Origin of the sequence: Akkermansia sp. KLE1798 (genome assembly GCF_001580195.1) — a bacterium.
Lineage (GTDB): Bacteria > Verrucomicrobiota > Verrucomicrobiia > Verrucomicrobiales > Akkermansiaceae > Akkermansia > Akkermansia biwaensis.
In genome coordinates this window covers 1,171-58,841 of the sequence record NZ_KQ971075.1, presented here as the reverse complement: position 1 = coordinate 58,841, position 57,671 = coordinate 1,171, and the positions used below count along the sequence as shown (strand labels likewise).

Genomic DNA, 57,671 nt, shown 5'->3' with positions numbered 1-57,671 from the left:
GCCCCCCTGACGGAAGACGGAGAGAAAGCCCTCTCCGCTTCCAATGCCCAGGACGCTGAAGTGGACGAACAACTCAACGGATTCCGGCAGAAATACAATGTTTCCATTCACGCCACCCCCGCGGAGGTCACGACCGCGCCCTCCGATTCCGCGACCGAGAAAACCGACAAGGGGACTCCCACGGAAATAACGTACGACGACGGCCTGTATTTCGACATGGAGCAGGGGCTGCTGGTGTACATGAAAAACGTGCATGTCCGCAATCCGGAATTTTCCCTGGACTGCACCGGCCCTTTGAAAATCTACCTGCAGTATGTGGAAAAGAAGGGCAAGAAGAAGCCTTCCGACCGCAGGAAGGAAGAAGGAAAGGAAATTGACAAATCCGGCCCCGTGCTGCCCAACGACGGCAATTTCGACTTCAATTCCATCAAAAAAGTCACGGCCTCCGGCAACGTCGTGCTGCGTTATACGGACAAAGACGGGAACCTCTGCACGGCAAAGGCGGAAAAGGCCACTTACGATGCCAATACCGGGGAAATCATTCTGGCGGGCAACTATCCTTCCCTTTCCCGCGGCGGCTCCATCTTCAAGAGCAAAACCAGGAACGGCTTCATCCGCGTGTACGGGAACGGGAACGTTTACATCCCCCAGGGGGGCGAATCCTCCATCCGGGATCTGGACAAGCAGCTCTCCGAACGGAAACAACAAAAACCCGCCCGCAAGCCGTGACCGACTCTTCCTCCCACTATCTGCTGAACGCCGAAGGAATCTGCAAAACCTACAAGACCCGGACCGTCGTGGACCAGGTCAGCCTGAACGTGGGCCACGGGGAAATCGTGGGGCTGCTGGGACCGAACGGAGCGGGCAAGACCACCTCCTTTTACATGGTGGCGGGGCTGGTGCGGCCGGACGAAGGCCGCGTGATATTTGCCGGAGAGGACATCACGGAACTACCGATGAACCTGCGCGCCCGGCGCGGCATGGGCTATCTGCCGCAGGAGGAATCCATCTTCCGCCGGCTTTCCGTGGAAGACAATCTCATGGCCATTCTCCAGACGCGCAAGGACATGACGGCCAAACAGCAGAAAGACCGCGCCCAGGAACTGATGGACCGCTTCGGCATCGCCAAGCTGCGCCGCTCCATGGCCATCCAGCTTTCCGGCGGCGAAAAGCGCCGCCTGACCATAGCGCGCGCCCTGGCGACGAATCCGAAACTGCTGATGCTGGACGAACCGTTCAGCGGCGTGGACCCCATTGCCGTTTCCGACATCCAGAAAATTGTCATGGAGCTGAGCGACAGGGACGGGCTTTCCATCCTGATTACGGACCACAACGTGCGGGAAACCCTGCATATCGTGGACCGCGCCTACATCCTGTTTGAAGGAAAAGTAATCAAGCACGGCTCTTCCGAGGAAATCGCCAACGACCCCATCGCCCGCAAGCAGTACCTGGGCGACCAGTTCCGCATGTAAACCGCACGTTCCGCTTCATCTTCCATGTCCGCCCCCCAGAACACGATCGCCCTTGTTTTCGACTACGACCAGACCCTGAGCCCGTCCTACATGCAGGACCAGGCCATTTTCCCGGAGTTCGGCATCTCCCCGGAGGAATTCTGGACCAGGTGCAACGCCACCGGAGAACGGGAAGGATGGGACGGGGAGCTGATCTACATGAAGAGCCTGCTGGACGCCCTTTCCCTGGACCGCGTCAGCAATGCGCGGCTGACCCAGCTCGGCGAGCGCCTCACCTTTTATCCCGGACTGCCGGATTTTTTTGAATCGTTCCCGTCCATGACCCTGTCCCCCCTCCATGCGGACCTGGGCATCAACATTGAATATTACATCATCTCTTCCGGATTGAAGGCCCTGATTGACGGGTCCGCCCTGCGTCCCTACTTCAAGGCCGTCTTCGGCTGCGAATTCAGCGAGGTGAACGGCCACATCGATTTTCCCAAGCGGGTCATCTCCCACACCACGAAGACGCAGTACCTGTTCCGCATCAACAAGGGAATGCTGGACTACGACCAGGACGTAAACGACCACATGCCGGAAGACATGCGCCCGATTCCCTTCGCCAACATGATTTACATCGGGGACGGCCCCACGGACGTCCCCTGCTTCACCGTCATGCGCAGAAACGGCGGCCACGCCGTAGCCGTTTACAATCCGGAAGACCAGACCGGGCGCAGTTTCCGCAAATGCTACAACCTGGCTTCCAATTCCGACCGCGTGAACTTCATCGCCCCGGCGGACTACAGGCCCGGCAGCCATCTGACCCGTGTGCTGGCCGGCATGGTCACGGACATCGCCAACGGCATCGTTCGCCGCCGGGACCGGGCCCTGGCGGATTCCTGCGTCTCCGCACCCTCCTTTTCCAAATAACATGCATCCAGCGCATTTATTCCTTACCTGACATGAACAAGCATTTCCACTTTCTGGGCATCTGCGGCACCGCGATGGGGGCCGTAGCCGCCGCCATGGCGCGCCGGGGCTACACCGTCACCGGGTCCGACGCCAACGTGTACCCCCCCATGTCCACCTTCCTGGAACAGGAAGGCATCACGCTGTTTGAAGGCTACAGGGCCTCCAACATTCCGGCGGAAGCGGACGTCATCGTCATCGGCAATGCCATGAGCCGCGGCAACGAGGAAGTGGAAGCCGTGCTTCAGCGCCGCCTGCGCTACCTTTCCCTGCCGGAAACGATGAAGGAATACTTCCTGCGCGGCAAGCGCAACTACGTGGTGACCGGAACGCACGGCAAGACCACCACGACCTCCATGCTCGCGTGGCTGATGGAGGATTCCGGAATGAACCCCAGCTTCATGATCGGCGGCATCGCCCGCAACCTGGGCCGCGGCGGCCGCTTCACGGATTCCGACTTTTCCGTGCTGGAAGGGGACGAATACGACACGGCCTTCTTCGACAAGCGTTCCAAATTCCTGCACTACCTCCCGGAACTCGTAGTCATCAACAACATCGAGTTCGACCATGCGGACATTTACAACTCCCTGGAGGAAATCAAGCTCAGCTTCAGACGCCTGACCCAGATCATCCCCCGCAACGGGCTGGCGCTGGTCAACGCAGACGATCCCAACTGCCTGGATGTGGCGAAGGGCGCGCCCTGCCCCGTCAAGACGCTGGGCTTTTCAGACAGTTCCAACATCCGCATCCTGGACGTGGAAACCTCCACGGACGGCAGCCTCTTCACGCTGGAAGGCACCCGCTATTACGTGCCCATGATCGGGGAATTCAACATCCGCAACGCGGCCATGGCCATCGCGGCCGCCCAGTTCGCGGGGCTGAGCGTCAAACAGCTTGCGGGTTCCCTGGCCCGGTTTGAGGGCGTCGCGCGCCGGCAGGAAGTCAAGGGAGTTGTGAACGGCATTTCCGTCGTGGACGACTTCGCGCACCACCCCACGGCCATCAAACAGGCCATCCTGGGTCTGCGCCAGCGTTACCCGGAAGCCCGCATCTGGGCCGTTTTCGAACCACGCTCCAATACCACGCGCCGCAACATCTTCCAGAACGAGCTGGCCCTGGCGCTCGCCACGGCGGACTTCCCCGTGGTCGCCGCCGTGGACCATCCGGACAAGGTGGCACTGGCGGACCGCCTGGACCTGTACAAACTTTCCGGCGACCTGGCCGCGCTGGGCAAGGATGCCCTGATCGGCGGGCATGCGCAGGAAATCGTAGCCGCCGTCTGCAAGAAAGCCCAGCCGGGAGACGTTATTCTGGTTATGAGCAACGGCGGCTTTGAAGGCATCCATTCCAAACTCCTGGAGGCTTTGCAAGACTGACCCCTTCACCATTCTCCGCCAATGAAAAACGCATCCACCATCACCGCTTTCATCATCAGCTTCCTGGTCGTGGGCAGCCTGGCCCTGGTCTTCCTGTTCATGAACCGCCAGGAGGAGGAATCCGAACAGCCCCCCCCTGCGGCAACTACGGAAGAGCCGGCGCGCCAGACCGTGACGCCCCAGCCTACCGTGGACCCGCTCACCAGGGACGACATTGAAAAGCAGACCGCCACTCCGGCAACACTGGTCAACCTCAGCTCCCCCCAGACGCTGGCGCAGGCCATTGCCAAAGTAATCCAGGACAGGGACCTGAACACGCTGAAGGCCCTGGAAGTGCAGCAGGCCGTCACGGAAGCGCAGAGCCGCACCATCCGGGAACTCATGGAGGCGCGCCACGTGCGCCTGTCCTCCCCCGGCATCACCAGCATCGGCGCCAACAACCAGGGAACCAATCCCACCGCCAGATATACTCTCAACTTCAGCAGCGGCGCCCGCGGCTACCTGGACATGAAGCGCAACGACAAGCAGCAGTGGACGCTGAACACCCTCACCCTCCCCAGCAAGCAGGATCTGGCCAAGGACAAGGCGGCCCCCATGGTCATGAACGACCCGATGGGCATCGTCAGCTCCTTCATGGATGCCGTGGCCAAGGCGGATTTCCGCGGGGCCCGGAAATTCGTGGACGGCTCCAAAGTGCAGGACGCCACCGTGGCGGGCCTGTGCATCCTGTTTGAAGAAGGCACCTTCCGCCTGCGGGACGACGCCCCCATCAAAACCGCGTATGAGGCGGACACCAACGCGGGGTTCTTCGTGCATCTGCAGGACGCCCAGGGCCGGAAAGCCGGCAACGTGGGCCTGACCGTAGCGAAAACGGACGGCCAATGGCTTATTGCGGAAGCTTCCCTGGACAGCATGCTGGAAGCCTACACCAAGCGGCAGGGCGCCGGAGACGATTTCTTCATCCCCATCGTGAAAAACCCGCAGGGCGGAGATTCCCTGGCCCTGTTCTTCGGGTTCAATGAAGATGCGCTCTCCAAGCGTTCCGCACGCCAGCTCCAGATTGTGGCGGAAGCCATCAAGATGGACGGCGGCAAAAAGCTGGAAATCAGCGGCCACACGGATGACGTGGGCAGCGAACGCTACAACCAGGGGCTCTCCGAACGCCGGGCCGCCGCCGTGAAGGCGCAGCTCATTGAATTCGGGGTGCCGGCGGACCGGATCGTCACCAGGGGATTCGGCAAATCCCAGCCGCGCCGCACTTATTCCACCAACGCGAACGACGAGGAACGCGACGAGGCCCGCAAGGAAAACCGCCGCGCAGAAATGTATCTGGACTTTTAAAGAGGCGGCCGGAGAATGGAGGGCACAGCCTTTCAAAAATTCCCCGCCGCCACCATCCGACCGCCAGCCGCAGAAACTACATGGCCCGCCGCTACGTCATCAAGCAGGACTCCGCTCCTTCCGCCCCCATTTCCGGGATCGACTACCACGCGACCCTGAATGAAGAGCAGTATGCCGCCGTTTCCTCGGAACCGGGGGCGGCGCTCGTCATTGCAGGCGCGGGCTCCGGAAAGACGCGTACGCTGACGTACCGCGTGGCGTGGCTTCTGGACAACGGCACGGACCCGTGGAACATCCTGCTGCTCACCTTCACCAACAAGGCCGCCAGGGAAATGACGGAACGCGTGCGCGCCCTGATTCCCATCGACCTCTCCCGCCTGTGGAGCGGCACCTTCCATTCCATCGCCAACCGCATTCTGCGCCAGCATGCGGACTACCTGGGCTACACGCCGGCCTTCACGATCATGGACTCGGACGACCGCAAATCCATGATCAAAAGCATCGTGAAGGCCCTCAAGCTGGACGAGAAATCTTCCCGCTTCCCGAAGCCGGAAGTGCTCTCATCCCTTTTCAGCCTGGCGGACAATGAAGGCGCCGGCATTCAGGAAACGCTGGAAAACGCCTATCCCTACCTCTCCAACCATCTGGACGCCATTCTGGACGTGCATGAACAGTACGTCCTCCGCAAGCAGGAAACCAACAGCATGGACTTTGACGACCTGCTGCTCAACGTCGTGCGCCTCTTCCAGGAGCAGGAACACCTGCGCGCCCTGTACGGCGCGCGCTTCCACCACATCCTGGTGGACGAATACCAGGATACCAACTACCTCCAGAGCCGCTTCATCGACATGCTGGCCCGGGAGCACGGCCAGCTCATGGTCGTGGGAGACGATGCCCAGAGCATTTATTCCTGGCGCGGCGCGGACATGGAGAACATCCTCAGCTTCACGACACGCTACCCGTCGGCGAAAACCTTCAAGATAGAAACCAACTACCGCAGCGTGCCGGAAATCCTGGAACTTTCCAATGCGGCCATTGCCGCCAACGAGATGCAGATTGAAAAACGCCTGCGTTCCGTGCGTCCCACCGGGGAAATGCCGCCCGCCCTCGTGCCGCTCAATGATGACCGGATGCAGGCCAAATTCATTTCCCAGCGCATCCGGGACCTTATTGAAGAAGGCACGGACCCCAACGAAATAGCCGTGCTCTACCGGGCGCACTTCCACAGCATGGAATTGCAGATGGAACTGACGCGCAGTGAAATACCCTTCCGCATCACCAGCGGCATCAGGTTCTTCGAGCAGGCGCACATCAAGGACGTGGTGGCCTTCATGCGCTTCGTCGTCAATCCGCGGGACGAGCTGTCCTTCCGCCGCATGGTCATGCTCCTGCCCGGCATCGGCCCCGGCATGGCGCAAAAACTCTGGGCGCGCTGGGCCGCATGCCCGGAAAGCAGGGCGGAAACGCCTCCGGAATCCTTCTCCGCCCTGATGATGGAATTCCCGGTTCCCGCCAAGTCCAAGCCGGGATGGATGCAGCTCTGCTACACGCTGGACGAGCTGGCTCCCGGCGGGAAAACAGCCAATCCGGCCTCCATGCTCGTCTCCATCAATGAAGCCGTTTACGACGAGTACATGCAGTCCGCCTTTGAAAACTACGACCAGCGCAGGCAAGACCTTCTGCACCTGGCCGGGTTTTCCGAAAGGTTCGACTCCGCGGAAGATTTCCTGTCCCAGCTTTCCCTGCTGGGCAATACGGATGACGAAAGCGCGGCGGCCGACCTTTCCGGCGGGGCGGTCACCCTATCCACCATCCACCAGGCCAAGGGGCTGGAATGGTCCGTCGTCTTCCTGATCGGCCTGTGCGACGGCATGTTCCCGCACCAGCGCGTCATTGACGACGGCGACCTGGCCGGGCTGGAGGAAGAACGCCGCCTGTTCTACGTAGGCATCACTCGCGCCAAGGACCAGCTTTACCTGACCTATCCGCGCTGGAACTGCCGCGCCCAGGGAGGCACCTTCATGCAGATGCCTTCCCGCTTTCTGGACGAAGTCCCCGCCGCGCTGGTGGAGGAATGGGAGGTGGAATAATCCGGACGGCCCTCATTCCTTCTCTGCCAAACGCTCTTCCACCTCTTGCATGAATTGGCCGCTCATCCCGGCATTGCGGACAAGCTGGCGGATTTCCTCCGCATCCTCCGGCCCTTTGCCATATCCGTAACGGATATGTGAAAAAAAGTCCGTACGCACTCTGTCCCGGATCAGATCCAGCTCCAGTTCCATGCGCCGCAAGGGAGGCAGCTCGTCATTCCATCGGCCCCCCCATTGGGAAGTGGGCTTTCTCTGCATATCCACCAGTTCCTGCGGAAGAAAGCGGGAGGCCACCCTGAGCAGGCTCAAATAAGTTTCCGTCTTTCTCCGCCGGTCAACAGGAAGTTCCTTCCCGAGTTCCCAATCACGCGTGATATCATCCAGGCTGACACAGGCGGTGTGTAAATCGTCCATCTGCCCCTCTTTTTCAAATGCTACAAGTTTTTCATGAAAAAGCTCTTCCTTCTTATCCAGCCTTTGTTGAAACAGAGCGGCTATGGCTGTTTCCAAAGGGCTCCCTTCAGAACGTTCCAGGATATATCTCCACGCTAAAAATCCTTCCTGATTATCCGCGATGGAGGTGCTTACAGTTTCCATCACAGCCGCCTGGAAAGACGAGCCAAAACCCTCCTTCCCGAAATTCCCGCTCTTGTGCATGGCTTTCAACAAAGAAAATTGGAGACCCAGCTTTTCCACAAGACACCCTAAGGAGAGCTGCAGTATATTTTCTGATGTTCCGCCCATTCGTCAATGGCGGCTGCTATCCGTTCCGGACTGCCCCTTCCCTTTTCTCTTAATTGATCAAGATCTTTACGCAAATTGCGGCCGTCAAACCGATGTTTGAAATACATCAGGAATTCGGGTTCCGCGCCCATTCCTTCCGCAAGCTTCAAAAATTTCTGCTGTGTTTCCCTGGATTTTTCATACTCCGATTCCACCTTGTAGCTCAGATCTGAAAATATTTCCGCGTGCAGACCGTACAGCAATTCCTGGGCTCCTTCGTCATACTCTTCCTTCCGACCCTCCTCCGGTATTTTAAATACCAAATTCACTTCCTCCCGCCTCTCATGGGAAGGACCCAGGCGTTTTTCCAAAATGAAAAGCAGGCGCAGCCAGGAGGCTGTTTTGAAATCCAGTATTCCCGGGATATTCTTATGCCGCTGATAATCATGATGCAGTAAAGACTCAATCAACCGGTCTGCCTTTTCCAAACCTCCTCTGGAAAAATTCTCGTCCAGAAGCAGAAGGCTGTCCTCAATCCTTTTCTTTTCCATCTCCAGAATACGCTGGCATTCGTCATGAATATATGACGCGCGGGCCTTCAATCCATAGGCCGCCAGCCACCATCTGGCCTCCTGCAAATAGAAACGGGAATCGCCGCACGTGCACCTGATGTTCTTCATCATTTTTTCTTCCAGATCACGCCTTATCCGTTCGCCGTCCGGCCACGACGTTTCCATGGCGACGATGCGGTTAAGCCGCAGCCAGCGTTTCAACTGGAAAAAGGTGGATGACTCATTTCCCCACAATACTTTCCGGCATTGTTGAAACGCTCCGATCAAAGCGTCCGCGGCCTGCATGTCCTTCCTGTCTTTTGTTTGTGAAAAACGGTCAATCGCTTCATCAATATCCTTGCGTGCGCAGACATCCCGCAGATTGTCCCTGAAATCGTCATTCATCCCCAACATTTCCGCCGTGTGCAATAATTTCTGCCTGGACGCCTGGTCCATGAACTCGACAGATTCAATCCGCGTAAAAACGTTCCAATAGGCATCCGTCAGTTTATCCTGCACCTTTTTCTTCAGGTCCGCTCCACGGCTTTTCCTGATATTTTCCCGGCTGGCAATCAGATATTGCCTGCGGGATTCCGGCTCCTGGAGACTGTCCGGAGCCTGACCGGAAAACGCCATGCCGTCCTTCCCCACAGGAGGTGGCGGATCAATGTTGCTGAACGCGACATCCTCCTCCAGAAAAAGGGGATCCCGGGCATATTCCAGAAAATGCATGTACTGCAAGCAGCTTATCATTTCCCGCAGCCTTTCTTCCGGCGCAGGCTTGTCCAGGCAATTGAAGTCTTTGTCCGGCATCCAGTTCACATCCGTCTGCATCCAATTCTGGAGAAAGGTGAAAAATTCCTTCTCCACTCTTTCCGCAAGGGCCAAAAGCTCCTCTCGTTCTTCCGGGGATGGCTTGCCGGAATACGCGGAGCGGATATAGCCCATGACGGCCACCCTGGTCTGAAAACGAAGCACCCGGAGTCCGGACTGGATATAATCGTAAAGATAGGCGCTTCCCACCTTGGCGGGAACAGGGCGCGGGGCTTTTTCCGGCACGTTTTTTTCCCTTGATTCCGCCAGAATACGGTACCTTCCCGGAAGGTAGCCGGCATCCACGGACTCTGTGATCATCCAGAACAGGCGGAAGTAGGTCTGAAGTTTGTACCTCCGGATTTCCGGCGCCGCATTCCCCTGCCCGTCACGGTCGTCCAGACCTTCCAGCTTCTCCAGCACCTTGTCCAGATGACCGGGCACCATCGACCGGTCAAACAGGCTCATATTTTCCTCGATGGCCTGTGTGGCCCGTACATGCGCCGCACATTCCCTCCCCATGCAGGCATTTTAATTGAACACACCAAAAGAGAGCCCGTAAAAAATGCCATCAATGCGCATATAATTTTCATAATCAATAGTATAGTTGTTTTGTAAAGAAATCTTCATCTGTTACGGGTTAAAACGAATTTCTTTCCGGAGCCATCATGAAAACATCGTCATGAATGACACATGGTAAATATAAATGCAATCATTTCATTGTTAAATATTTTAAATACCCGTTCCAACAAAACCCTCCTTGTCATCCTGCTGAACATGTGCCCGCAGGGATCATCTAAAATGCTGGACGCCGTGATTGTCACGAATGCGTAACCACCTAATCATTAAACAAATAAAAAAAGCATGAAATTAAGACTCCCACAGATGTTGCTGGCAGCGGTCATCGCCTGCCTCGGCAGTTTCTCAGTTGCCACAGCGGCTGACTACACTGCAAACAGCGCCGATTCGCTGGTGACAGCCTGGAACCAGGCTGCCGCTTCCAATGAAGCGTCAACCATCACCATCACCGTTCCTGCCGATTCAGACAACATTACGCTGACACAGGAACAGAAGGCCCAGCTGGCGGCCATCTCCGGTACGGGAAGCATCACCGTCCAGATGACTGATGCAAGCGGCAAACTGGTCAATTTCAATTACGACCTGGTCAACGAACAGGTCAAATTCAACGACATTACGCTGAGCGAACCTGCGGACAGCGCCAATGACATCGTTGTCACCAACGCCTCGAACACCACCATTGACGGCCGGAACATTTCCATCGTGGGATCTGAAGACCCCAGGGCCCCCAAGGTTTTCGGCACGGCCATCAAATCCACGAACGGCCAGGTGAACGTCGGCGACAACGTTGCCATTGATCAGACCATCACGGTAGACGGCGTAGCCACCACTACGCAGGATCCGGTGACTCCTCCCACAGGCCAGGCCTATACGAAAACGACTTCTTCCTCTTATCAGGACTCCAATGAAGTAGCCGTACAACTGGGCAACAATGTGTCCCTGGAGGATGCCGTCACGGCCACCGGACAGATCACCAGCGATCCGGATTCCAAGGTTACGCTGAAAGGAGACGTGACTTCCAACGCGGGAATCGGTTCCGTAACGGCGGAAGGATTCGACGCTTCCGGTACCCAGACGAGCAAAACCGTCACGGAATCCATGGACAGCAGCGTTTCCGGCGGCATCGTGCTCGGTGAAACGACTGCGGGAGCCATCACGATCAAAGCCAACGGCGGCCACATCTCCCTGGGAGACAACACCGTTCTGGACGGCACCACCGTTCAGGCTGACTCCGTCGATCTGACCAAGACCGTTTACAACAATACGGACGGCTCCTGGGGCACCGTGGACGGCACTCCCGAAGTGCTGGATACCATCGAAGGCAGCATCGCCCTCGGCCAGAATACCACGGTTAAGGGAAATGCCACCCTGACGGCTGACGACAACATTGCCATCGGGGAAAACAGCCTGATCACCGGCAATTCCGCCGCTGACGGCATCGTAACGGCAGGTGGAGAAATCACCCTCGGCAACGGTACGCAGGTGCTGAACAACACCGCCACCAACGCCGACAAGGCCGCTATCAACCTGGCGGACGGCCAGACGCTGAACATCGGTTCCAACACCGTTCTTTCCGGCAATACGGCCAACGGCGTGAGCGGTTCCGTTCATGCGGGCGTAAACACCCAGATCAACGTATTCACGGACGCCGGCGCCTACACCTACATCAGTGACGGCATCGCTACCGCTACTCCCACCGCATCCACCGCGGACGCAGTCTCACGGGCCGCCGACCAGGCCGCCGTGATGACCAAGACCGGAGCCGGCACCCTTGTGTACGGCGGCACGGGCGCTACGGACACCTTTGGAGGCACCTACCAGCAGCTTGAAGGCAACCTGATCATCGGGAACGCCACCTTCGGCACGCCGGACGCCACCACCGGAAGAGTTGCAGGTCCTGAATCCATCAACTCCGCCGTCATGGGCACGGACACCACCGTATATGACATCCGGACCGGCAGCGTGACTCTGGCCCAGGATTCCACGATGAAGGGGGCTTCCGCCACTTTCAGCGGTGATTCCACCCTGCTTCTGAGCGACGGCTCCGTTCTCGACTTCGGCACCCCGGCCACCTTCACGGACGATTCACGCGTAGGCATCCAGGTTTCCGACTCCGAAGGCAATTCCGTTCCGATCTCCCAACTCAAAAAGGGTACGGAAAGCGTAACAGTGACGCTGAACGGCACGGATATTTCCGGACGTCTGCAGAATGGCCTGTTCCTGACCACCACCATGGCTCCCGGAACGGTTGACGGCACCACCACCATCACCCAGAACATGAGGGGCATTGACGGTGTCATGTCCGGTTACAACGGCAACGTTTACACCACGGCCGTCGGTCTGGAAAACAACCGCCTGAACGCGGTCGCCGGTTCTCCCGCCGCCGAGTTCTACGAAGAACTGTTCCGGGCGACAAATGCCGACCAGGCTGCCCACATGATTCAGTCCGTGAGCGGTGAAAACATCGTGAACTTCACCTGGGCTGCAAGCCGCACCCTGAGAAGCTTCGCCGACCTGGGCCGCATCCAGTCCGCCGCCTCCATGGCGCGCCAGACGGAAGACACCATTGAAGTGGTGGACGCCAAGGGCTCTCCGATCGCCCGCAAGACGATTGCCAAGGGCAACGGCAATATCTGGGTAGGCGGCATGGGCATCTGGGACGACCAGGACGCCCGCGGAGGAGTTTCCGGCTACAAGTACAATGCCGGCGGCTATGCCGTGGGTATTGACTACAAGGCCGCACAGGGTTCCCTGATCGGCATCGCGGCCGGCCAGAGCTTCGGCGACATCAAGGACAAGTCGAACTTCGGTTCCGACTATGACGTCGACTCCTTCCTGGCCATGATCTACGGACGCATGCATCCCTTCAGGGAAAGCAAGTTCACCCTGGACGGCTACGGCGCCTACGGACGCTCCAAGTTCAAGGGCAATTCCTACATCATGGGTTCCGACCTCAACGGCAACGTCGATTCCGACACCTTCAGCGGCGGCCTGTACGCCACGTGGACGGAACGCTTCGCCCTCGGCAAGGCTTACGTGACGCCCTACACCGGGATTGAATTCATGACTTCCGAGCTCAAGGGGTTCTCTGAAAGTGGTCCTTATGGACGCACCTTCGACCACGCCCGGGCCCAGAACTGGACCATTCCGGCCGGCATCACCATCGCCCGCGCCTATCAGACGGACGGCGGCACCACCATTACCCCGGCCCTGACGGTAGCCGTGGCCCAGGATGTGAGCCGCATGAATCCCAAATCCAATGTCACCGGGCCTCTGGGCGCATGGAACGTACGCGGCGTCAACATGGGCCGCACGGCATTCCGCCTGAACGCCGGCATTGACGTGCTCTTCTCCAGCAACTGGGGAGCCCGCGTCTGCTACCAGTTCGAGACCCGCAACAAGCTGACCGCCCACGGCATCAACGGCGCCATCAGCTACACTTTCTAAGTACGACGGCGTTTCAACGCATGCTTTTACTTGGTTATGGTAGGCCCTTTCCCGCCTTGTGCGGGAAAGGGTTTTTCCATGCCCGCGCAGCCACTTTTTCATGTTCCTGCTCTTGTATGTTTTAAAAAAGATAAAATATTGTTTCCTGCGGATTCTCAATCCGGCTTTATAGTTAAGTTAATTGTTAAACATTTATTTGGAGAATGTTATAAATTAAAAGAAGCTTATTGAAAACTTCCTTCCTTTCTTTTTAAAAGCAGGAATGATTTCTTTTAAGGGGTTCTTTAAAAAATATTTGAATTGACGCCGGATTGAGAATCCGTTACATCCGCCTCGTTGAACTATTTATTGGAAATGAAATTATCTGCATTTTGTGTTTTTTGCTGCATGCTGGGCGGTATCTCCCAGGCAGCCACCTATGTCTGGAGCGGAGCGGCCAGCAACGGGATTTACGGAGATTCCGGCAACTGGACGGTAAACAGTTCCCCGAATGGCTATTATCCCCAGCACAGCGTCAATGACGATGCCATCATTGGACAGAATGCGGGCACCATTACCTGGTCAACCGACCAGGATTTTTTCGGCGCCACCAACACCATCCAGATCGGTTCCGGAAGCACATTGGTCTGCAGCACGTCCGTAGGAGATCTCAATGTCAACTCCATCACCCTGGAAGGCAATGCCCACTTGGTTTTTGAATCAACGAACGCCTTGGGGCTGGGCCGCGACTTTACTCTCAACTTCGGAACGTTTACCGCCTCGGAACACGGTTCGTGGACCGCTACTGACATCACCGGTTTCTGGACCAATCACCACTCCGTCCATTTCACCGGAACGCTGGACATGAACAGCCTGACCGGAAGCGGCACCATTGAACTCGCCAGCATCACATCCGACCAGAGGGGGGGGCCCCTGACGCTGGATCTGAGCGGCCTGAACATTGCCAGCACCTCTCAGGTACAGGCAAACGTCACCCAGGTCACGGAAAACGGCGTTACCAAAGTAATTATCAATTATGAAACCGTCCCTGAACCCGCCACTTTTTCCCTGGAAATTCTCGGGTTGGGAAGCTTGCTGCTGAGACGCAGAAGAAAATAACCACCGTTTACCCGGTAATCCATTTTGCCCGGCTTTTCCCCAGGGAAAGCCGGGCTTTTGATTTTCTCCGCTCCGCGGAAAGACGACTTACCTTCAGGATTGCAGGTTCCATGTGCCTCACGGCTGGAAACGGCGGCACGGACTGTCACGTGAACGTTAAAACTCGCAATTCCGCGGCGTGCGGGCAAACGGCAGCACGTCCCGGATGTTCGTTACGCCCGTGATGAACATCAGCAGGCGTTCAAATCCGGCTCCGAATCCGGCGTGGGGAACGGAACCGTAACGGCGCAGGTCGGCATACCAGCGGTAGGCTTCCTCGTTCATGCCCTGCCGCTTCATGTTTTCCAGCAGAATGTCCAGCCGTTCCTCGCGCTGGCTTCCCCCCACGATTTCGCCGATTCCGGGAACCAGCACATCCATGGCGGTGACGGTCCTGCCGTCGTCATTGAGGCGCATGTAGAAAGGTTTGATCTCCTTGGGATAATCGTACACGATGACCGGGCTCTTGAAATGTTCCTCCGTCAGGAAGCGTTCATGCTCGCTCTGCAGGTTGATTCCCCAGGAGACCGGAAAATCAAATGCTCTCCCGCTCTTGAGAAGAATGTCCACGGCTTCCGTATAGGAACAACGCACGAACGGCGTATCCTTCACGTGCTCCAGGCGCTCCCGCAGCCCCTTGTCCACAAACCGGTTCAGGAATTCGATCTCTTCCGCGCTGTTCTCCAGGGCGTCACGGACCAGCTCCCGGACAAATGCCTCCGCCATGTCCATGTCCCCGCGCAGATCGCAAAAGGCCATTTCCGGCTCCACCATCCAGAATTCCGCCGCATGGCGCGTGGTGTTGGAATTTTCCGCCCGGAACGTAGGGCCGAACGTGTAAATATTGCTCAGGGCGCAGGCAAAAGCCTCCCCTTCCAACTGGCCGCTCACGGTCAGATAGGCCGCCTTTCCGAAGAAATCCCGCGCGGCGTCGCGTGAGGCGGCGTCGCCCACGTCCAGCGTCGTCACGCGGAACATTTCACCCGCCCCTTCGCAATCGCTGGCGGTGATGATGGGCGTACTGACCCAGACAAAGTCCCGGGACTGGAAAAACCGGTGGATGGACGCAGCCAGACGGCTGCGCATGCGGAACACCGCGCCGAACAGGTTCGTGCGGGGGCGCAAATGGGCGATGGAACGCAGGAACTCCGGAGTGTGTCCCTTCTTCTGGAGGGGGTAGGATTCCGGAGCGGCGCCGACCAGCTCCAGGGAAGAGGCGCGCAATTCCCAGCGCTGCTTCCCCTGCCCGGCCACCAGGGCGCCGCGGATGCTCACCGCGGCCCCGGTCGTCATCTCTGCAATCCGTTCATAACCGGGGATGCCCGCATCCGCCACCACCTGGAGAGAGGCCACGCTGGAGCCGTCATTGATCTCCAAAAAGGAAAACGCCTTGGAATCCCGGCGCGTACGCACCCAGCCCTGAACCAGCATGTCCGGAATCTCCGCTTCACTGGACAGGGCGTGTTTCACCAATGTTCTGCTGATCATGGCGCAAGTATAATACGCTCCTGCCCGCAGACCAGCCAGAAGTGCCCCGGAAAGGGGAATATCTGCGGTTCTTTCCGCCCGGCCGCAAAAAAAGTCTCCCGTACTTATTTGGACGGCTGCATGACCTGGCGTCCCGTCGTGATGGCGATGGCGTCAGCCATGGGCATTTCCTTTTCCGTATGCTCCGCGCCCCATGAGTCGGAAAAAATGACCGTTTTCTTTTCCTCATCGAAGCCGATGATCAGGCGCAAGTGCCCGCCGCGGGTCTGGGACAGCCTCTTGGGTTCCGGCACAATGCCCAACTGCACGGACCAGAGCACGGGAATGCCCGCAGTGATATAGGGGCGGATGGAATTGATCCACTTGTCCACCTGGTTCTGGGAACCTGCGCGCGCCAGTTTTAGCACTTCCCCGTCCGCGTTGTCCCAGAAGGCCGGCCAGCTCGTCTGGCTGTCCACTTTCTCCTTCTTCAGCTTGGAAGCGGCCCGGTTGTAGGATTTCAATATATTATTGAAATCACGGTAATCCGTCAGGGAATCCAGAACACGGATCCTGATCTGGAACCGCGCTCCTATTTTCTTCAGGTTTTCCGCCATTTCAGCAGTGCTTGTTCCTCCGGAAGCGGACGTATTGCCCAGTGAGGCCAGTTCGTGCTGATCCACATAATCCATTCCATAATAAGCGAACACACGGGCGGCAGTAGCCACCACGCAGTAGCCCTTCTGTCCCTGGTCCACCATGGGGATGTCTTGAATCACGATGCGCTTCCCTTCCTTCTTCACATGCTGCTTGATGTCCGCCTTTTTCGCGCGAGAAGACGTGTCCGCCCGGGCGATGGAAGCTTCCGTAGGCCCTACTTTCAGACGGATGAATTCCGCCTCGAACTCCCGGCCCTCGCGCGACGAGTTGGCCTCCACCACGGCGGCGCCCTTGTCCCATACCCAGGACCAGCCGTTCACCTTCACCACGGCTTCACGGCGGGAGGCGCGGTATTCCTTGGACTTCACGCCGGTGAGGGTGTCCAGGGCCGCCTTGACGCGCTCCAGGCGCGTTTCAAATTCATCCCGGTCAATCGCCCCGTTGTCCCCCTTGTTGTAAATCATGACGGTCATGGATTGGGGTTTATTATCCTTCCAGTTCACCAAAGTCTCTCCCAGGGAAATTTCCCCTATCTTGATACGGGGCCTGGCCATGCGGAGCTGGGTTTTCTCCTTGTCCACCCAGCCGCCCGCTTCTCCATTAAAATACTTGCCGAACAAGTCCTCCCTGGACGAACTCCAGAAGGAGCCGGATTTCAAATCCGGAGCCATGTCACCGCCTGCCAAGGCAGTGGACACCAGGCAGCAGCTCGCGAATACGGACAAAAAGAAAGAAATGAATTTCATGGCGTCAGGGATGTTGAAAGGCAACTCCACCCAGTGGAATTTATTCTTCAATGTATGCCGCAATGCTCCTCATGCCAAGCAAAAAGGAATGAAGCAAATGGGTGCGGAACCGCCGGACAGGAACAGGTTTCGCAACGGCCTGCATCCCCGCAGACGGCCCGATATACATTGTCTGCCGGATTCATCCATTTAAACCCGCCTGTCCGTTAAAATCCCGATCCTCCCCATCCTCTCCGGGAATGCCTCTTGCCCGAAAAGGACTGGAAAACCTGAAACAAGCACAGAAAAGGCTGGATCAACAACTCCCGGAATACAGTCATCAAGAAACCCCGCGGTTCCTGAGAAAGAGCTTTACAAGACTTTATGTCTAATAATCTCCAACTCCGACTCCCCAACCTTACCCCGGGAAAGACACCGCTCACATGAACTAGTCCGAACGCGCGAAACACGGGATAAACCCCTCCATGATTTTCTTAACAATTTCCTCATGGTCCTCAAAAGTGGTGCCATTGCGAAATAAAAACCTGAGAGTTTGATAACTCACATCCCAGCCTTCCTTTCGATACAGATAAAGTGCAAACACTTCCTTGTCCGTTTCACTGTAAAAAAGATCATAATGCTTTGTCCTGATAATTTTAGTCAGCATCGCATTTCTGAAAAAGTTAGTCAGTATGACCTCCCTCGGGGTCTCAAAACCGCGCGGGACGTAAAAATCCTCGGTTATAAATCCGTAGGTGCTGGCCCTGACTTCCAATGATTTTTTCTCGTCATGCAAAACAAGGGTGTCCAGGTTTTCCTCCGGAATGCGAACGTTTCTTCCTATATCGGGACTAAATGATATTCCACTGGCGGGATCAATGGTGAAACTGCTTGGATAACTGATGATGAAGCATGGGGCAAAACGCTCCCGTTCTTCTCCTTTGCCGAACGTCGTCCATTTGCCGGGGAGTTCGGCATCGCCAGCAGAGATGCAATTCCCCAGTCCAAAAAACAGTGCTGCGGAAACAAGGAGGTATTTGATCAGTTTCATAGCAATGAAAACAGGCAGGGGTGAAAATTCATTTGTCTCTCCTTCATTTGCAATACTTCACTCTATAGTAGAGATTCGCACATGTCTATGGAATTTCAATTTCCATTATGGGAAACTGCTTTAAAAATAATGAAATGAATTCCCTTGCTGATAAAAAACAATAACACAAATAACAATAATCCTAAAAGCAAACCGTACACTACTCCATGTACAAGACAAATTGTAAACGTAGCTAAAACGACAGGCACACTTCCGATGATGATAGCTATTATTTTAAAAATGAACGATATTTCCGAATCTTTCGCGATGGCGGAAAGAAACAAGGGGATCAAGTACAATATAAAAAATAAAAATATTAAAGGCATAAATTCATTCTATCAACAAAAATGAAAAACAAGCCGTAGATACCGTATCCGTCAGCTCCTCTGCTTGGCGGCTCCTTTTTTCCCCTCTCTCTCCTTTCTCGCAGGTTTCTTCAGGAATGCTCTGCCGCCAGCTACATGCCGCCATGCAGAAAGGAGGCGTTTCCGGAAAAGAGCCGGAATACTATCTCTGGTCACCTGGACGGGAAGAACGTCTGTTTTAAAAGAGTCGCCGGGCATGGCCAGAACATATGATCACGTTGAAAATTAATAACCGGACACGAAAAATAAAGGATGGCCGCGTCTTCCCCGCCCTTCAGGCACGCGGGCTCCAGGGGCCATGTCCTGCTCCAGGCCTGTCCGGCCCTCTCCGCAGGTTTGCTTCCCAAAAGACAAGTCCTGTTTTTCTGCCATTGAACGGGGAACTCAGGCACCATTCAGAGGAGGAAGAGAAAATGCCTCCGTATAAAAATCCGGCCTCCGGCAAGGTTTTCCCCACCGGAGGCCGGTATTAAATCAATAATCGCGAACGGTTACATGACCGGGCGCAGGCGCTGAAGAATGGCGTCCTTGGAAGTGGCGCCCACCATGGTGTCCATGATTTCTCCGTCCTTGATGATCAGGAGAGTAGGAATGGTGCGCACGCCATAGGTAGCGGCCAGGCCGTTGTTGGCGTCCACATCCACTTTGCCCACCTTGACCTTGCCGGCAAGTTCCGTAGCCAACTGGTCAATGATCGGAGCGATCATGCGGCAGGGGCCGCACCATGTAGCCCAAAAGTCGACAAGCACAGGAATGTCGGACTTCAGGACTTCATCCTCAAAATTTGCTTCAGAAAATACGTTTGCCATAGTACCGCTTAGAGTATTTGGAGAACCGTTATGTTCACTTATTCTTCGTCGTCGGCGACATCGGAGGACGCATCGTCGGCAGGGGCATCCGCAGCGGCTTCGTCAGACGTTTCAGACGCTTCCTCGGCGGCGTCATCGGCAGACTCGTCGCTGGAGGCGGCGGGAGCCGCGGCGGCAGGCTTTTCTTCACTGCCCAGCCAGCCCGTCATGCTGCGGGATTCCAGCGTATCCGTAGCGTACTGGTAACCGACGAATGCCAGGGCAAAAGCCAGGGCCACGAAGGAAAGAACATTCAGAAGGGTATTGGAGCCTTCCTCGGTGTCCTGTTCAAATTTCTTTGCCGTAAAGGAAGCGGAAGAGACGGGAGCCGCGGCGGGAGCCGTATTCAGGCCGATGGTGGCCTGCGGAAGCTGCGCGGTAGCCATCCCTGCTCCGGGAGGCGTCAGGGGAACGGTAGGGGCCGCTGCGGCGGGAGCCACAGGAGTGGTGGCGGAGCCAAGGGCAACCGTCTTCAGGCCGCCGCCAAGCTTGATCCCTCCTCCCAGGCCGGCAGGACGCAGGGGAATGGTAGGAGCGGCAGCGGCGGGCGGAGCAGCCGGCGCGGGCGCTCCGGACACGGGAGGCGCGGCAGGAGGTACGGGCGGCTGGGGTACGGAAGGCGCTGCCGGAGCCGGCGGAGGAGTGGGCGGCGGCGGAGTACCGCCCGGAATGGAGGGGGGTGGTGGATTACTCATATCGGAAAAAATAGCTGTGCTGAAAGATAGCTCTCGCTTATTTCCGTCCGTAAATCAAGAAAAAGAATGCGCAAAGTTCGTTTTCCATGCAATTTTTTTCAATTCGGCCCGTATTCCTCTCCAAACACGCTGTCCGGACTTGCCCTGAAAAGCGTTCTTCCCTACGCTGTCCGACCGGCATTATTTCATATGAAACCCATTACCAAACTAGCTTCCACACAATTGCCCGACGGCTCCATTCTTGAACTCTGGGAACGGGACGGCTTCCATTTTCTGCTCAGGGACGGCATGCAGACGGCTTCCAGTTTTTCCCACGGAAGCAATGAAACGGCGGCGGCCATCGCCACGGCGCCCGTCAAGAGGGCCAACCAGCCCTCCTTCCTTTTGGACGGCCTGGGTCTGGGCTTCACCCTGTTTTCCCTGATGGACCAGGTCCAGAGGGAAAAAGCCAGCTTCGTCGTGGCGGAGCCGTGCAGGGAGCTGGTGGACTGGCACCAGGAATTTCTGGATGGGGAACGTCCCGGATTCCTGCATGATCCCCGCGTCAGCGTGGAATTTTCCACCGCTCTCCAGGTAGCCCGCAAGCAGCAGAAGGGCTTCCACGCCATTTTGTGCCGTTCCACGCACGACCGCATGAACCTGAGCGTAGCGGAAGCTTCCGATTATTTTGCCGCCCTCAAGCAGGGGGGCCTGCTGGTTATCACCGTGGCCCGCCCGGACACCCGGCTGGTACGCACCCTGCAGAAAGCGGGCTTCGAAGTCAGCACGGAAGCGGTGCCCGCTTCACATAAAGGAAAGAAAACCACGTTTCATACCGTTATACTTGGAAAGAAGGGGCGCTTCGTCCCGTTCTCCGCGCGCCAATCCTGATTCATCTCCGATTGTACACCATTGCATATGAAGCATACATCCCTCACCGCCACCGGCCTTCTGGCCGTTCTCCTCATGGGGGGAGCCGCCCTGGCCGACTCCATCGCTCCGGGCATCCTGCTGCCCAAGAAGAACACCAAGTCCATCTCTTTTGCCCCCAAGGGGAGTTCCGACATTTTCCTGATCGGCATCATGCCCCAGGGCAGCTCCGTCAAAAAAGGCGATTCCGTGGCCCAGGCGGATTTCCGTACGCTGGACAAGAGCATTGAAGATTACGAACGGGCCATCAAGAGCAAGAACCTGGAAGTGCTGAAACTCCGTTACGCGCTGGACCAGCAGAAGGAGCGTTCCGCCATGAGTCTCCAGAAATTCCAGACGGCCCTGACGCGCACGGAGGAGGACCAGAAGGACTTCCTGGAAAAGCGCAAGGCCCGCATGCTGGCGGAAGAGGAGGAACGCGTCAACAAGGCCCTGCGCTACATGTCCTACAAGCAGGAGGAGCTGAACCAGCTCACCAAGATGTACAAGGACGACCAGGTGGCGGAGGAAACGGAGGAAATCATCCTGAAACGGCTGAAGAACGAACTCGGAGAAAGCGAGTTCGCCGTCCAGGGAGCCAAACTGGTCGCGGAACTGGCCAAGCTGCGCAATATCCACCGCCTGGGCGAAGACTTCGCCACGGCCGTGAAGGAGAAGCAGACGGACCTGGCGGAAGCCCGCAAGCAGGCGGAATTCGACCTGGAACAGAAAAAAATAGCCCTTACGGAAGCGGAGGTGTCCCTGCGCCGCCTCCAGGACAAATACAACGAGCTGAAAGCCGACCGCGAAATGGCCTCCTTCAAGGCTCCGGAAAACGGCATCCTGCTTTACGGAGGTTACGTGGCGGACAAATGGGTGGCCATCCCCGTGGCGGAAAAGCTCAAGCCCGGCGGCAAGCTGGAAGCCTTTGACAAGATAGCCACCATCGTCCCCCCGGACTCGGAACTGATCGTGCAGGCCACCCTTCCGGATTCCACCGCCACGCCCAAAGTGGGGGAAACCGTCGTCATCAAGGTGACGAACATGCAGATTCCCGGCGTCATCACGGAAGCCAGCCCCATTCCCGGAGCGGACGGCAAGCGCCGCATCATCGTGACGCCCAAGGTTCCCGCCAGCCAGATATTCGCTCCCGGACTGCCCGTCCAGGTGACCATCAAGGATCAGCAGGCCTGATCTCTTCTCCGCGCATGAACAAGGCCGTCCTTTTCCTCTCCGTTCTGAGTGCCTGCACGGCGCTTGGCGCACCCGTGCCGGCGGAAGGCGGGGAAAAAAGAGACACCATTCCCATTGAAAAGGTTCCGGACGTGGCCCCCCCCTCCCGGGAAACGCTGGACCAGTCCATACGCAGGGCGGCGGATTTCCTTCTGGCCAGCCAGAACAAGGACGGCTCCTGGGGGGACCACACGCGCACCAAGGGGCTGAATGTGATCTGCCCTTACCCGGAAGGCCCCAGGTCATTCAGGACCGCCTGCACGTCCCTGTGCGTCATCGGCCTGCTCGCCAGTCCGTTGAAGAATGAACCCGCCGTCAAGGGAGCCGTTGACCGGGCTGTCCAGTACCTGCTTGCCACCCTTCCCCTGCTCAAGCGCGGAGACACGCGCACCGTCCTCGGCGTATGGGGCCATGCCTACGGCCTCTCCGCCCTGTGCCGCGCCGCTGAAAACCTGCCGGAGAACTCCCCGCAATACACGGAGCTCAGGAAGGTGGCCGCCCTGCAGGTGGAGGCGCTGAACTGGATGGCGGACGTCAAAGGCGGCTGGGGCTACTACACCTTTAAAACTTTTTCCAGACGGCCGATGGGGGAACCCACCTCCTTCCTGACGGCTACGGTGCTGATTGCCTTCAAGGACGCCGAACGCGCATTCGGCCTCCAGGCCGACCCCCAGATTGTCAAGCGCGCCGTTGCCAGCCTGGAAAAACAGCGGACGCCGGCCGGGAGCTATGTGTATTCCATATCCCACATGTTTTATCCCGGCAGGCCCATCAACCGCCACACCGGCAGCCTGGCCCGCACCCCCGCCGGAGACCTGGCCTTGATCCAGTACGATCCGGCTTTTGTTTCCAGACGCCAGCTGGAAGACGGGCTGGAACGCATCTGGAGCCGCTCCGGGTGGCTCTCCCTGGCGGTGAAGAAACCCATCCCTCATGAAAGCTTCGCGCAAAATGCAGGCTATTTCTTCTACTACGGGTATTACTACGCCGCCCGCTGCCTTGACCAGGTACCCCGGGAACGGCTGCCGCGCCATGCGGCCCATCTGGCGGACGACATCCTGCCCATGCAGGAGAAGGACGGCTCCTGGTGGGACTATCCCCTCTACAATTATCACAAATTTTATGGCACCGGCTACGCCCTGTTCGCCGTTTCCCGGGTCCGGAGCGCGCTTTATCCCACCACCCCGTCCGCTTCCTGACATGTTCCGCCTTTTGTTTTTCAGCCTGCTTCTGCCTGCGTCCCTGACTGTTTCCGCCAGAGAACCGGAAACGGCACCCGGTGACCGGAAGGATACCATTCCCATTGCAAAAATTCCGGATATTCCCCCTGCTGAACGCGGACAGTTCAGCGCGGCATTTCGCCGCGGCGTGGATTTTTTGCTGGAAAAACAGAACAGGGACGGCTCCTGGGGAGACCACCGGGTGATCGGCACATGGAACATTCTCTGCCCCTATCCGGACGGCCCGCTCACCTTCAAGACGGCGAGCACGGCCCTGTGCATCGCGGGACTTAACGCCACTCCCCTGCGGGACGAACCAAAGGTACGGGAAGCCATGACCCGCGCGGAAGACTACCTGATCCGCACCATGCCCCATTTGAAGCGGGGGGACGCCCTGTGCGTTTACAACATCTGGGCGCATACCTACGTTCTGGACGCCATGAGCATGCGTGCGGCCGGGCTGGACCGCGAAAGCCCGCGCTACAAACAACTCATGGACTGCGCCCGCCTCCAGGTGGACAGGCTCAACGAGCTGGCTTCCGCCAAGGGAGGCTGGGGCTACCTCACCTACATCGGATTCAGCAAACGGCCGGCATCGGAACCCACCTCCTTCCTGACCGGGACCGTCCTCATTTCCGCATGGATGGCCGGTAAGACGTTCGGCCTCTCCCTGGATGAAAAGGTGTTCAGCCGGGCCCTGAAATTCCTCAAATCCCAACGGACCCCGGCCGGAACCTATGTTTACTCCCTGGGCCATTCCTATTATCCCGGCAGGCCCATCAACCGCCACACCGGCAGTCTGGCGCGCACCCCGGCCTGCGATTACGCCATCAGGCTGTGGGAACCGGAAGATGTTTCCATGCGCCAGTTCGTGGACGGGCTGGACCGCCTGTGGAGCCGCCGGGGCTGGCTGACCATGGCCCTCCACAAGCCGGTGCCGCATGAAAGCTTTGCCCAGAATTCCGGATACTTTTTCTATTATGGATATTATTATTCAGGAATGTGTCTGGACATGCTGGCTCCCAATCAGGTAAAACGCCATGCGTCTCTACTGGCCGGCGACATTCTTGCGCGCCAGGGCAGAGACGGTTCCTGGTGGGACTATCCATTGTACAACTATCACAAATTCTACGGTACCGGTTATGCCCTGTACGCCCTTTCCCGGGCATGGGACAAACTGTACGGCCACCCCGACCATTCACCGACCACTTCCGCATCCTCACAGCCATGACCAATATCATCAAACCGCTGCTGTCCCTCCTCCTGTTCTGCGGCACGGCCGCTCTTTCCGCGGCGGACACCCCCGTCAAGCACACTTCCTTCAAGCCCGGAGAAATCTGGACGGACAACAACGGCGTTCACATCAACGCCCACGGCGGCGGCATCCTCTACGACAAGGGGACCTACTACTGGTACGGAGAACACAAGGTGGAGGGCGACGCGGGCAATTACGCCCAGGTGGGCGTCCACTGCTATTCCTCCAAGGACCTGTACAACTGGAAGGACGAGGGAATCGCCCTGAAAGTGGTGGAAGGGGACAATTCCCATCCCATCGCCAAGGGGTGCATCCTGGAACGCCCCAAAGTGGTTTACAACAAGAAGACCAAAAAGTACGTGATGTGGTTCCACTTGGAACTCAAGGGAAAAGGCTATGGAGCCGCGTACGCGGGAGTGGCCACGGCCACCAAGCCGACCGGGCCGTTCACGTTCCTGAAGGCCGGGCGCGTCAATCCGGGTAAATGGCCCCTGAACCTGGACAAGAAGGACCAGACCACGGAATTCACCAAGGAAATGCCCGACTACGTCCGCATCATCAGGCGGGACTACCCCGGCGGCCAGATGAGCCGGGACATGACCATTTTTGTGGACGACAACGGCAAGGCCTACCATATCTATTCCTCGGAAGGCAACATCACGCTCCACATAGCGGAACTCACGCCGGACTACACCGGCCATAACGGGAAATACGTCCGGGCTTTCGTCAACCGCTACATGGAGGCTCCCGCCATCTGCAAGCACAAGGGCAAATACTACATGATCGCTTCCGGCTGTTCCGGCTGGGCTCCCAACGCGGCCCGCAGCGCCGTGGCCGACCGGATTGCCGGACCGTGGAAGGAACTCAAAAACCCCTGCGTGGGCCCGAAGGCGGGCATCACCTTCGGCGGCCAAAGCACGTACATTCTGCCCGTGCAGGGCAAGCCCGGCAAATTCATCTTCATGGCGGACATCTGGCGGCCCAAAAACGCCATCGACGGACGCTACCTGTGGCTGCCCATGAAATGGGAAGGCGACCAGATCAAGCTGGAATGGAAGGATGAATGGACGCTGGAAGATTTGTGATTGAAGGTCCGCATCCGCGGATGCCGGCTCCTATTCCTCGCTGAAGGGTGCCTGCCGAGAAACAGCACGGAGAGCTGGCTCCTCCCGCATTTCCGGACGCAGGGGAAAACTGCCTCAGCCTCCTTTAAGGAATCCGGCCTGTTCCCTTTTTCAAGGAACAGGCCGGATTCTTTTTTCAAGGGCAGTAAAAACTGCTGTTAACGGGATTTTTTGCTCGCAATGATGTAATTCCTCATGCGCTGGTCAGCCGGAGTGGTGGGACGCACGCTGGTAACCCACTTGCCGTCCTTGTCCTTCTTCTTCACTTCCGTCCTGTCGCGGTAAAGCTTCGCGGAAAAATTGTCGGAATCCAGAATTACCGGACCGGGGCCCCTGGTGACGAGGGGAGCGGGCGGCACTTCCGCAACAACGGTCAGGGGTTCACGCAGGGATTCGTACCAGTACACCAGTTCCTGCTGGCCCTGGGGATTGACGGGATACGGAACGTATGCGCCGTTATTGGCGGAAACCTTCACATAAGCCGGTTCCGGAAACGTAGTCTGATAAGAAGAAGGGGAACAGGCCCCCAACAGCATAAGTCCGGCGGCGCCGGTAATGATCATGGAATGCAGTTTCATATAAACATTGGAGTCTCCGCCGTGCGCCACCGTTCAGACGATGAACGGCAACAGAATGTCACCCATGACGGAACAGGCGGCTGAAAATGAACGGGGACAGGCATGGACCACCGGCATTCCCCCGCCTGCCTCACGCCGTTTTTCAGAGCCGGGCTCCGTCCGGAATTCACCGGGAAAATGTTCCGGAAACCATGGAGGATTGCCGTCACCCCAGCTCCGGACCGGCGCCATGTCCGGGAAAACCGCTATTTACGGCCAGCAGCCTCCTCTTCTTTCCTTCTTTTTTCTGCCCCGGTCATTCCTCCATTTTCCCGGATCAGGGAGGCTGCTTCCCCATGGCCATTTTCCAGGGCGATGTCCAAGGCGGTCCGTTCCCGCCGGTCTTCTGCGTTGATCATTCCCCAGCATGTCCCCAGAATCCGGACCATTCCGGAGGAACCCGCCGCGGCGGCCTCCATGAGCGGCGTAACCGCCCCGGTGGGAAGAATGTGCTGTTCATGCAGCCGTATGCGGGACGTCAAAAACCGGAGCGCGTCTTCATCCTGTAACCTGACGGCCAAAAAAACGGCCTGCCACGGAGAGACGGCATCCTCCAAATCCGTGCGCAGTTTTTCCAGATTCTCCGCCAATTCCCCGTATTGCGCCGCCAAAGGCCCTCCGGCGGCGGCCTTGTGCTTCATCGCAAGACGCGCCTCTCCGAATCCGGCAAAGGAACGGGGAGGACATTCAAAACCTTCCGCCTTTCTTTCCGGAGCCAGTCCGGCCAGCGTCATCAAATCCCGGCACCGCTGCCGGTACAGCCATGTCCAGTGCGCCGTCATGTAAATGTCAATGCCGGAACTCCAGAAATAAATTCCGGGTTGTATCTCGTATTCCACGGACATGCCCACATAATACCTCCACGCACAATCCGCCGCTTTCAGCTTTTTTTTCCATCCGGTCTCCAACCCGGGCCTGTAGCCGTCCTCCCTCAGCAGGGCCGTCCTGATGCCGTCCAAACGGGCTTTCCAGTAATTCCGGTACTCCATCATCATGGATTTGATGAAAGGATAGTCGGACAAACATACGGCCTGCTCTACCCTGTGCAGAACGGGATCATCCTCCTGCCAGCCGGGATGGACGGGAACGGCATCCACCAGGGGATAGGCATGTGTCGCACACGCCGTATCGGCAATGGCCATGACCCTTTCCATCTTTTTAAAAGCCCGGTGCACCAGCACTTCCGCCTCTTCCGTGTCCCTCAGCTTCTCCCCGAATGAAGATTCCTCCAAGTCCGGGTATTCCTGGCGCTTCCGTCCGGCCAGAAGCCACGCCCGGTAAAATTCTTCATCCGCCTGAAGGAATTTCTCCCAGGCGGCCTGCGTCCCCGCCCAGGCAAGCATGACCAGCTCGTCCTGCAATTCCTGCATGGGCATTTCATACGCCATGCCCCCTTTGAACGGAATCAGTTCCGCCTTCACAAACCACCGTGAAACCAGCCATGCGACCACGGGAGCATACAGGGAATCCAGCTTTGACTGCCAATAGGCGTCCAGCCTGGCGGCGGCTTCCGCCAGGGCGCGGGCATCCTTCGCTTTCCTGGCGGCATCCACTGCCTGTTCCAGGCGGGCCGCCTCGCGTTCATCCGGTCCGGGAAGCGCCCGTTTGCCATAAGCGGGCATGTATTCCGCAAACGCTTTCAGCGTACCGGAAGGCAGCAGCCATTCATCCATTTTTTGATTCCACTCCTTCCCGGAAGCCCATCCGAATAAAAACAATGCGGCCGCGGCTATCGTCCATAATCTGATTATCATGCTGCCCCGTTCTCTTCCTTCCGGACAAGCCGGACGAGCCGGCATTCTATCATAACAAGTTTTTCACTCCCATCAGCTTCAGCAGGAAAAAACGGATGAAGGAAAGGAGCTTGCCGGAACCAAGGCGGCATGGTTGAATGGCATCATTCCTCCCATGATTACGGATTTCCGACTGAAAGTTTTTGAAACCGTTGCGCGGCGGCTCAACTTTACCCGCGCGGCGGAGGAATTGTTCATTACCCAGCCTGCCGTCACCCGCCATGTGAAGGAACTGGAACGCCTGCTTGACGCTCGGCTGTTTAAACGGGAGGGGCGCGGCATCGTCCTGACAAGGGAAGGAAGCCGCCTGCTGGCCCATTCCCGCAGGATTCTGAAGGAATATGAGGCGCTGAACGAAGACATGGCATCCGCCGGGAATGCGCCCGTATCCGGCGAATTGGGCCTGGGGGCCAGTTCCACGATGGCCCAGTACGTGCTGCCTCCCCTTCTGGCTTTGTTCAGCCGCCGTTATCCGGATATCCGCATACGGCTGAAAAGCGGCAATACGGAAGAAATAGAACAAGCCGTGCAGGATGAAACCGTACAGCTCGGCATTGTGGAAGGCACGGCAACCAGAAAGGACCTCCATTATCTCCCCTTCCTGGCTGATGAAATCATTCTGGCGGGAGGGACGCAGGCCGCGCCGACGCCCCGGGACGGCCTTACCGCCGCCCAGCTTTCCGGCATTCCCCTGATCATGCGGGAACCCGGATCCGGCACGCGGCGGATCGTGGAGGAAGCGCTGAAAGCCCAGGGAGTCTCCCCGTCCGAACTGCATGTCCTGATGACACTGGGCAATACGGAGAGCATCAAACTTTACCTGGAACATTCCCCGGCGTGCGCCTTTCTTTCCTCCCTGGCCGTCAGGGAAGAGCTCAAGAACGGGAACCTGAAAAGAATCCCCCTGCGCCACATGGAAATCCGCCGTTCCTTCCATTTCGCGACCGGGCATGGAGATCACAGCAGGATCAACGAGTTGTTCATCAGGTTCTGCAAGAACTATTATAACAAAATCTAATCGACTATAACCGTTTTTGATTAGATTTCATCATGAAACAGGAGTATATATCCCGTTCAGCCGTCCGGCTCCCGGTCATCGGAACGCCGCAAACGGCCCGGACCATCATCCGCTCACATCATGTCTCCCAAACGACTCGCCAATCCCCTGCACGGCATTCTGCTGATCGTTCTCTTCTCCTTTTCCGCCTGTTACATTGCGGATTTCCAATGGGTGAAGCACCTTTCCTTCAGCCCGCTGATCGTCGGCATCGTGCTGGGGATGATTTACGCCAACAGCCTGCGCAACCATCTGCCGAAAACGTGGGTCCCCGGCATTCAGTTCTGCACCAAGCAGGTTTTGAGAACAGGCATCGTCCTGTACGGATTCAAGCTGACGTTCCAGAGCGTGATCGACATCGGAGGCGCCGCCCTGCTTATTGACGCGGTCGTCGTGGCCTTCACCATCCTGCTGGGCGCGGGACTGGGCCGCCTGCTGAAGATGGACCGGGATACGGCCCTGCTGACCTCCATCGGCAGTTCCATTTGCGGAGCCGCCGCCGTGCTGGGGGCGGAACCCGTCGTGAAAAGCCAGCCGTACAAGGCGGCCGTGGCCGTCTCCACCGTCGTTATCTTCGGGACGCTCTCCATGTTCCTTTATCCGGCCCTGTTCCGGGCCGGAATGCTGGACCTGACGACGGAACAAATGGGTCTGTTTACGGGAGCCACTCTGCATGAAGTGGCGCACGTGGTCGGCGCCGGCAACGCCATGGGGCAAGCCATTTCAGACCCGGCCATCATCGTCAAGATGATCCGCGTGATGATGCTGGCCCCGGTACTGGTCATCCTGAGCATCATCCTTTCCCGCAGGGAAGCCGCTGCCGGACAAACGGGGGAAAAACGGAAAATCACCATTCCCTGGTTCGCTTTCCTGTTCCTGGCCGTCATCGGCTTTAATTCCCTGCATCTGCTTCCCTCCGGGCTGGTGGACGCCATCAATTCCCTGGATACGTTCCTGCTGACCATGGCCATGACGGCTCTGGGCGCGGAATCCAGCTTTGAGAAGTTCAAAAAAGCGGGCGCGCGGCCCTTCCTGCTGGCGGCGCTACTGTACGCGTGGCTCTTCTTCGGCGGCTACTGGCTTGTGAAAGGAATGACGGTCTGGATGGCCTGAGAAATGCCGTGACATGGTGAAACCGCACTTCCAGCCATCCGCCTCCCCCAACCGCAAAGAATTTTGAATAGCCAAACGGTTTGAAGACGCTATAGTACACGTACCCAGTTTCTAAAACCAATGGCAACCAAATTATTCATTCCCGGACCCACCGAAGTAGCACCTGAAGTACTCGCCGCCATGAGCGGCCCGATGATGGGTCACCGATCCAAGGCGGCCTCCGCCCTGCAGCGCCGCATTTCCGACAATCTGCGCCGCATTCTGCTGACGGAACAGGAAATCCTGCTTTCCACGTCTTCCGGCACGGGCCTGATGGAAGGCGCCGTGCGCTCCTGCACCGCCAAGCGCGCCGCCATTTTCTCCGTGGGCGCCTTTGGCGACAAATGGTACAAGATCGCCACGGGCAACGGCGTCCCCGCCGACATTTTCAAGAGCGAGCTCGGCCAGCCCACCACCCCGGAAATGGTGGACGCCGCCCTGTCCACCGGCAAATACGACACGATCTGCATCACGCACAACGAAACTTCCACCGGCATTCAGAACCCTGTGGAAGAAATCTCGGAAGTACTTAAAAAGTACCCGGATGTCGTCTGGTGCATGGATGCCGTCAGCTCCGCCGCCGGTTCCCGGATTGAAACGGACAAGCTGGGTGTGGACGTGCTGGTGACTTCCACCCAGAAGGCGCTGGCCCTGCCTCCCGGCATGGCCGTCTGCACGCTCTCCCCGAAGGCTTACGAACGCACCGCTTCCGTTCCCAATCGCGGCTGCTATTTTGACCTGCGTTCCATTTACGACACCATCCAGAAGAAGGATTACCAGTACACGAACACCCCGTGCGTTTCCATCATGTACGCCATGGACCTCCAGCTCCAGCGCATCATGCAGGAAGGTGTGGACAACCGCTTTGCGCGCCATGAAGCCATGGCCGAGTTCGTGCGCTCCTGGGCGGACGAATATTTCAGCGTTTTCGCCAACCGCGACCACCTTTCCCGCACCCTGACGGTGATCAGCAACACGCGCGACATTGACGTAGCCGCGCTGAACAACGCTTTGATCGAACGCGGCATGCAGCTTGGCAACGGTTACGGCGACTTGAAGAACAAAACGTTCCGCATCGCCCACATGGGCGAACTGACGATGGACGACATGCGCTCCATCACCTCCAACATTGTGGACATCCTCAAGATTTAGCAATCCCACTCCGTTCCCTCTTTCCTGGACCACCGGGAAAGAGGGAACCACAGCCCGCTTCACAGGGAGAAGATTCTCCCGGATGGGCATTTTCCGGATTCTTCCATTTTTCCGATTCGGCAGGCTTTCCCACCCGGCATGCACCGCTGTTCATTGCGGCATGTATTTTGGCGGGGCTTGTTTCCCCCATCCGCTCCCTGTATCATCGCTGCCACTCCTAACCGTTCATCTTTTCCATGTCCACTCTCCACCCCTTCCCCGCCCTGCGGCCTCCACGGGATATGGCCGCCCGGGTGTCCTCCCTGCCCTATGACGTCATGAACCACCGGGAGGCCAAAGAGATGGCCGCCGGAAACGACGCCTCCTTCCTGCATATCTGCCGTTCCGACATTGATACGGGCGAGGAAGCCATCCATGCCCCGGAAACCTACGCCAGGGCGAAGGAAAATCTGGAGGCCTTCATCCGGAAAGGCTACCTCGTCCGGGACGGCGCACCGTCCTTTTACATTTACCGCCAGATCATGTGGGGTCGCGTGCAGACGGGCATCGTCGGCTGCGCCTCCGTGGACGAGTATGCGAACGGCACCATCAAGAAGCATGAACTGACCCGCAGGGAAAAGGAACTGGACCGCATTGAGCATTTTGACGCCTGTTCCGCCCAGACGGAACCGGTCTTTCTGGCGTACCGGAAGCATGAGGGCCTTTCCGGCATCATCCGGGAATGGATCAAATTCCATAAGCCGGAATACGATTTCACCACGGAGGACGGCGTAACCCACATTCTGTGGCCCGTTGCCGATCCCGAAACCGTGGAAGCCATCCGGAAAGGATTTGAGGAAGTGGAAGCTTTGTACATTGCGGACGGCCACCACCGCACGGCCTCCAGCGCCGCCGTCTCCGCCAGACGCCGGAAGGCGCATCCGGACTATACGGGCCAGGAGGAATTCAACTATCTGATGGCGGTTGTCTTCTGCGACGAGGACCTGTTCATCATGGATTACAACCGCGTCGTGCGCGACCTGAACGGCCTGAGCCGCGACGAGTTCATGCAAAAGCTTCAAACCGTTTTCGACGTAGTCCCCGCAGACACCGTTCCGGGAGAAGGCTACGCCCCGCGCGCCAAGCACGAATTCGGCATGTATCTGGACGGCCGCTGGCATTCCCTCACCGCCAAACCGGGCACTTTCGACGCGAACCATCCCATTGAAAGCCTGGACTGCGCCATCCTCCAGGCCAACCTGCTGGCCCCTATCCTGGGTATTGACGACCCGCGCACCAGCGACCGAATCGACTTCGTGGGCGGCATCCGCGGCCTGGGAGAATTGGAACGCCGCTGCGCCGAAGGAATGGCGCTGGCCTTTTCCCTGTATCCCGTCACCATGGACGACCTGTTCCGCGTGGCGGACGCCGGGGAAATCATGCCCCCCAAATCCACCTGGTTCGAGCCCAAGCTGCGCAGCGGGCTTTTCGTCCACACCATTGAACATTAACCCTCCCCTCTCCATACCAACATGAACAAGGTTCTCATTCCCACCAAACTCTCCGACGTAGCGGCCAACACGCTTAAAACGGCAGGATATGAAGTCATCCAGGACGCGGACACGCCCCTGGACGTACAGGCGGCCAGCCATCCGGACACCGTGGCCCTGATCGTCCGCAGTGAAAAAGTCACTCCGGAAATCATGGACTCCCTTCCCTCCCTGAAACTGGTGATCCGCGCCGGAGCCGGCTACGACAACATCGACATCGTGTACGCCCGCAAGAAAAATGTGGACGTCATGAACACGCCGGGCGCCAACTCCAATGCCGTGGCGGAAGAAGTCATGGCCATGATCCTGGCGTATTACCGCCATCTCGTCCAGGCGGACACCACCACCCGCGCCGGCCTGTGGGAAAAGAAAAAGTACATGGGCAGCGAGTTGACCAAGAAGACCGTGGGCATCATCGGCCTGGGCAACATCGGCCGCAACCTCGTCAAACGCCTCCAGGGCTTTGAACCCACCCTGCTGGGGTATGACCACTTCCTGGCCCGCCAGCGCGCCCTGAACATCGGCGTCACGCCCACCAGCATTGAAGACATTTTCTCCCAGTGCGACATCATCACCCTGCACGTTCCGGGCGGCCCCTCCACCCACCACATGGTGAATGCGGAACTCATCAGCCGCATGAAGGACGGAGCCGTCCTGATCAACTGCTCCCGCTACGGGGTAGTGGATGAAGAAGCCCTGGCCGCCGCAAAAGCCGCCGGCAAAACCATCGGCTACCTGACGGACGTGCATCCCAAGGACGCCGCCGGAGAGAAGCCCTCCGCCGCCGTAGCGGACCTGCTCCTGCCCCATCTGGGAGCCAATACCAGGGAAGCCAACACCAAGGCCGCCAAACGCGCCGCGGAACAGATGGTAGCTTATTTCTCCGACGGGGACACCTCCTGCGTGGTCAACGGGGAATCCCCCAACGGCCTCAATCCGGCCCATCTGCAACTGGCCTTCCTGCTGGCCGCCCTGGCCCGCAAGGCCGGCGGCAACAAGCCCATACGCCGTGTGGAATGCACCTTTTACGGCAATCTACGCGTTTTCCGCAAATGGTTCACCGCCCCCATTCTGGAAGGGTTGTTGCCGCACGCGGAAAAAGGGCTCATGCCTCCCGCCGCGGAAGAGTCGCTGCGGGAGCACGGCATTGTCTTCAAGGCCCGGGAGCCCAAGGACGACAAGCCCTACGAAGACTCCATCACGCTGGACGTGGTCATGGAGGACGAAGGGGAATATTTCAACACCAGTGTGCGCGGCGTCGTGACGGAGGGCATTCCCATGGTCTCCCGACTGAACAACTTCAACGGCCTGTATGCCGACCTGCGCGGAACGACCATTTTCCTGCACTACAAGGACCGTCCCGGCATCATCGCCACCATCGGTTCGGCCCTGTATTCCAACGGCATCAACATCGACAACATCGCCGCCCCGGCCGACCACTCCACCCAGGAAGCCCTGGCCGTCCTCAAAACCAACAAGCCCGTTTCCGACGAGTTGCTCAACAAGATTGCCGGAGAGATAGATGCCATAACCGCCTTCTCTCTGGACGTCTGATCCGCAACATGCTTCCGGACCTGTCCGGAATGGCCCCAAAAAGACCGCTTTCCTTGATACTGAGGGTGAGCGGTCTTTTCTCATTTCTGCCTGATTGACAAGAGAGCCTTATTTTTGTAGTTTTACCCGAATCATTGGAACATTCCCATGCGCTACGTACTTCTCTTGCTGACTATACTGACTGCCGCTCTCTCCGTTTGGTATTACCAACATAAAATCACACCGGAAGGAGAGGCCCTGGCCGCCCGGAAACAGACCATGGAAGAAGCAGCCGTGACACTGCAGCAAACCGTCAACGAAAGCCGTACAAAATTGAACAATGCCCAGGACGCTACGCGGGACGCGGAGCTGGCATTGGAAAAATTCCAGGCGCATTACCTGGATAAAAAAAGGCAGCAGTATCAGGAAAATGCCGATGCCTCCTACCGGAAAGCCATGGAGGACCATCAGGAGGAAGTGAACGATCACAACCAAAAAATGGAACATTTCCGGCAGCGCGCCGCCAAGCAGCGGGAAAGCACCAAATCAGCCCGGGAGGAACTGCTCCAGAAAAAAGAGCAGATGAGAGGCCTTCTTGCCAAACTGACAGACAAGCAGCGGAGCATCCAAAAGGAACTGGCGGATGCGGAACGCGAGGCGGCAAAATCGCGGGAAGATTCCAAAACCAAGAAAAAATCTGCCGCCCGCGCTCCTTCCCAGAAAGTCAACACGGAAGCCTTGCAGGCACAACTGGGCCGCATCCACCAGGCAATCGCCGGCACGAATGAAAAAATCCGCCAGTTGGACGCCAATCTGACGACCCAGGAAGAAAAGGCCGTCAAGCAGGAACTCCGCCTGCAGAACGCCGAGAAAAAATTGACTGAGCAGAAAGATACCGCTCTGGCGGACGACAGGGAGGAAAAAGTGCCGGACATGATGGACGTGACGGACGACGATCTGCTGGCAACCGCAGAATACAGGGAACAATCCAAAACCGTCCGGGAGGCATTCGCACGGGCCCAGAAGGAGGAAGCGCAGGCTTCCAATGCCTATGACAGGGCGCGGGCGGCCATGGGCAGGGCCTCCAAAGAGGAACTGGCCGATTTGAACAAGGAGCAAAAGGACTATGCCTCCTTCCAGAAGATGTTCACGGGAGCCGCTTCCGTCGTCGGGTTCGTCCTGCTGCTGTTTACCGTGGGGGCCTTCCGCCGCGGCAACGGTTGACGCCCCCGGAGGGAGGCGTTGACGGATGCAGGAGATATGGTAGTCTCATGCGGCTTGATGATGTTAAAACTGGCCCAGCTTCACGGAGAACCGGAGATCTTCCATTCCATCCAGGGGGAGGGGGCATCCCAGGGTGCGCCCTGTGTTTTCCTGCGCCTGGCTGGGTGCAATCTGGCCTGCTCCTGGTGTGATACGGCCTATTCATGGGACGGTACATCCCCCGTCGTGAAGCTTTCCCCTGAAGAGGCGGCGACAGCCGTCCTCCGTTACCCCTGCCGCCGCCTGGTCCTCACCGGGGGCGAGCCTCTTGTTCAGCAAAAGGCTCTGCCGGGACTGCTCCGGCTGCTTCCGAAACACTTCGTGGAAATGGAAACCAACGGCACCATCCTGCCGGATGAAGAGTTGCTGCACCATATCGGCCAGTTCAACGTATCCCCCAAGCTTCCGCATTCCGGCAATGATGCCGCCCGAGCCTGGAAACCGGATATTCTGTGCCGTCTGGCGGAAACGAAAAAAGCCTGGTTCAAATTTGTGGCTTCCCGCGAAGAAGACGTGGCAGATGTTTTCAGGCTGGCGCCCCAGGCGGGAATCCCTGCGGAGCGCATCCTCATCATGCCTCTGGCCGCCAGCCGGGAAGAACTGGACATCATGCGCCCGCGGGTTGTGGCATGGTGCCTGCGCTACGGCCTGCGCTTTTCCGACCGTCTGCACATCGCCATTTGGGGCAGTAAAAAAGGCGTCTGACCGGATTTCAGTATTTTCCGAAATCGGCCGGACGCCGTAAAAAAGGGAAAGCCTTTTCCCTAGGCCTTCTGCTTCAGGTCCAGAAGCATCTGGGCATTGCTGGGGTACTTGTTCAGGAAGAACAGGAAGCGTTCCATGGCTTCCACGGGCTTGTGGCCTGCCAGCGCACGGCGGATCAAATTCATCTTGAACAGCCACGCATCCGGCATGATCAGTTCTTCACGACGCGTCCCGGACTTCAGGATATCCACAGCCGGGAAAATGTAATGCTCCGCAATGCGGCGGTTCAGCACCAGCTCCATGTTGCCCGTTCCCTTGAACTCCTGGAAAATCAGGTCATCCATGCGGCTGTTCGTTTCCACCAGCGCCGTGGCGATAATGGTCAGAGAACCGGCCTGCCGGGTGTTGCGGGCGGCGGCAAAGAGGCGGCGCGGCATTTCCAGCGCACGGGCGTCAATGCCGCCGGACATGGTGCGGCCGCTCCCCTTGTCCGCATTGTTGTAGGCACGCGCAAGGCGGGTGATGGAGTCCATCAGCAGGAATACATGCTGCCCCGCCTCCACAAGACGTTTGGCGCGTTCGATGCAAAGTTCCGCCATTCGGCAGTGGTCGCGAACTCTTCCGTCATTGGAGGAAGCGTAGATTTCCGCGCCGGGCAGGGAACGCTTGAATTCCGTGACTTCTTCCGGCCGTTCGTCCACCAGAAGCACCATCAGGTGGACGGAGTCCTTGTAATTTTCCAGAATGGCCTCAGCCATATGCTGAAGGAGCGTCGTCTTGCCCGCTCGGGGCGGAGAGACGATCAGCCCGCGCTGGCCGCGGCCTATGGGGGCAATCAGGTCCAGCGTACGCGTGGTGTAGCGTTCCGGACGGGTTTCAAAGGAAAGGCGCTTGGTCGGGTTGACCGCCTTGAGTTCCTCAAAATGCGGATGCTTGCGGGCTTTCTCCGCAAGGTCTCCGTTGATGGAGGTGATTTCCGTCAGCAGAATGCCGCGGTCATGGCGGCAGGCCTGCCCGTGAACCCACACAGCGGGGCGCAGGCCGAATTTGCGGATCATGTCCTGCGGGACGTACACGGCCTCCGCAAAAGCGTCAAAATCATTGTCCGGCTTCCGCAGAAAGCCGAATCCCTTGTTCGTAATCTCCAGCAGGCCGTCCACCGGTTCCGGTGGCCCCAGTTCCCGCGGAGCATTGTTCTGGGGGGAGGGATTGTCCTGGAAATTGCCATTCCGGCGATTTTTAAACCGGTCGTTCCCGTTTTTGTTATTATAATTTCCGTTGCGGTTGTCGGGACGGTTGTTCCGGTTTTTGTTAAAACGGTCGTTATTGCGGCGGTTGTTCCGGTCAAAGCGCTGGCGCTGCTGGTCATTCCCTCTCTGGGGTTCCCGGGAAGACTCGTCGGACAGGTCCGCCGCCCCTTCCTGCACCACCCTGATGGCAGGAGGTGCGGCATCGGGATTTCCCTCCGCATCCTGCGCACGGTTCTTTCTCACGAACCGCTGGCGGATCACCTTGGGCTTCTTTTCCTCAGCTTCTCCGGAAGAAGATTCTGCGGACGTGGCGGAATGCTGCGGCGCCAGGGCGGGAGTGGAGGAATCCGGGGCATCAGCCTCATGTTCTCCGGTGGAAACAGTCTTTGTGGAACGCCTGCGCACCGGCTTGACTGCTGTCTCCGCAGCAGGGGCAGGCGTTTCGGCCTGATCGGAAACTTCCTCCACAGGCTTCTTGCGAGGACGGCCCCTTCTGGGTTTGGCGGGGGCTTCCTCCGCCGGGACTTCTTCAACGGCCTTGGCAGTACGCTTGCGGACGGAAGTCTTCTTTTCCGGCTCCTTCGTTTCTCTTTCACCTTTGATTTCCGTTTCAGGCGCCTTTTTCCTGACAGTCCGCTTGCGCGGGGCGGGGGAAGATTCCTGTGCGGATGCGGAAGAGTGCGCGTCCGCCAGGGATTCCGCCGGAGCCTCCGCAGAGGATTTGGTCCTGCGCACGGTGCGTTTTTTGACTGCCGGCTCCGGAGAACCCTGTTCCGGAACCAAATCTGGGGAAGTATCAGACATGAAAAAGAAGGTTAAACTGCAAAAAGCGTTTCCTGAAAGACAACGGCGCTAGTCAAGCTGTTCGAGGATTTCCTCCGCCACGTCAAAATTGGAAAACACGTTGAGCGCATCATCGTAATCATCCAGCGCTTCATACAGCCGCATGGCGGCCCTGGCCGTATCCGCATCATTGATCATGGTCACATTCTGGGCCACGGAAATCAGCTTCATGGAGGTCACTGTGTGTCCAGCGGCGCGCAGGGCGGCGCATACGTTATTCAATTCCGTGGGATCGGTCACAAACACCCATTCATTGTCGGAATCTCCGGTTTCCACGTCGTCCGCACCGCATTCCAGCGCCAGGTCCATGGCGGAATCTTCCGTGAGGCCTTCCGCCATGATGCGGGCTTCCCCCTTGCGTTCAAACTGGTAGGCAACGGAGCCGGGAGTGCCGATGCTGCCGCCGTTCTTGGTGAACAGGGTGCGCAGTTCGGAAGCGGAACGGTTCGTGTTGTCCGTGGCCACTTCAATCAGGAAAGCCGTACCGGCCGGGCCGTAGCCCTCATAAGTAATTTCCTGAATGGAGGCTCCTCCCAATTCCCCGGTTCCTTTCTTGATGGCGCGCTCAATGTTTTCCTTGGGGGTGGACACGGCCTTGGCTCCGTCAATGGCGGCGCGCAGGCGAGGATTCAGGTCCGGATCTCCCCCGCCGCTCTTGGCGGCCAGCATGATTTCATGGGCAAAACGGGCGAACACCTTGCCCTTTTTGGCATCTTCCTTAGCCTTAACGTGCTTGATTTTAGACCATTTGTTATGTCCGGACATAGAAATTAACTGGGGATAATAGTAAGTGAATGAAAAGAGACGAACTAGCAAGTGGCGCTATCCTTCAACCCGGGCGAACATATTGCTTTCTGCATCATACCACGCGGGGGGAATCAGGGCTCGATCATCCGTAAACATGCTACAGGGACCAGATACTCTGCCGGAAAATATGCCGAACTCCCAAAAAGGATGACGGCAACCACTTGGCAGTCACTCTCAACGCAAGCAAAATACAGCATTCCCCGGCATTGGCAATACTTTTTTAGGTCACCTCCGTGCGTCTCTGCACCGTATGGACCGGACAACCCGCCGTGGTTCCGACCCTTGAAAAATACCCTGTCGGAACGGGGACGCCTCGACCTCCGACTCTCAGACAAAAACTGCCGTCCCTACCGGAAAAGCCATTCCGGTGGCGCCGCTTTTCCCGGCATTTTCCCAACCTCCAGACAGTGGATGTTGGAATGATAAAGACAGAGGACTGCCGGGAACAATTTCCGGCCGGGGAATTTCCCGAGTTTTTAATCATCTCCCTCTGCATAGTTTTCTACCGGCTTTATTTGAACTGAGATTTTCCTGTCTTATCCCAATCCGGCATGAATGGGGAAAAGCTATTCCTCAGCTTCCCGCCGCCATTTTTTCAACAGTTCTTTGTCGAAAACAATCCGATGCCCGGAAACATCATATCTTCCCTTATATTTATCCTTCATTTCAAAACTTATCTGAATGCCGTCCTCCTCTTCGAAAACTTCCATGTCCAGCCCTTCGTACCTGCCTCCCTTCATCCCATACTGAATCTGCTCCCGGGCAGACGGCAGGCGTCCATGGGATTCACGGAAAGCCCGGACCCATAAACCCGTCTGCTTCAATTCTTCTCTTACGGAAGAGATACCCGTATGCACTTCTTCCAGTGTTTCAAACCACAGCACCACATTCAGCGAGATGGATGCCAAAAGAATGAACCCCAAAGCAATGGCCATCTTTTTCATCCAGGAATGCCTGGGGGCCTCGGAAACGGTTCTTTTATGTTCAGTCTCATTCATCCCAGTTTTATGGAACATTATCGTATTGGATCGCAAACTCATCGGGAGAACCGGTATAATAATGTATCCAATACTTGTTATAAATGATCAAGCCTACCCATAATTCTTCATCTTTCCATTTGCCCATATTGACAGATACGCCTCGGGGAACCTTACATTCGGCATAAACGCTCCGCGGGTCACCGGGAGGCAAACAATACGCCTGCTCCCAGTTGCTCTCTCCCCAGTGTTCTATCCGCAAGACCGTTTTATAAAGGCGGTCCGGCGTTATTTCACGCATTTCCCTGATTCCAACAATTAAAAATACATTCAACAGAATGGAGATGCACAGAGAAATCAGCAATAGAAATAGAAGAATGCCTTTCCACATATTCAGAATCAAGGTCATGGTACTTGTAAAAGTTTCCAAAAATATGGGCTGTGCTCATGCCTCATCCCACACTTCCTCATTTTCCTCATCATCATTGCGGTTGCCTCCTTCATATACGGTCACATCCTCGTTAATCATGGAAAAACAGGCATAGAATTCATTCTTTTCCAAAGGACCTTCCTCCACCTCCCGCAAATGCTTCAGTTCCCTGCCGTGCTCGTCAAAATAGCTGATTTGCTGAACTCCATTTTCCGGATAGGAAAAACGGATAATCGCACATTGTTGCCGATGATCGGAACTTAATTCGCCGTGCTGGTCATAGTAACGAATTTCCTTCACGGCACGACCCCCTCCCAAATCACTTCCAGGTTCATAATGATCTGCGCAGCGTCGTGCCCAGCCCTGCAGACCGCGCGTCAGCCGTCCGAATTTGTCCGTATATTCCGCCTCGGCTACGTCGTAGGGGTCCAGATAAAATCTGGCCCGCAGCAGCTTTTCAGGCAGGAGCATGCGTAATTCATCAATGTCATAGTTGTAGCCGAACCTGCCCTTCAAATAAAATGTTTTTCTCGCAGAAGCCGTCACTTCCGCCTCCCAGCCCTTGTGGACTTCCAGGCAGGCCACACCGGCTCCGGGAGCGGGCGTTGCCTTGTATTGATGGTACCGTATTGTCCGCCCCTTCGGATAAATTGCCGGACGCTCCACATCTACAGGCTCCTGATAGAAGATGCCGCTTTCCTTCTCCGCTTTTCCAAAAAAGGATTCCTTGAAAACAAAAGGTCCATGAAGAATCCACCCCGCCTGTTGAAATACATCTCCGCGGTGATAGCCGTCCGCGCAATGGCATTCTTCTCCCTCCGCATTATAAAAAGTAACACTGTTTCTCCCCCTGTTCTCTTCCACCATCCGCATATGGTATCCCTGATCGTCAAGTTCGCAAATTTTGCCATCCATCGTAAAATACGTGTAAATGAAAAGTCCGTAATTCTGAATATCAGTCCAGTTCCGGTCATTTGCCTCATCGTATTCTTTTTTGGGATAAAAACTGGAAAGGACATCCAAGAACGCCCCCTGCCGCACCGTTGGCGGGGAAGGAGCATCCACCCATTCTTCACAGGCTAGAATCAATGTTGACTGCAGAAATTTCCGCCCATTGAATTCTATCGGTTTCAACTCAACACTCCTGGAGTTGACGGGAGGATATTTTCGGTCGAAATATCCGGGATTCGGCGGTTCCCACAAGTCCATCACCGGCAATCCTCTCACATCAAACATGCGGACACCTCCTTCAAACAGGCTCATCCCCGGCAGAGCCATCATCAAAAAAGCCAATAAATATTTCATATCCATATGATTTTCTTCCTATAACCTGGAAGATAAAGATTCTCTGGGCAAAATTGACCACATGCGGAGCATGGGAAACGGCAAATGTCTTTTATTAAATGATTTGTCCTTCAACATCAAGGAAGCTTTCATCATCCGGCAAAAATTGTTCCCCGCATCTTCCGTCCGGCTTGACGATTTTTCGTCAGTATGCCGTCTGAAACCATAGCTGTCCCAAAAAGGCAGCCGCCCCGTTCAACAAAGAATGTGTTATCGTTGACTAAGAGAAAGGACCCGGCTTAGATTGGCTTTCCGTTCTCTTCAGTCTTATGGATCAAGCAGCCCACCATGAAAAATCACGCGCGGCCTTTTCCTCCGTCCTGTGGTCTGCCTTCCTGACCGGAATCAAGATTTGGGCAGGCGTGGAGACAGGCAGTCTGGGCATTATCTCGGAAGCCCTGCACAGCGGACTGGATCTGATGGCGGCGGGAATGACCTTTTACGCGGTAAGAATAGCAGCCCGCCCGGCGGATGAAAGCCACCCCTACGGGCATGAAAAAGTAGAAAACCTTTCCGCCCTGGCGGAAACGGCCCTGCTCCTGGTCACCTGCGGATGGATTGTCTGGGAGGCCATAGACCGCCTGTTTTACAATGAAGCGGAAATCACTCTCACCTGGTGGGCCTTTGCCGTGGTGGCCGTCTCCCTGCTGGTGGACGTGAACCGCTCCGCCATGCTCCGCCGGGTAGCCAAAAAACACAAAAGCCAGGCTCTGGAAGCGGACGCCCTGCATTTCACGACGGATATCTGGTCCTCCGCCGTGGTGCTGCTGGGCCTCTTCTGCGTATGGCTGGCCCACCTGGTTCCTGCGGATTCCGTCTGGCACGGCCTTCTGGAAAAAGCGGACGCCGTGGCCGCCCTGTTCGTGGCCGCCCTGGTCTGTTCCGTGGCCTACGGCCTGGCCAAGCGTTCCATCCACGCCCTGATGGACGGCGGGTCCTCCGCCCTGACGCACCAGGTGCTGGCTGCCATGAAGAAGAACGCTCCGGATTATCCGGTCAAACGCATCCGCCTGCGCGACGGCGGGGCGCGCATTTTCGTGGAACTGGATGTGGAAGCCCCGGCGGAATTGCACGTGGACATAGCCCATGACGTGGCGGAGTCCATAGAAGGGATTGTGAAGTACGAGCTGCCGGAAGCGGATGTCATCGTGCACATCGAACCCGCCCATGAAGACTTTGCCGGCATGGAGCCGGATGCGGTCGTCCACCGCCTGGCCCTGCGCCATCACGTCCGCATTCACGGTTTTTATGAAGGAAGGGGCAAGCATGACTCCTGTTATTTCATGGATGTGGAAGTTCCTGCGGACTGGCCGCTGGACCGCGGATACGAGGTTGTGGAAGCGTTCAGGAAAGACGTTATCCAGGAGCTCCAGCCGGAAAAGGTTGTCTGCCGCATTGAACCGGATTGCCGTGAAATGAAGGCCAATTCCGTCCTGGAACATGTTTCCCCGGAAGAAGTACATTTGAAGGTGCGCCTCATCCTCCAGCAGCACCGCGACATCCGCGACATTGTCAAGCTGGATCTGGACAAGGAAGACAGCTTCCCCACCCTTACCTGTCTTTGCACGGCCGATCCGGAGCTGACCGTCCGCCAGTCCCACCAGATAGCTTCGCAACTGGAAGACCAGATAGAAAACGCGCTGCACCATCTGGGCCGCGTCACCGTCATCCTGAAGCCGGAGGCCCGGACCTGAGCCGGGGCAGTCAGGCTCTTTCCTCCTTTCCCACCGCCATGAAGCAGAACAAGTACGACGAAGATTCCTTTTTCCGGAAATACAGCCAAATGGACCGTTCCGTCAAGGGACTGGCCGGAGCCGGAGAATGGAAAACGCTGGAACGGATGTTGCCGGATTTTCACGGGAAACGGGTTCTGGACCTGGGCTGCGGATTCGGCTGGCACTGCCGGTATGCGGCGGAACACGGAGCGGCTTCCGTCACGGGGGTGGATATTTCGGAAAAAATGCTCGCCAGGGCCGCGAGCATGGAAAAGACGGACGTCATCAACTACATCCGCATGCCCATGGAGGACATTGATTTTCCTCCCTCTTCCTTTGACATAGTCATCAGTTCACTGGCCTTTCACTACACGCGGGATTTCCCCCGCATCTGCCGGGAGGTTTTCCATTGCCTGGGCAGCGGCGGCGCATTCGTTTTTTCCGTGGAGCATCCCGTTTTTACCGCCCAGGGACGCCAGGACTGGCATTATGACGGCTCTGGCGGCATCATGCACTGGCCCGTGGACGGTTATTTTGCGGAAGGACCCCGCAAGGCCGTATTCCTGGGGGAAGAAGTGACCAAATACCACAGAACGCTCACCACCTACCTGGGCGCCCTGGCCGCAAACGGATTTGAGATCGTTGCCGTGGAAGAGCCCCAGCCTTCCGGAGAGCTTCTGAACACCGTTCCCGGCATGCGGGACGAGTTGAGGCGCCCGATGATGCTCATCATTTCCGCCCGCAAAAAGTAGCGCGCCTCACGCGTTTATTTCCTCATGGCAGAGGTCGGAGGTGCATTCGTTATTCAGTTCGGCGCGGATGCGCAAACGTTCGGAAACGATCTTTTCATCGTCCGCTCCACCCTCGCGCAGGAAATATTCCGCCATGGAAAGGGCCACTTCCGATTCCGAGGAGAAAACCTGGGAAGCTCCGGCTTCTTTCAGAACGTCCACATCCCGCATGTATTTGGTGTGAATCATCACGTCGAGGCGGGGATTGAGCTCAATGGCCATTTCCACGATGTCCTTGGCATCCGGAATGGAGGAGGAAAGAATCAGGCTTTCCGCGTATTCAATGCCCGCATGCTTCAGCACCTCCCGCTGGCGGGCGTCCCCGTACACGATTTTACCCCCCTGTTCCCGTATTCTGGTGACCGTATCTATGTTCATTTCCACGATGACGACTTCCACGCCGTTGTCGTTTAAAATGCTTTTAAGCATGCGTCCCGTGGGGCCGAACCCCACCAGCACCACGCGCCGGGCATCTTCCTCAGGCGGCGGAACGACGTTTGCCAGGGATGGCGCAGGAAGACCGATGCCGCGCTTTTCCAGCCATTTGACCACAGGAGTAATCTTACGATAGAGAATGGGATTTAATGAAATGGAAATGACGGCGGCGAGAATGATGGCCTGGTTGGCCTCCGGAGGCAGAATACCGTACACCAGTCCTATTCCGGCAAGAATGAAGGAAAATTCCCCCACCTGCGCCAGCGCTACGGATACGTTCAAGGCCAAAGCCAGCGGCCGCCTCAGGCAGCGTACAACCACATAGGCGGCCAGGGGCTTGCCGATCATCACCACGGCCAGCGTTGCCAAGGCCAGCGGCCAGCAGTCGCCCACGGACATCGGATCAAACATCATCCCTACGGAGACGAAGAAAAGAACGGCGAAAGCGTCCCTCATCAGCATGGCCTCCGCCGCGGCACGCGCGCAGAAGTCCGACTGGCCGACAACCATGCCTGCCAAAAATGCGCCCAGCACCATGGACGCCCCGAAAAATTCGGCGGAACATACCGCCACCCCCAACGCAATGACCAGCACGGCAAGCGTAAACAGGTCCCGCGCCCCCGTCCGCGCCACATAACGCAGGACCAGCGGAATAATCTTTTTACCGGCAAACAGGGTCAGCGCCACCAGGACGGACAGCTTGACGAACATCCATCCTAATTCGGAAAGAATGCTGTCCCAGCCCCCTGCTCCGCTTTGCCGGGCCTCCATGACAGCGGGTATCAGAACCAGCAGAAGAATGGTGAACAAATCCTCCACCACCAGCCAGCCGAGAGCCACGTGCCCGCTGGGGGTGTGAAGATTCTGGTGGTCCTCAAGAACCCGCGTCAGAACCACGGTACTGGCTACGGAAATAGCCATGCCGAACACAAGGCCGGAAATCGTGGACCAGCCGAAGCACCACCCCACAATCACCCCAAGCACCGTAGCCACGGAGATTTGCACCACCGCGCCGGGAACGGCCACTTTTTGTACGGCAATCAGGTCTTTCAAATGGAAATGGAGGCCAACCCCGAACATCAGCAGAATGACGCCCAGCTCCGCAAATTGCTCCACCGTATGGCTGTCCGCTACAAAGCCCGGCGAATAAGGCCCTACGACAACGCCGGCCAGCAGGTACCCCACCAGCGGGGACAGGTGCAGCTTTCTGGCGATGAGACCGAAGAGAAGAGCGGCGGTCAAACCGCCAACGAATGTAAGAATGAGGCTGAAATCGTGATCCATAAATGGGGGAGTGACGGGTCCGAGGGATGGAATTGGTGAAGGTCCCGGCCGTTTTCAAGGCTATCCTGTTTGGACCGCCCCCACAAGAACGCAGTGCGCTTCACCCGGATACAGCCGCATTTTCACCGTGTCCGGGGAAAGATAGAAAAGAGATCATGGGAGTTGCATGGATTTATGCCGTTTTATTGTATCAACGGTCCCGTTCCTTAACTGGTATCCACAACCGTGATTCAAAAAGGGCATGCCTCCATTCTGCCGGACATGGCTTTCTCCTGGCCGCTTTTCCTGAACAAAAACGCAGTGGACGGAGTCCCCATCCGCCAGCGTAGGCGCCTTTCATGTCGCTTTTATTTATCATTATTTATTATTTATTTGAATTAAATCATGAACATCATAGTCTCACCCATGATTATATTATCAAAGATATGCCACAACATTCCAATTTTAACAGACAATGGAACAGCCTGAAAAGCGAGATGAAACTGGAAGACCGTCCACTCCGGAGGCAACTGGAACACTTCATCGACCGGAAGCATGGCCTTTTTGTTCTCGTGCAGTATGTAAAAGCTCTGACAGCCCTGGACCTCAGTCTTGATTTTCACCGCCGGTTCCACAAACGCAGCAGGGACGTGGCCGCCTCCATCCATTACTGGACTATTCTCTGCATCACCGGCATTCACATGCGGATGGACAGGCTCCACAACCTTCCGGCCTGCGCGGAAACGTTCCGCTTCAAACTGCTTCCCAAAATCGACCTGCTCAGGAGCTGCTACATAGCCTATCTGACGGATCAGCGGGAGAAAATCTGGAAGCCGGATTCGCGTATAAGCCGTTTCATCCGATGCAAATGGAACGCCCCGGACCTGGAAGCCTCCTGCCTGGATAGAATCTGCAACAAGGCGGACGCCGGCAGATACGCCAACATTCTTGTCGTCATCCTCAGCGAAATTCTCCACACTCTGGGAGAACTCCGGAACACGCTGGACCTCGGAACGGCTCTGCTGGAATTCAGCCGGGACGCAGAGAAGCCCTGAGCATTACAGGATCAGCATGCAGTCTCCGTAGGAAAAGAATCTGTACCGTTCCCGAATGGCCTCCATGTATGCCTTCATGACGAGCTCCTTTCCGGCAAAGGCGCTCACCAGCATCAGCAGGGTGCTTTGCGGCAGGTGGAAATTCGTGATCAGCGCATCCACTACCTTGTATTTGTAAGGCGGATAAATGAAAATGTTCGTGGAGCCGGAACATTCACGGAGGGGCAATCCCTCTGCCGCGGCCACATGCTCCAGTACGCGCACGCTGGTAGTGCCCACGGCAATAACTCTTTCAGCTTCATTGATCGCCCGGGCGGTGGCTTCCGGCAGGAAAAAATGCTCCGTGTGCATTTGATGGTCCTCAATATTGTCCGCCTTGACGGGACGGAACGTGCCCACGCCCACGTGAAGCGTCAAAAAATCATGCGGTACTGAGGCAAGCAGTTCCGGTGTAAAGTGCAAACCGGCCGTAGGGGCGGCAATGGCCCCCTCATTCCTGGCGTATACCGTCTGGTAACGTTCCCTGTCCGAAGGATCGCTCTCCCGGTTCATGTAATGGGGAAGCGCCAGCCGTCCGTACTTTTCCTCGTCCACTTCCCGGTCAAACCGGATCAGGCGGTACCCTTCCGCATCGATTCCCTCCACCGTTCCCACGGATTCTCCGACGGAAACGGTGCGCCCCACCTTCATCTTGCGCCCCGGACGCACCATGCACTTCCACAGAAGGGGATTGAGCACCTCGGCCCGGACAATCTCAATGGAACCGTCATTGGAAAAATACCTAGCGGGAACCACTCTGGTATCATTGAGGATGAAATGGTCTCCCGGCCTTACGTACTCCGGCAGGTCGCAGAAATGCCTGTGTTCCATCAAACCCGTATCCCGGTGGAGCACCAGCATCCGTGAAGCGGCGCGGTCCGGCAGAGGGCGGTCGGCGATCAATTCCTCCGGCAGGGGATAATCAAAATCAATGGTGCGCACGGCCAAGTGCATTGCCACGAATCCGCCGAAAGGTCAATACCTTTGAACATTGGGGAACACAATTATCTCTTTACCCTCATCCGGCAAGTATGGTATGGAGGGAAGCATGAACAATTTGCTGTTAGCGGACGTGTCCAATGCAACTGTCTGGGGAACGTTCCTCATTGTCGTTCTCGTCATCTTCCTGGTGATCTTCTTTGCCATCATTGCCAAATTTTTCAAGACATGGCTGCGCGCCCGCCTGGCGAAAGCCCCCGTTTCCATGGGCAACATGCTCGGAATGTGGCTCCGGAAGGTGCCTTATCCCTTGGTGGTGGACACCCGCATCACTGCGGCCAAGGCCGGGCTGGACATCAGCACGGACGAGCTGGAAGCCCATTTCCTGGCCGGCGGTGACATCGTGGACTGCGTTCTGGCCCTGATTGCCGCGGAAAAAGCCGGTATTCCACTGAGCTATGACCGCGCATGCGCCATTGACTTGGCGGTGAAAGGCACCTCCAAGACCGTGCTGGAAGCCGTGCGAACCTCCATCAATCCCAGGGTGATCGACTGCCCGAACCCGAGTTCCGGACAGACGCGCCTGACCGCAGTAGCCCGTGACGGCATCGCCGTAGCGGTACGGGCCCGCGTGACGGTGCGCACCAATCTGGACCTGTTCGTAGGGGGCGCCACGGAAGAAACGGTAGTGGCCCGTGTCGGGGAAGGCATCGTCTCCGCCGTAGGCTCCGCGCCATCCTACAAGGACGTTCTGGAAAAGCCGGAAGTCATTTCCCGCACCGTCAGCGACAAGGGGGTGGACGCCGCCACGGCATTTGAAGTTCTTTCCATTGACATTGCGGATGTGGACGTGGCCGGCAACGTGGGCGCACGCCTTCAGGCGGAACAGGCTGAAGCGGACAAGCAGATTGCCCAGGCCAAGGCGGAAGTGCGCCGCGCCGCCGCCGTAGCCACGGAACAGGAAATGGCCGCCAAAACGCAGGAAATGCGCGCCAAGGTGGTGGAAGCGGAAGCCCAGATTCCCATGGCCATGGCGGAAGCCTTCCGCAACGGCAACCTGGGTGTGCTGGACTACGCACGCTACCAGAACGTGGTGGCGGATACCAAAATGAGGGACTCCATCGCCAAACCGGAAGCAACTCCTTCCTCCATTAAATAAACTTTCCGGCGTCCGGTGGATGTAAAGCCTCCTGCCGGACGCACGGCCCTTCTTCATGAATCTACTGGCAAACATCCTTGCCGCACACGGCGAAGACAACGATCTGGAACTGTGGTTCTATCTGGTCCTAGCAATTGTCTTTATCGGCAAAAGTGTGATCAGCTACCTGAAAACGAAGAGAGAAGACAACGAGGAAGAGCCCGACCCGGAAACGGAAGACCATCACGAAAAACGCGTCAGGGAAGTCATTGCGGAAATGAGGCGAACCGTGCCCGAACGTCCGCAGCAGGCTCCCCGCCGGGAAGTGCCGCAGCCCCCTGTTCCCGCACGTGCGCCCCGGCCCGCACCTTCCCCCGTGGAACTCCCGAATCCCTCCGTGAAGCGCAGGCAGCGTCCACAACCGGACCCCGTCCCGGACTGGGGGCATGGACATGCGCAGGAAGCCGCCAGAAATACGATGGAACGCTACGTGAAGGCAGAGGAGGAAGCGCATGAATCCATCCGCTCCCTCTCTGATGCGGAGCAGGCTGCTCTTCAGCGTTTGCAGCAACGGGAAAAGGAACGGCAGCCTGAATTGATCCCTTCTTCCCCCCTTCCCGTTGCCCGTCCCCTGAAAGATTCCCTCCGGCATTCCCAGTCCCTGAGAACGGCCATTCTCTATCAGGAAATCCTCGGGAAACCGAAGGCCCTTCAGGGTTTCCGGCAGTAGCCGAAGCCCGCGTTTTCTCCGGAATACATCCCATTCCAGTAATCCGGCTCTGGCTGAAAGGCGGCCTGTCTTCCAGCATTCGCTCTTGCACGCGGAAGGTGGAGAAGGTAGTCTTCATGCCGCAATGACAGACACACCTTTGCGGATTGCCGATCGTGAATTTACCTCCCGCCTGATGATGGGAACGGGGAAATTTGCCTCCAATGAGAGCATGAAGGAGGCGCTGGAAGCTTCCGGCTCCCAAATCGTGACTGTAGCCCTGCGCCGGGCAGACCTGACGGGCAATCACGATCCCGCCGCCAACATCCTGGATTTCATCAATCCGGAAAAATACCTCATTCTCCCGAATACCAGCGGAGCGGCTACGGCGGAAGAGGCCGTGCGGCTGGCCCGTCTTGCCGTGGCGGCCGGACTCCCCAACTGGATCAAGCTGGAAATCCACCCGGATGCGCAGTACCTGATGCCCGATCCCATTGAAACGCTCAAGGCAACGGAAATTCTCGTCCGGGAAGGCTTTACCGTTCTTCCCTACATCAACGCAGACCCCGTACTGGCCAAACGCCTGCAGGAGGCGGGAGCCGCCGCCGTCATGCCCCTGGGTGCGCCCATAGGCACCAACAAGGGCGTGCTTACCCGTGAATTAATCAACATTATCATTGAACAAGCCACCGCTCCCGTGGTGGTGGACGCCGGCCTGGGCGCCCCCAGCCATGCGGCGGAAGCCCTGGAAATGGGAGCGGACGCCGTCCTGGTGAATACGGCCATTGCCGCCGCAGGCAATCCCTCCCTGATGGCGGAAGCATTCTCTCAGGCATGCCGTGCAGGCAGGTCCGCGTGGCTGGCCGGGCTGCCCGCCGTCTCCGTCAAAGCGGTAGCCACCAGTCCGCTTACCTCCTTCCTGCGGTCATAAACTTCCCGAAGAGTTCTTTTACAGATATCCCGGCGGCCGCAGTGGATTCCCATTGGGTACCATCGGTATGCGCGTACCTATGAATTCCACCGAATCCCAAGTATATTTTTTCCAGTGAGAAAAGGATGCTTCAAAGTCGGTTCAGTTATCTGCAGATAATGTCGGTAAAAGTACCATGTAGGAGTGATTGTTGATTCATTGGCGTTAACTTTATCCGCCCAATCTGGAAATTCCCCATGAAGTCCGGTCTTCTATCCTGCATGAGGTAGCGCACGCCCTAGCCTGGATACGCCACGGCGGCCGTTTCCAGGTTCGGAAATGGAAAACCAGTTGCCGGGAAATAGGAGCCGTTCCACACGCCGCCAGGCAGAAAGCCATCCGCGTCACCATCTACCAATAGGACCGGCGCTTGCAAACTATGGAGAAAGCGTCGGCAAATATCACCCTCTCCCCGCGTCCATCAAGCTCCTCAAGCATATGATCCGGGAAGACAAGTCCGAATTGCAGAGACAACCGGAAACGATGCTTGATGAAAAAGATTGACCGGACTGATACATAGTTTCGATCGCGAATGCTGTTGTACAAATAGCTGAAATTTTCTCCCCGATGGATTTGATCTTCTATCGCTTCACAGCAACTATTGTAACAATCACCAATCCTGGCTTTTAAACTGGGACTGCATTTGGAGATCGTCCAACACCATGATAGGAATATTTTTATGATTATACATTTGGTAAAGATTTCCAATATATTCTTATATAGAATTTCGTATAGAAATACATTAGTTCAAACGAGCCCTTAATATTTTTCCACCAATCCGGAACAGGATGTAAATGTTTTAACCTTTCCTTCAGCAATTGATGCTGCCGGGCCGGAACTAGGGCTACTCTCAATCCGGTATCGGATTCTCTTGAATCAGCGTAATATTCGCTACGTGGTATTTCTTCTTTGTCACAGGGTATGGAGTAAAATAATCCTCCCCCTACGGATGTAATCGATAAGCCCATGTCGGTTGATAAATTGCCGGTATCCGTTTTCCAGTTGACTGGATTGCTGCCATACAGACGATGGGAATGATAAAAATCCGCACATAATTCCCATACATTGCCCCGCATGTCATGGAATCCCCAGGCATTGGGCTCCTTTAATCCCACGGGATAGATTCTTGCCCTTGCATCATGAGGATTCGTCCATGCTATTTTCTCCAAATTGCCGGGAGAAACGATTTCCTTGCCGCAGAAACAGGCCAATTCCCATTGCGCCACCGTAGGTAAGGAAAAACAATATCCTGCCGGAAGAATTCCTTGCTGTTGTGCCATCTCAGTCAATCGATCACAAAAATCCAGGCATTCATAGTAGGATATCTGGCACATGGGGTACAGCGCACCCGTTGCAATGAAACCTTCCTCATTCAGTTTCGGAATCGGTGTCCATCCCATCACTTTTTTCCATTCCTCCTGTGTAACTTCGTATTTTCCCAACCAGTAGGGATAAGTTATTTCTGTAGGGGAATCGGCTCCTGTAATTTGGTAGCTCCCTTTTGGAATGAAAATCAGGGAAAGGCTGTGTTCCGAATCAGGAAGGTCAATTTCCAATATATCTCCAGCATTAGTAGTTTCAATATGAGTTGATGTCGGGGAAACCCTATCCAAACATGTGATGTCATTGCCGGGATAAAGTAAAAAGATGAGCAAAGTCAGTAATGTTATAATAAAAAAACTGATTTTTTTATCCATTTTATGATCGTATTATTCATCCTCAAGGGGCAGAGTGAGTTGAGAGTTTTTCATGGCTGTCGGATGATCTTGCCCTATAAGGCGATACCCTACATATCTTCCCATCTGTCTGTTATGGAGGATACCATGCGCATCTAACCATCCACCATCAGTTTGAATAGGATATCCCGAAATCATTCTTCTCACATGAAGTTTGGTGAATGGTTTTCCATCGATTTGGGGAGGGACTGATACTTCTCCTGCAACCAAGCATGACGCAAAGGTAGTCTGTACTTCGTCTTCCTCAGAAAATATTTGAAGGAGATTTTTATTTTTAATCATTCCTATCCCATCTTCTGTGCTATAAACAGGAACATCCATATTTCCATAACTAGCTATCACTTGAGGCGTAGCAATTAAAACAACTGCGTCAATAAGAGGTGTGGAACACTTACAAATTCGTGCCAGAGTGGCGAGAGCAGACAGAATCACATTGCCTCCATGGCTGTGTCCTACAAGGCGTATTTTTTCATTTGGATAATGCAATGAGATTTGACAGAGAAAAGATGCCAATTGAATTCCTCCCTCAATTCTGTGAGAACTTATATTCTCTCCGGTCCATTTAAAAGGAGCACATTTGGGTTTGTTCCGGGTGGTAAATTGCCAAACATCTTCTACAACCCAATTCACGGCTTCAGCAAAGTCTCCTGCCGGTTGCCACCACCGTTCATCTTTGGCAAATGTTCCATGGATAATCATGGTAAGAAGTCCCAGATAATCACTGCCGATATTGACGGAATTTCCAAGGATGCCATATAAATTTTCCCCTCCGTTTTCAGCAATGAGATCATGGCTGATCCACCTGCCGTCCAGAGGATTGAGATGGCGGTAATTGTAGTAGATGAGGCCGAGTTCATCGTCCATGAACTCGCAGGAAAACCTAAATCTGTTTTCTAGAGGCATGTCTCCTTCAGTGGTCAGCAGACTTCCGAAGGGAGCATAGTCGTAGCGGGCTCTTCGTTCTTGTTGCTCGCTGAAAATGGAGGTGATATTCTTCAGAGCATCGTGCATGAAACAGAAATGTTCTCCCTCTCCCGTCCCGTTATCCTTCCATTTGGTCATCATCAGGATGCGTGTAGCTGTGGACTCCGTCGGATCCCACCAATAACTTTTCAACATTACAGGGTCTGGATGCATCAAATCCAGTTCGGCTATTTGCAGATAGCCTCGGTATAAATAATGAACATGGCTGGCAGTAGCCCCATTGATGGTCACTTTTTTTTCAAAACGTCGTCCCATGTAATCGTAGCAACAGGTAACGGAGATTCGTTCATCCTGATTGGTAAATTTTACAGGGCGGTTGTTGGCATCATAGGACACTTCCCAGATGCCCGTTGCAGTCTTGATCCTGGTCTGGTTGCCATCGACATCGAAGGAGGGAGTGAATAGTTCTTTTTCCCTGGTCACATCCGTATATTGATTGAGTTGGTTGGTATTATAGGATACCTCTTCCTCCAGTTCCCGTGCAGTTTTGCGATTGCCTATGTTGTCGTACTCGTAGTGGAAGCTTCCATCCTGACCGGCCCGATCTTCTACCAATTCGTTACGTGTGTTGTAGGTAAAATCCCTGAGCGTTGCAAGTGTGGCGGCATCCCATGAGTCCCGGCGTTGAACGGGACGCATCAAGACGTCGTATTGGTACTCATGTCTGGCTGCTGTCTTCCCATTCCCCTTCTTCTCATAACTAATAGAAACAATAAGGTTGAGTGAGGAATGGTAGATATTCTTGCGAACCATGCCGTTAGGATAGGACAGTTGATTAAGGAAGCCGCTGGTTGCATCATACTCCCACGTAAAGGGGGTATCCAGACCTTCCATATTCATACCGACAATGGCATTTTTATGGTCATAGTCAAGATGGGAGTCCTGGATGGTACGCGTACCGAGCATCAGGCGATATCCGCAGGAACGTCCAACAATATCATATTCTTCCTGAAGACAGCTTTCTACAGTTCCAAAGGAAGTTTCTTGCTGAACTCTTCCATAGGCGTCATAAGTGAGTTCTCTAATACCTGATGCATCGGAAACAGATATAGCCTGACCAAGATGGTTGTAGGAATAGATCCACGGCTGGGTATTGTCGCTGTGGGAGACGGAAACAAGTTCTCCGGTGAGAGGGGCGTATTGATAGGTTGTTACAATACCTCTGGCCTTGGTGCGAGTCTCCAGGCGGTTGAGCTTGTCATAGGTTTTAACGGTCCAGGAGCCGTCGGCATATGTCTTTTTGAGCTCCAGTCCTGTAGCCGCATCGTAGAGCCACATGGTGGTGTCTCCGTCGGTGCGACCGGAAGGATCGACCGTGATGTCCCCTTCGTTCGCTCGGAAAGTAGTCAGAGCAATTATTCGATCAGCTTCATCGTAAGAGAAACAGGCCGGTTGAGAGACGGTCCCGTATCTGGCCGTCTTTCTTCCCCGGATATCGTAGGAGTAACAAGTCGTTCCTCCCATCGCATCAGTGATACAAGCCACGGCGTCACAGCAGGCCCGGTAACTGGTTGTAGTGTTATTGCCGGCCGGATCGGTGACTTTAATCTGACGCCCGACAATATCCGTTTCCGTAATGGTGGTATTGTTTCTGCCATCGGTTTGTTTCAGGATCATCCCGGTAGAGGTGTAGGAACGCTCTTGGGAAGAATGAATGCCGGTATGATCGTTTTGATTTATCGTGAAACCGTCGACTACGAGGGACTTCGCTATGATATCAGAGGTTGGGATGCGGCTGAATTGAGTTCGCTGGGCAGGAGCGGTGTATTCTGACCATTGGATACGCTGTTGCCCATAAATGTCGGTAGAAAGGACCTTGCTTTCCAGCACGGGATCCAGACGTGAAACCATGTTTTCCGTTGTCTGAGTGAGGGGAAGACCGTCGGCATTGTAAGTACTGGAAGTCTGAACCTGATAGATTCCGTCTTCCCTAATTTGGTAGCACATTGAACTTTCCGATATCCTATTTTTAGTGGGATCATCCGGATGAAGGCCATTCAGAAGGATAACCTGCTTCAGGGTGCGTCCCAGTTCATCATAAGTGGTAATGGTGGGAGCCATGTCCTCTATCTGCGTGTGAATAAGCTGTCCCTTGACATTGTAGGAGTTTCTCGTGACGATGAATTCCCCGTGGGTATTGGGCTCTTCCTGCCGACTGATTTGTCCGAAACCGTTTTTAAGAGTTCGAGACAGCACGACCCCTTGAGACAAGGTAGTCGTAAGGATGCCTTCCGGCGTCAGTTCCTGCCGGGTCTCAATCTCACGCTGACCGGTGCCTCCTTCCAGAACGATAAAGCCGTCATAGTAGCTCCGTGTCACCAGAGTGGCTCCCGAAGGAGTGGTGGCAATAGAAGTGAGTCCGTCGCTGCTGTATTCCGTACGGGTCACCCGGCCGAGGGCGTCTGTCTTGGAAACGATTCTTCCCAGATCGTCGTATTCTATACTCTCGGTCGTTGTCATGGAGCCTACATCACGGCGTGTGGCAGTCGTTCTGCCTGCTGTATCCTTCGTGTAGGACGTGATTGTTTCGGGTGTGGTTTCGGTTGCCGATCGAATGGTTTCTACGAGCTGTTTGGCCGTGTTGTAACTGTAACTTGTCACCACACCGTCTTCGTCGGTCTCTCTCAAGGGTCCGCAGCACATCCATTCTGTCGTGCTGAAGCGGCCGTTGCCCTTCGTCGTCTTGATTCGCTTGAGCTCGGTATCATATTCATAGTCCTCCGAGGAAATCAATGACCAGTCCCCTCCTGTGTGGACGTACTGCTCTTTTCGGGTGGTTGTGCCGTTGGCGGCAATGTATTCCACCTTTCTGGTGCTCTGGCCGGGAATGACTCTCCCATTAGCCTGCGTAGTTTCCGTCACTTTGTGAATGGCTCCATGGTCCAAAACGGCTTCATAGGTATAGACGGTTTGCACTCCGTCAATACCCTGCCTCATTTTCTGTCTGCCCCGGGCATAGGGATATGAAGCGGCTTCTCCGTAGGTCTCTTCCACACGCGTATGAACTTGATCGCTTCCTAGGGCTGTTTCCGTCACCGTTATACAGTTGACTTGTGGAGTGTCGTTATAGGCATAGACCCGTTCAGAAAGTACCGTTTCCATCCCGTCTTCGGCAATGATTACCTCTCTTTCCGTTGCTGGCCTGAAGTCATTGAAGCAAAGGTCGGCGTATTCAGTACGCATTCCTTTCTCTCCTCCCCCTGCCCAGGGCATGGCTTCCAGAACCACCCGGCCCTGATCGTCGTACTCATAACGCGTGTAGCCTCCGTCAGGCTTGATTTCCAACGAGACCCGGTACTGGTCATTGTACGTGTAGAGTGTCGTTTGCTCCAAGGGCGTATTGTAGCCTTCCGTGCTGCTGATGGTCAGCCAGCCTCCGTCGGTATACTTCTTCACCG

At 56.3% G+C, this 57,671-nt stretch carries 46 protein-coding genes (1 of these 46 running past the window's edge); 28 read left to right on the top strand and 18 right to left on the bottom strand.

Going from position 1 to position 57,671, the window contains the following annotated elements; translation table 11 throughout:
* From HMPREF3039_RS03105 to HMPREF3039_RS03080, 6 genes are all read left to right on the top strand, one after another.
* Positions 1-729, top strand: the 3' portion of a protein-coding gene (locus HMPREF3039_RS03105; RefSeq protein WP_067572067.1) for an LptA/OstA family protein. It extends 204 nt beyond the left edge of the window; the window shows 729 of its 933 coding nt (coding positions 205-933); its start codon lies beyond the left edge, outside the window; its stop codon occupies positions 727-729.
* Positions 726-1,472, top strand: coding sequence for an LPS export ABC transporter ATP-binding protein (gene lptB / locus HMPREF3039_RS03100; protein WP_147549456.1), 747 nt, complete (start codon positions 726-728; stop codon positions 1,470-1,472). Before HMPREF3039_RS03105 ends, lptB begins: the two co-directional genes overlap by 4 nt.
* Positions 1,473-1,496: 24 nt before the next feature.
* Positions 1,497-2,381, top strand: coding sequence for an HAD family hydrolase (locus tag HMPREF3039_RS03095; RefSeq protein ID WP_067572069.1), 885 nt, complete (start codon positions 1,497-1,499; stop codon positions 2,379-2,381).
* A 32-nt stretch (positions 2,382-2,413) separates the two neighbouring features.
* On the top strand, positions 2,414-3,796 hold the full coding sequence (mpl, locus tag HMPREF3039_RS03090; RefSeq protein WP_067572071.1) for a UDP-N-acetylmuramate:L-alanyl-gamma-D-glutamyl-meso-diaminopimelate ligase: 1,383 nt from the start codon (positions 2,414-2,416) through the stop codon (positions 3,794-3,796).
* 21 nt (positions 3,797-3,817) lie between these two features.
* Positions 3,818-5,137 carry an OmpA family protein gene (locus HMPREF3039_RS14060; RefSeq protein WP_067572073.1) on the top strand — a complete coding sequence of 440 codons (1,320 nt, stop codon included), beginning with the start codon at positions 3,818-3,820 and terminating at the stop codon, positions 5,135-5,137.
* 80 nt (positions 5,138-5,217) lie between these two features.
* Positions 5,218-7,227, top strand: a complete 2,010-nt coding sequence (locus HMPREF3039_RS03080) for an ATP-dependent helicase (RefSeq protein WP_067572075.1) — start codon at positions 5,218-5,220, stop codon at positions 7,225-7,227.
* Between the two features lie 12 nt (positions 7,228-7,239).
* Here HMPREF3039_RS03080 and HMPREF3039_RS13545 read toward each other — a convergent pair whose 3' ends face one another.
* Both HMPREF3039_RS13545 and HMPREF3039_RS03070 read right to left on the bottom strand, forming a co-directional pair.
* A complete protein-coding gene (locus HMPREF3039_RS13545) occupies positions 7,240-7,641 on the bottom strand; it encodes a hypothetical protein (RefSeq protein WP_147549459.1) in 402 nt (133 codons plus the stop codon).
* Positions 7,642-7,931: 290 nt separating this feature from the next.
* Positions 7,932-9,782, bottom strand: a complete 1,851-nt coding sequence (locus HMPREF3039_RS03070) for a hypothetical protein (protein ID WP_231863828.1) — start codon at positions 9,780-9,782, stop codon at positions 7,932-7,934.
* Between the two features lie 396 nt (positions 9,783-10,178).
* Here HMPREF3039_RS03070 and HMPREF3039_RS03065 point away from each other — a divergent pair, with 396 nt between their 5' ends.
* A complete protein-coding gene (locus HMPREF3039_RS03065; RefSeq protein ID WP_082770054.1) occupies positions 10,179-13,340 on the top strand; it encodes an autotransporter family protein in 3,162 nt (1,053 codons plus the stop codon).
* A gap of 354 nt (positions 13,341-13,694) precedes the next feature.
* Complete coding sequence (locus HMPREF3039_RS03060; protein ID WP_147549463.1) at positions 13,695-14,438, top strand: PEP-CTERM sorting domain-containing protein; 744 nt, start codon at positions 13,695-13,697, stop codon at positions 14,436-14,438.
* 156 nt (positions 14,439-14,594) lie between these two features.
* Here HMPREF3039_RS03060 and asnS read toward each other — a convergent pair whose 3' ends face one another.
* From asnS to HMPREF3039_RS03025, 5 genes are all read right to left on the bottom strand, one after another.
* Positions 14,595-15,962, bottom strand: coding sequence for an asparagine--tRNA ligase (asnS, locus tag HMPREF3039_RS03055; protein WP_067572172.1), 1,368 nt, complete (start codon positions 15,960-15,962; stop codon positions 14,595-14,597).
* A 107-nt stretch (positions 15,963-16,069) separates the two neighbouring features.
* A complete protein-coding gene (locus HMPREF3039_RS03050) occupies positions 16,070-17,350 on the bottom strand; it encodes a C39 family peptidase (RefSeq protein WP_147549469.1) in 1,281 nt (426 codons plus the stop codon).
* 427 nt (positions 17,351-17,777) lie between these two features.
* A complete protein-coding gene (locus tag HMPREF3039_RS03040) occupies positions 17,778-18,380 on the bottom strand; it encodes a hypothetical protein (RefSeq protein ID WP_067572087.1) in 603 nt (200 codons plus the stop codon).
* An 895-nt stretch (positions 18,381-19,275) separates the two neighbouring features.
* Positions 19,276-19,593, bottom strand: coding sequence for a thioredoxin (trxA, locus tag HMPREF3039_RS03030; RefSeq protein ID WP_067572089.1), 318 nt, complete (start codon positions 19,591-19,593; stop codon positions 19,276-19,278).
* Between the two features lie 38 nt (positions 19,594-19,631).
* Positions 19,632-20,327 carry a hypothetical protein gene (locus HMPREF3039_RS03025; RefSeq protein WP_147549472.1) on the bottom strand — a complete coding sequence of 232 codons (696 nt, stop codon included), beginning with the start codon at positions 20,325-20,327 and terminating at the stop codon, positions 19,632-19,634.
* Between the two features lie 189 nt (positions 20,328-20,516).
* On the opposite strand from HMPREF3039_RS03025, the gene HMPREF3039_RS03020 reads away from it, so the two are divergent.
* The 5 genes from HMPREF3039_RS03020 to HMPREF3039_RS03000 are packed head-to-tail and all read left to right on the top strand — an operon-like array spanning position 20,517 to position 26,008.
* Complete coding sequence (locus HMPREF3039_RS03020) at positions 20,517-21,197, top strand: hypothetical protein (RefSeq protein WP_067951909.1); 681 nt, start codon at positions 20,517-20,519, stop codon at positions 21,195-21,197.
* 27 nt (positions 21,198-21,224) lie between these two features.
* A complete protein-coding gene (locus HMPREF3039_RS03015) occupies positions 21,225-22,409 on the top strand; it encodes an HlyD family secretion protein (RefSeq protein ID WP_067572095.1) in 1,185 nt (394 codons plus the stop codon).
* A 14-nt stretch (positions 22,410-22,423) separates the two neighbouring features.
* Positions 22,424-23,647 (top strand): prenyltransferase/squalene oxidase repeat-containing protein, encoded by a 1,224-nt coding sequence (locus HMPREF3039_RS03010; protein ID WP_067572096.1) that lies wholly within the window; start codon positions 22,424-22,426, stop codon positions 23,645-23,647.
* Between the two features lies 1 nt (position 23,648).
* Positions 23,649-24,899, top strand: coding sequence for a prenyltransferase/squalene oxidase repeat-containing protein (locus HMPREF3039_RS03005; RefSeq protein ID WP_067572098.1), 1,251 nt, complete (start codon positions 23,649-23,651; stop codon positions 24,897-24,899).
* Entirely contained in the window at positions 24,896-26,008 is a 1,113-nt protein-coding gene (locus HMPREF3039_RS03000; protein ID WP_067572103.1) for a glycoside hydrolase family 43 protein, read from the top strand. Before HMPREF3039_RS03005 ends, HMPREF3039_RS03000 begins: the two co-directional genes overlap by 4 nt.
* Before the next feature lie 197 nt (positions 26,009-26,205).
* Here the strand turns inward: HMPREF3039_RS03000 and HMPREF3039_RS02995 are convergent, their stop codons facing one another.
* Positions 26,206-26,625 carry a hypothetical protein gene (locus HMPREF3039_RS02995; protein ID WP_067981816.1) on the bottom strand — a complete coding sequence of 140 codons (420 nt, stop codon included), beginning with the start codon at positions 26,623-26,625 and terminating at the stop codon, positions 26,206-26,208.
* A 245-nt stretch (positions 26,626-26,870) separates the two neighbouring features.
* Complete coding sequence (locus HMPREF3039_RS02985; RefSeq protein WP_147549478.1) at positions 26,871-28,418, bottom strand: ankyrin repeat domain-containing protein; 1,548 nt, start codon at positions 28,416-28,418, stop codon at positions 26,871-26,873.
* Positions 28,419-28,572: 154 nt separating this feature from the next.
* Here HMPREF3039_RS02985 and HMPREF3039_RS02980 point away from each other — a divergent pair, with 154 nt between their 5' ends.
* The 7 genes from HMPREF3039_RS02980 (at position 28,573) to HMPREF3039_RS02950 (ending at position 36,848) form a co-directional block, all read left to right on the top strand.
* Positions 28,573-29,475 carry a LysR substrate-binding domain-containing protein gene (locus tag HMPREF3039_RS02980; protein WP_067951933.1) on the top strand — a complete coding sequence of 301 codons (903 nt, stop codon included), beginning with the start codon at positions 28,573-28,575 and terminating at the stop codon, positions 29,473-29,475.
* 120 nt (positions 29,476-29,595) lie between these two features.
* Positions 29,596-30,627 (top strand): YeiH family protein, encoded by a 1,032-nt coding sequence (locus HMPREF3039_RS02975; protein ID WP_067572110.1) that lies wholly within the window; start codon positions 29,596-29,598, stop codon positions 30,625-30,627.
* A gap of 120 nt (positions 30,628-30,747) precedes the next feature.
* Positions 30,748-31,818: a pyridoxal-phosphate-dependent aminotransferase family protein gene (locus HMPREF3039_RS02970; RefSeq protein WP_067572112.1), complete on the top strand. Its 1,071-nt coding sequence runs from the start codon at positions 30,748-30,750 to the stop codon at positions 31,816-31,818.
* A 236-nt stretch (positions 31,819-32,054) separates the two neighbouring features.
* A complete protein-coding gene (locus HMPREF3039_RS02965) occupies positions 32,055-33,308 on the top strand; it encodes a DUF1015 domain-containing protein (protein WP_067572114.1) in 1,254 nt (417 codons plus the stop codon).
* Positions 33,309-33,329: 21 nt separating this feature from the next.
* Positions 33,330-34,901, top strand: coding sequence for a 3-phosphoglycerate dehydrogenase family protein (locus HMPREF3039_RS02960; RefSeq protein ID WP_067572116.1), 1,572 nt, complete (start codon positions 33,330-33,332; stop codon positions 34,899-34,901).
* A gap of 147 nt (positions 34,902-35,048) precedes the next feature.
* Positions 35,049-36,104 (top strand): coiled-coil domain-containing protein, encoded by a 1,056-nt coding sequence (locus tag HMPREF3039_RS02955; RefSeq protein WP_067572118.1) that lies wholly within the window; start codon positions 35,049-35,051, stop codon positions 36,102-36,104.
* A 57-nt stretch (positions 36,105-36,161) separates the two neighbouring features.
* The gene (locus HMPREF3039_RS02950) at positions 36,162-36,848 is read left to right on the top strand and encodes a 7-carboxy-7-deazaguanine synthase QueE (protein ID WP_067951908.1); all 687 of its coding nucleotides are present in this window, start codon (positions 36,162-36,164) and stop codon (positions 36,846-36,848) included.
* A 59-nt stretch (positions 36,849-36,907) separates the two neighbouring features.
* Here the strand turns inward: HMPREF3039_RS02950 and rho are convergent, their stop codons facing one another.
* From rho to HMPREF3039_RS02925, 5 genes are all read right to left on the bottom strand, one after another.
* On the bottom strand, positions 36,908-38,902 hold the full coding sequence (rho, locus tag HMPREF3039_RS02945; protein WP_082770057.1) for a transcription termination factor Rho: 1,995 nt from the start codon (positions 38,900-38,902) through the stop codon (positions 36,908-36,910).
* 48 nt (positions 38,903-38,950) lie between these two features.
* Complete coding sequence (locus HMPREF3039_RS02940) at positions 38,951-39,706, bottom strand: YebC/PmpR family DNA-binding transcriptional regulator (protein WP_067572120.1); 756 nt, start codon at positions 39,704-39,706, stop codon at positions 38,951-38,953.
* 608 nt (positions 39,707-40,314) lie between these two features.
* Positions 40,315-40,746 carry a hypothetical protein gene (locus HMPREF3039_RS02935; RefSeq protein ID WP_067572122.1) on the bottom strand — a complete coding sequence of 144 codons (432 nt, stop codon included), beginning with the start codon at positions 40,744-40,746 and terminating at the stop codon, positions 40,315-40,317.
* A 7-nt stretch (positions 40,747-40,753) separates the two neighbouring features.
* Positions 40,754-41,134 (bottom strand): hypothetical protein, encoded by a 381-nt coding sequence (locus HMPREF3039_RS02930; protein WP_067572124.1) that lies wholly within the window; start codon positions 41,132-41,134, stop codon positions 40,754-40,756.
* 36 nt (positions 41,135-41,170) lie between these two features.
* The gene (locus HMPREF3039_RS02925; protein ID WP_231863827.1) at positions 41,171-41,821 is read right to left on the bottom strand and encodes a hypothetical protein; all 651 of its coding nucleotides are present in this window, start codon (positions 41,819-41,821) and stop codon (positions 41,171-41,173) included.
* 78 nt (positions 41,822-41,899) lie between these two features.
* On the opposite strand from HMPREF3039_RS02925, the gene HMPREF3039_RS14295 reads away from it, so the two are divergent.
* The 3 genes from HMPREF3039_RS14295 to HMPREF3039_RS02915 all read left to right on the top strand — a co-directional run bounded on the left by HMPREF3039_RS14295 (position 41,900) and on the right by HMPREF3039_RS02915 (position 44,966).
* The gene (locus HMPREF3039_RS14295; RefSeq protein WP_231863826.1) at positions 41,900-42,238 is read left to right on the top strand and encodes a hypothetical protein; all 339 of its coding nucleotides are present in this window, start codon (positions 41,900-41,902) and stop codon (positions 42,236-42,238) included.
* 530 nt (positions 42,239-42,768) lie between these two features.
* Positions 42,769-44,193 (top strand): cation diffusion facilitator family transporter, encoded by a 1,425-nt coding sequence (locus HMPREF3039_RS13260; protein WP_067572127.1) that lies wholly within the window; start codon positions 42,769-42,771, stop codon positions 44,191-44,193.
* Positions 44,194-44,231: 38 nt separating this feature from the next.
* Positions 44,232-44,966, top strand: coding sequence for a class I SAM-dependent methyltransferase (locus HMPREF3039_RS02915; RefSeq protein WP_067572129.1), 735 nt, complete (start codon positions 44,232-44,234; stop codon positions 44,964-44,966).
* Between the two features lie 6 nt (positions 44,967-44,972).
* Here HMPREF3039_RS02915 and HMPREF3039_RS02910 read toward each other — a convergent pair whose 3' ends face one another.
* Positions 44,973-46,724 (bottom strand): cation:proton antiporter, encoded by a 1,752-nt coding sequence (locus HMPREF3039_RS02910; protein ID WP_067572131.1) that lies wholly within the window; start codon positions 46,722-46,724, stop codon positions 44,973-44,975.
* Between the two features lie 425 nt (positions 46,725-47,149).
* Between HMPREF3039_RS02910 and HMPREF3039_RS02900 the strand changes: the two genes are divergently transcribed.
* Complete coding sequence (locus HMPREF3039_RS02900) at positions 47,150-47,758, top strand: hypothetical protein (protein ID WP_147549487.1); 609 nt, start codon at positions 47,150-47,152, stop codon at positions 47,756-47,758.
* Positions 47,759-47,761: 3 nt separating this feature from the next.
* On the opposite strand, the gene queA is transcribed toward HMPREF3039_RS02900, so the two are convergent.
* Positions 47,762-48,751, bottom strand: a complete 990-nt coding sequence (gene queA / locus HMPREF3039_RS02895) for a tRNA preQ1(34) S-adenosylmethionine ribosyltransferase-isomerase QueA (RefSeq protein ID WP_067572135.1) — start codon at positions 48,749-48,751, stop codon at positions 47,762-47,764.
* A 94-nt stretch (positions 48,752-48,845) separates the two neighbouring features.
* Between queA and floA the strand changes: the two genes are divergently transcribed.
* The 4 genes from floA (at position 48,846) to HMPREF3039_RS14290 (ending at position 52,057) form a co-directional block, all read left to right on the top strand.
* The gene (gene floA / locus HMPREF3039_RS02890; RefSeq protein WP_067572181.1) at positions 48,846-49,895 is read left to right on the top strand and encodes a flotillin-like protein FloA; all 1,050 of its coding nucleotides are present in this window, start codon (positions 48,846-48,848) and stop codon (positions 49,893-49,895) included.
* A gap of 55 nt (positions 49,896-49,950) precedes the next feature.
* A complete protein-coding gene (locus HMPREF3039_RS02885) occupies positions 49,951-50,604 on the top strand; it encodes a hypothetical protein (RefSeq protein ID WP_067572137.1) in 654 nt (217 codons plus the stop codon).
* Positions 50,605-50,728: 124 nt separating this feature from the next.
* The gene (locus HMPREF3039_RS02880) at positions 50,729-51,514 is read left to right on the top strand and encodes a thiazole synthase (protein WP_067572139.1); all 786 of its coding nucleotides are present in this window, start codon (positions 50,729-50,731) and stop codon (positions 51,512-51,514) included.
* A gap of 318 nt (positions 51,515-51,832) precedes the next feature.
* Positions 51,833-52,057 carry a hypothetical protein gene (locus tag HMPREF3039_RS14290; RefSeq protein ID WP_231863825.1) on the top strand — a complete coding sequence of 75 codons (225 nt, stop codon included), beginning with the start codon at positions 51,833-51,835 and terminating at the stop codon, positions 52,055-52,057.
* A 179-nt stretch (positions 52,058-52,236) separates the two neighbouring features.
* Here the strand turns inward: HMPREF3039_RS14290 and HMPREF3039_RS02875 are convergent, their stop codons facing one another.
* Complete coding sequence (locus HMPREF3039_RS02875; protein ID WP_067951901.1) at positions 52,237-53,250, bottom strand: formylglycine-generating enzyme family protein; 1,014 nt, start codon at positions 53,248-53,250, stop codon at positions 52,237-52,239.
* Between the two features lie 12 nt (positions 53,251-53,262).
* On the bottom strand, positions 53,263-57,669 hold the full coding sequence (locus HMPREF3039_RS02870; protein ID WP_067572140.1) for an RHS repeat-associated core domain-containing protein: 4,407 nt from the start codon (positions 57,667-57,669) through the stop codon (positions 53,263-53,265).
* Between the last annotated feature and the right edge of the window lie 2 nt (positions 57,670-57,671).

Excerpts from the sequence above, each read along its gene's own strand:
- HMPREF3039_RS03095 (WP_067572069.1), top strand. The coding sequence starts at position 1,497 with ATGTCCGCCCCCCAGAACACGATCGCCCTTGTTTTCGACTACGACCAG.
- mpl (WP_067572071.1), top strand. The coding sequence starts at position 2,414 with ATGAACAAGCATTTCCACTTTCTGGGCATCTGCGGCACCGCGATGGGG.
- HMPREF3039_RS14060 (WP_067572073.1), top strand. The coding sequence starts at position 3,818 with ATGAAAAACGCATCCACCATCACCGCTTTCATCATCAGCTTCCTGGTC.
- HMPREF3039_RS03080 (WP_067572075.1), top strand. The coding sequence starts at position 5,218 with ATGGCCCGCCGCTACGTCATCAAGCAGGACTCCGCTCCTTCCGCCCCC.
- HMPREF3039_RS13545 (WP_147549459.1), bottom strand. The coding sequence starts at position 7,641 with ATGGACGATTTACACACCGCCTGTGTCAGCCTGGATGATATCACGCGT.
- HMPREF3039_RS03070 (WP_231863828.1), bottom strand. The coding sequence starts at position 9,782 with ATGAGCCTGTTTGACCGGTCGATGGTGCCCGGTCATCTGGACAAGGTG.
- HMPREF3039_RS03065 (WP_082770054.1), top strand. The coding sequence starts at position 10,179 with ATGAAATTAAGACTCCCACAGATGTTGCTGGCAGCGGTCATCGCCTGC.
- HMPREF3039_RS03060 (WP_147549463.1), top strand. The coding sequence starts at position 13,695 with ATGAAATTATCTGCATTTTGTGTTTTTTGCTGCATGCTGGGCGGTATC.
- HMPREF3039_RS03050 (WP_147549469.1), bottom strand. The coding sequence starts at position 17,350 with ATGAAATTCATTTCTTTCTTTTTGTCCGTATTCGCGAGCTGCTGCCTG.
- HMPREF3039_RS03040 (WP_067572087.1), bottom strand. The coding sequence starts at position 18,380 with ATGAAACTGATCAAATACCTCCTTGTTTCCGCAGCACTGTTTTTTGGA.
- trxA (WP_067572089.1), bottom strand. The coding sequence starts at position 19,593 with ATGGCAAACGTATTTTCTGAAGCAAATTTTGAGGATGAAGTCCTGAAG.
- HMPREF3039_RS03025 (WP_147549472.1), bottom strand. The coding sequence starts at position 20,327 with ATGAGTAATCCACCACCCCCCTCCATTCCGGGCGGTACTCCGCCGCCG.
- HMPREF3039_RS03020 (WP_067951909.1), top strand. The coding sequence starts at position 20,517 with ATGAAACCCATTACCAAACTAGCTTCCACACAATTGCCCGACGGCTCC.
- HMPREF3039_RS03015 (WP_067572095.1), top strand. The coding sequence starts at position 21,225 with ATGAAGCATACATCCCTCACCGCCACCGGCCTTCTGGCCGTTCTCCTC.
- HMPREF3039_RS03010 (WP_067572096.1), top strand. The coding sequence starts at position 22,424 with ATGAACAAGGCCGTCCTTTTCCTCTCCGTTCTGAGTGCCTGCACGGCG.
- HMPREF3039_RS03005 (WP_067572098.1), top strand. The coding sequence starts at position 23,649 with ATGTTCCGCCTTTTGTTTTTCAGCCTGCTTCTGCCTGCGTCCCTGACT.
- HMPREF3039_RS03000 (WP_067572103.1), top strand. The coding sequence starts at position 24,896 with ATGACCAATATCATCAAACCGCTGCTGTCCCTCCTCCTGTTCTGCGGC.
- HMPREF3039_RS02995 (WP_067981816.1), bottom strand. The coding sequence starts at position 26,625 with ATGAAACTGCATTCCATGATCATTACCGGCGCCGCCGGACTTATGCTG.
- HMPREF3039_RS02985 (WP_147549478.1), bottom strand. The coding sequence starts at position 28,418 with ATGATAATCAGATTATGGACGATAGCCGCGGCCGCATTGTTTTTATTC.
- HMPREF3039_RS02980 (WP_067951933.1), top strand. The coding sequence starts at position 28,573 with ATGATTACGGATTTCCGACTGAAAGTTTTTGAAACCGTTGCGCGGCGG.
- HMPREF3039_RS02975 (WP_067572110.1), top strand. The coding sequence starts at position 29,596 with ATGTCTCCCAAACGACTCGCCAATCCCCTGCACGGCATTCTGCTGATC.
- HMPREF3039_RS02970 (WP_067572112.1), top strand. The coding sequence starts at position 30,748 with ATGGCAACCAAATTATTCATTCCCGGACCCACCGAAGTAGCACCTGAA.
- HMPREF3039_RS02965 (WP_067572114.1), top strand. The coding sequence starts at position 32,055 with ATGTCCACTCTCCACCCCTTCCCCGCCCTGCGGCCTCCACGGGATATG.
- HMPREF3039_RS02960 (WP_067572116.1), top strand. The coding sequence starts at position 33,330 with ATGAACAAGGTTCTCATTCCCACCAAACTCTCCGACGTAGCGGCCAAC.
- HMPREF3039_RS02955 (WP_067572118.1), top strand. The coding sequence starts at position 35,049 with ATGCGCTACGTACTTCTCTTGCTGACTATACTGACTGCCGCTCTCTCC.
- HMPREF3039_RS02950 (WP_067951908.1), top strand. The coding sequence starts at position 36,162 with ATGATGTTAAAACTGGCCCAGCTTCACGGAGAACCGGAGATCTTCCAT.
- rho (WP_082770057.1), bottom strand. The coding sequence starts at position 38,902 with ATGTCTGATACTTCCCCAGATTTGGTTCCGGAACAGGGTTCTCCGGAG.
- HMPREF3039_RS02940 (WP_067572120.1), bottom strand. The coding sequence starts at position 39,706 with ATGTCCGGACATAACAAATGGTCTAAAATCAAGCACGTTAAGGCTAAG.
- HMPREF3039_RS02935 (WP_067572122.1), bottom strand. The coding sequence starts at position 40,746 with ATGAATGAGACTGAACATAAAAGAACCGTTTCCGAGGCCCCCAGGCAT.
- HMPREF3039_RS02930 (WP_067572124.1), bottom strand. The coding sequence starts at position 41,134 with ATGACCTTGATTCTGAATATGTGGAAAGGCATTCTTCTATTTCTATTG.
- HMPREF3039_RS14295 (WP_231863826.1), top strand. The coding sequence starts at position 41,900 with ATGAAGAATCCACCCCGCCTGTTGAAATACATCTCCGCGGTGATAGCC.
- HMPREF3039_RS13260 (WP_067572127.1), top strand. The coding sequence starts at position 42,769 with ATGGATCAAGCAGCCCACCATGAAAAATCACGCGCGGCCTTTTCCTCC.
- HMPREF3039_RS02915 (WP_067572129.1), top strand. The coding sequence starts at position 44,232 with ATGAAGCAGAACAAGTACGACGAAGATTCCTTTTTCCGGAAATACAGC.
- HMPREF3039_RS02910 (WP_067572131.1), bottom strand. The coding sequence starts at position 46,724 with ATGGATCACGATTTCAGCCTCATTCTTACATTCGTTGGCGGTTTGACC.
- HMPREF3039_RS02900 (WP_147549487.1), top strand. The coding sequence starts at position 47,150 with ATGCCACAACATTCCAATTTTAACAGACAATGGAACAGCCTGAAAAGC.
- queA (WP_067572135.1), bottom strand. The coding sequence starts at position 48,751 with ATGCACTTGGCCGTGCGCACCATTGATTTTGATTATCCCCTGCCGGAG.
- floA (WP_067572181.1), top strand. The coding sequence starts at position 48,846 with ATGAACAATTTGCTGTTAGCGGACGTGTCCAATGCAACTGTCTGGGGA.
- HMPREF3039_RS02885 (WP_067572137.1), top strand. The coding sequence starts at position 49,951 with ATGAATCTACTGGCAAACATCCTTGCCGCACACGGCGAAGACAACGAT.
- HMPREF3039_RS02880 (WP_067572139.1), top strand. The coding sequence starts at position 50,729 with ATGACAGACACACCTTTGCGGATTGCCGATCGTGAATTTACCTCCCGC.
- HMPREF3039_RS14290 (WP_231863825.1), top strand. The coding sequence starts at position 51,833 with ATGGAAAACCAGTTGCCGGGAAATAGGAGCCGTTCCACACGCCGCCAG.
- HMPREF3039_RS02875 (WP_067951901.1), bottom strand. The coding sequence starts at position 53,250 with ATGGATAAAAAAATCAGTTTTTTTATTATAACATTACTGACTTTGCTC.